This window comes from Bradyrhizobium sp. SZCCHNR1017 (genome assembly GCF_032381375.1).
Lineage (GTDB): Bacteria > Pseudomonadota > Alphaproteobacteria > Rhizobiales > Xanthobacteraceae > Bradyrhizobium.
This window is the reverse complement of the sequence record NZ_JAUHIR010000014.1, coordinates 1-56,506: the sequence shown is the minus strand read 5'-3', so window position 1 is coordinate 56,506 and position 56,506 is coordinate 1. Positions and strand designations below refer to the sequence as shown.

At 65.5% G+C, this 56,506-nt stretch carries 55 protein-coding genes (1 of these 55 cut by a window edge); 23 read left to right on the top strand and 32 right to left on the bottom strand.

Annotated elements, in window-relative coordinates:
• The 3 genes from QW863_RS28015 to QW863_RS28005 all read left to right on the top strand — a co-directional run.
• Positions 1-837, top strand: the end of a protein-coding gene (locus tag QW863_RS28015) for a long-chain fatty acid--CoA ligase (RefSeq protein ID WP_315716296.1). 855 nt of this gene lie to the left of the window's left edge; the window shows 837 of its 1,692 coding nt (coding positions 856-1,692); its start codon lies beyond the left edge, outside the window; it ends in the stop codon at positions 835-837.
• A 144-nt stretch (positions 838-981) separates the two neighbouring features.
• On the top strand, positions 982-1,467 hold the full coding sequence (locus tag QW863_RS28010; protein WP_315716297.1) for a peroxiredoxin: 486 nt from the start codon (positions 982-984) through the stop codon (positions 1,465-1,467).
• A 145-nt stretch (positions 1,468-1,612) separates the two neighbouring features.
• A complete protein-coding gene (locus tag QW863_RS28005; protein WP_315716298.1) occupies positions 1,613-1,894 on the top strand; it encodes a hypothetical protein in 282 nt (93 codons plus the stop codon).
• On the opposite strand, the gene rnhA is transcribed toward QW863_RS28005, so the two are convergent.
• The 3 genes from rnhA to ispH all read right to left on the bottom strand — a co-directional run bounded on the left by rnhA (position 1,891) and on the right by ispH (position 4,442).
• Positions 1,891-2,355 (bottom strand): ribonuclease HI, encoded by a 465-nt coding sequence (gene rnhA / locus QW863_RS28000; RefSeq protein WP_315716299.1) that lies wholly within the window; start codon positions 2,353-2,355, stop codon positions 1,891-1,893. The two genes, QW863_RS28005 and rnhA, sit on opposite strands and share 4 nt — an antisense overlap.
• On the bottom strand, positions 2,352-3,326 hold the full coding sequence (locus QW863_RS27995) for a homoserine kinase (protein ID WP_315716300.1): 975 nt from the start codon (positions 3,324-3,326) through the stop codon (positions 2,352-2,354). The genes rnhA and QW863_RS27995 overlap by 4 nt, the downstream gene beginning before the upstream one ends.
• Positions 3,327-3,473: 147 nt before the next feature.
• Positions 3,474-4,442 (bottom strand): 4-hydroxy-3-methylbut-2-enyl diphosphate reductase, encoded by a 969-nt coding sequence (gene ispH, locus QW863_RS27990; protein WP_315716301.1) that lies wholly within the window; start codon positions 4,440-4,442, stop codon positions 3,474-3,476.
• Positions 4,443-4,709: 267 nt separating this feature from the next.
• Between ispH and QW863_RS27985 the strand changes: the two genes are divergently transcribed.
• Entirely contained in the window at positions 4,710-5,405 is a 696-nt protein-coding gene (locus QW863_RS27985; protein ID WP_315716303.1) for a DUF1013 domain-containing protein, read from the top strand.
• A 286-nt stretch (positions 5,406-5,691) separates the two neighbouring features.
• Here QW863_RS27985 and QW863_RS27980 read toward each other — a convergent pair whose 3' ends face one another.
• From QW863_RS27980 to QW863_RS27960, 5 genes are all read right to left on the bottom strand, one after another.
• Positions 5,692-6,423, bottom strand: coding sequence for an OmpW family protein (locus QW863_RS27980; RefSeq protein WP_315716304.1), 732 nt, complete (start codon positions 6,421-6,423; stop codon positions 5,692-5,694).
• 183 nt (positions 6,424-6,606) lie between these two features.
• Positions 6,607-6,879: a hypothetical protein gene (locus tag QW863_RS27975; RefSeq protein WP_315716305.1), complete on the bottom strand. Its 273-nt coding sequence runs from the start codon at positions 6,877-6,879 to the stop codon at positions 6,607-6,609.
• A gap of 98 nt (positions 6,880-6,977) precedes the next feature.
• Entirely contained in the window at positions 6,978-8,882 is a 1,905-nt protein-coding gene (locus tag QW863_RS27970; RefSeq protein WP_315716306.1) for a propionyl-CoA synthetase, read from the bottom strand.
• A gap of 123 nt (positions 8,883-9,005) precedes the next feature.
• On the bottom strand, positions 9,006-10,388 hold the full coding sequence (locus QW863_RS27965) for a tetratricopeptide repeat protein (RefSeq protein WP_316235510.1): 1,383 nt from the start codon (positions 10,386-10,388) through the stop codon (positions 9,006-9,008).
• A 101-nt stretch (positions 10,389-10,489) separates the two neighbouring features.
• A complete protein-coding gene (locus tag QW863_RS27960; protein ID WP_315716460.1) occupies positions 10,490-11,239 on the bottom strand; it encodes a tetratricopeptide repeat protein in 750 nt (249 codons plus the stop codon).
• 325 nt (positions 11,240-11,564) lie between these two features.
• On the opposite strand from QW863_RS27960, the gene QW863_RS27955 reads away from it, so the two are divergent.
• Positions 11,565-12,335, top strand: coding sequence for a hypothetical protein (locus QW863_RS27955; protein ID WP_315716308.1), 771 nt, complete (start codon positions 11,565-11,567; stop codon positions 12,333-12,335).
• A 147-nt stretch (positions 12,336-12,482) separates the two neighbouring features.
• On the opposite strand, the gene QW863_RS27950 is transcribed toward QW863_RS27955, so the two are convergent.
• The 5 genes from QW863_RS27950 to QW863_RS27930 all read right to left on the bottom strand — a co-directional run bounded on the left by QW863_RS27950 (position 12,483) and on the right by QW863_RS27930 (position 17,577).
• Positions 12,483-13,283 carry an SDR family oxidoreductase gene (locus QW863_RS27950; RefSeq protein ID WP_315716309.1) on the bottom strand — a complete coding sequence of 267 codons (801 nt, stop codon included), beginning with the start codon at positions 13,281-13,283 and terminating at the stop codon, positions 12,483-12,485.
• A 23-nt stretch (positions 13,284-13,306) separates the two neighbouring features.
• A complete protein-coding gene (locus tag QW863_RS27945) occupies positions 13,307-13,681 on the bottom strand; it encodes a DUF1850 domain-containing protein (RefSeq protein WP_315716310.1) in 375 nt (124 codons plus the stop codon).
• Positions 13,678-15,771, bottom strand: coding sequence for a TRAP transporter permease (locus QW863_RS27940; protein ID WP_315716461.1), 2,094 nt, complete (start codon positions 15,769-15,771; stop codon positions 13,678-13,680). Before QW863_RS27940 ends, QW863_RS27945 begins: the two co-directional genes overlap by 4 nt.
• 156 nt (positions 15,772-15,927) lie before the next feature.
• Positions 15,928-16,890: a TAXI family TRAP transporter solute-binding subunit gene (locus QW863_RS27935; RefSeq protein ID WP_315716311.1), complete on the bottom strand. Its 963-nt coding sequence runs from the start codon at positions 16,888-16,890 to the stop codon at positions 15,928-15,930.
• A gap of 210 nt (positions 16,891-17,100) precedes the next feature.
• The gene (locus QW863_RS27930; protein ID WP_315716312.1) at positions 17,101-17,577 is read right to left on the bottom strand and encodes a hypothetical protein; all 477 of its coding nucleotides are present in this window, start codon (positions 17,575-17,577) and stop codon (positions 17,101-17,103) included.
• A gap of 173 nt (positions 17,578-17,750) precedes the next feature.
• Between QW863_RS27930 and QW863_RS27925 the strand changes: the two genes are divergently transcribed.
• Positions 17,751-18,053 (top strand): hypothetical protein, encoded by a 303-nt coding sequence (locus tag QW863_RS27925; protein ID WP_315716313.1) that lies wholly within the window; start codon positions 17,751-17,753, stop codon positions 18,051-18,053.
• A gap of 18 nt (positions 18,054-18,071) precedes the next feature.
• Here the strand turns inward: QW863_RS27925 and QW863_RS27920 are convergent, their stop codons facing one another.
• The gene (locus QW863_RS27920; protein ID WP_315716462.1) at positions 18,072-19,253 is read right to left on the bottom strand and encodes a hypothetical protein; all 1,182 of its coding nucleotides are present in this window, start codon (positions 19,251-19,253) and stop codon (positions 18,072-18,074) included.
• A 25-nt stretch (positions 19,254-19,278) separates the two neighbouring features.
• A complete protein-coding gene (locus QW863_RS27915) occupies positions 19,279-19,908 on the bottom strand; it encodes a CoA pyrophosphatase (protein ID WP_315716314.1) in 630 nt (209 codons plus the stop codon).
• 80 nt (positions 19,909-19,988) lie between these two features.
• Here QW863_RS27915 and QW863_RS27910 point away from each other — a divergent pair, with 80 nt between their 5' ends.
• From QW863_RS27910 to QW863_RS27895, 4 genes are all read left to right on the top strand, one after another.
• Positions 19,989-20,411, top strand: coding sequence for a PaaI family thioesterase (locus QW863_RS27910; RefSeq protein ID WP_315716316.1), 423 nt, complete (start codon positions 19,989-19,991; stop codon positions 20,409-20,411).
• A 191-nt stretch (positions 20,412-20,602) separates the two neighbouring features.
• Positions 20,603-21,613: an aldo/keto reductase gene (locus QW863_RS27905; RefSeq protein WP_315716317.1), complete on the top strand. Its 1,011-nt coding sequence runs from the start codon at positions 20,603-20,605 to the stop codon at positions 21,611-21,613.
• 122 nt (positions 21,614-21,735) lie between these two features.
• Complete coding sequence (locus QW863_RS27900; protein WP_315716318.1) at positions 21,736-22,974, top strand: restriction endonuclease; 1,239 nt, start codon at positions 21,736-21,738, stop codon at positions 22,972-22,974.
• A gap of 155 nt (positions 22,975-23,129) precedes the next feature.
• On the top strand, positions 23,130-24,443 hold the full coding sequence (locus QW863_RS27895; protein WP_315716319.1) for a tetratricopeptide repeat protein: 1,314 nt from the start codon (positions 23,130-23,132) through the stop codon (positions 24,441-24,443).
• A gap of 6 nt (positions 24,444-24,449) precedes the next feature.
• Here the strand turns inward: QW863_RS27895 and QW863_RS27890 are convergent, their stop codons facing one another.
• A complete protein-coding gene (locus QW863_RS27890) occupies positions 24,450-25,415 on the bottom strand; it encodes an NAD(P)-dependent oxidoreductase (protein ID WP_315716320.1) in 966 nt (321 codons plus the stop codon).
• 155 nt (positions 25,416-25,570) lie between these two features.
• On the bottom strand, positions 25,571-26,872 hold the full coding sequence (locus QW863_RS27885; protein WP_315716321.1) for a Xaa-Pro peptidase family protein: 1,302 nt from the start codon (positions 26,870-26,872) through the stop codon (positions 25,571-25,573).
• 122 nt (positions 26,873-26,994) lie between these two features.
• Between QW863_RS27885 and QW863_RS27880 the strand changes: the two genes are divergently transcribed.
• The 3 genes from QW863_RS27880 to QW863_RS27870 are packed head-to-tail and all read left to right on the top strand — an operon-like array spanning position 26,995 to position 29,678.
• On the top strand, positions 26,995-28,056 hold the full coding sequence (locus tag QW863_RS27880) for a LacI family DNA-binding transcriptional regulator (RefSeq protein ID WP_315716322.1): 1,062 nt from the start codon (positions 26,995-26,997) through the stop codon (positions 28,054-28,056).
• 57 nt (positions 28,057-28,113) lie between these two features.
• Complete coding sequence (locus QW863_RS27875) at positions 28,114-28,932, top strand: CoA transferase subunit A (RefSeq protein ID WP_315716323.1); 819 nt, start codon at positions 28,114-28,116, stop codon at positions 28,930-28,932.
• Positions 28,929-29,678 (top strand): CoA-transferase, encoded by a 750-nt coding sequence (locus QW863_RS27870; RefSeq protein WP_315716324.1) that lies wholly within the window; start codon positions 28,929-28,931, stop codon positions 29,676-29,678. The genes QW863_RS27875 and QW863_RS27870 overlap by 4 nt, the downstream gene beginning before the upstream one ends.
• Before the next feature lie 358 nt (positions 29,679-30,036).
• On the opposite strand, the gene QW863_RS27865 is transcribed toward QW863_RS27870, so the two are convergent.
• Together QW863_RS27865 and QW863_RS27860 are read right to left on the bottom strand one after the other, a co-directional pair.
• The gene (locus QW863_RS27865) at positions 30,037-30,495 is read right to left on the bottom strand and encodes a hypothetical protein (RefSeq protein ID WP_315716325.1); all 459 of its coding nucleotides are present in this window, start codon (positions 30,493-30,495) and stop codon (positions 30,037-30,039) included.
• Between the two features lie 112 nt (positions 30,496-30,607).
• Positions 30,608-32,080 (bottom strand): radical SAM/SPASM domain-containing protein, encoded by a 1,473-nt coding sequence (locus QW863_RS27860; RefSeq protein ID WP_315716326.1) that lies wholly within the window; start codon positions 32,078-32,080, stop codon positions 30,608-30,610.
• 79 nt (positions 32,081-32,159) lie between these two features.
• Here QW863_RS27860 and QW863_RS27855 point away from each other — a divergent pair, with 79 nt between their 5' ends.
• From QW863_RS27855 to QW863_RS27840, 4 genes are all read left to right on the top strand, one after another.
• Entirely contained in the window at positions 32,160-32,621 is a 462-nt protein-coding gene (locus tag QW863_RS27855; RefSeq protein WP_315716327.1) for a DUF1843 domain-containing protein, read from the top strand.
• Positions 32,622-32,640: 19 nt separating this feature from the next.
• Positions 32,641-33,111: a hypothetical protein gene (locus QW863_RS27850; protein ID WP_315716328.1), complete on the top strand. Its 471-nt coding sequence runs from the start codon at positions 32,641-32,643 to the stop codon at positions 33,109-33,111.
• A 94-nt stretch (positions 33,112-33,205) separates the two neighbouring features.
• Entirely contained in the window at positions 33,206-33,634 is a 429-nt protein-coding gene (locus QW863_RS27845) for a hypothetical protein (protein WP_315716329.1), read from the top strand.
• Complete coding sequence (locus QW863_RS27840) at positions 33,523-34,545, top strand: caspase family protein (RefSeq protein ID WP_315716330.1); 1,023 nt, start codon at positions 33,523-33,525, stop codon at positions 34,543-34,545. The genes QW863_RS27845 and QW863_RS27840 overlap by 112 nt, the downstream gene beginning before the upstream one ends.
• A gap of 5 nt (positions 34,546-34,550) precedes the next feature.
• Here the strand turns inward: QW863_RS27840 and QW863_RS27835 are convergent, their stop codons facing one another.
• Positions 34,551-36,023 (bottom strand): D-aminoacylase, encoded by a 1,473-nt coding sequence (locus QW863_RS27835; RefSeq protein ID WP_315716331.1) that lies wholly within the window; start codon positions 36,021-36,023, stop codon positions 34,551-34,553.
• Between the two features lie 255 nt (positions 36,024-36,278).
• Between QW863_RS27835 and QW863_RS27830 the strand changes: the two genes are divergently transcribed.
• The gene (locus tag QW863_RS27830) at positions 36,279-37,316 is read left to right on the top strand and encodes a zinc-dependent alcohol dehydrogenase family protein (protein WP_315716332.1); all 1,038 of its coding nucleotides are present in this window, start codon (positions 36,279-36,281) and stop codon (positions 37,314-37,316) included.
• A gap of 26 nt (positions 37,317-37,342) precedes the next feature.
• Here the strand turns inward: QW863_RS27830 and glgA are convergent, their stop codons facing one another.
• The 10 genes from glgA to QW863_RS27780 form a co-directional block, all read right to left on the bottom strand.
• Positions 37,343-38,809 carry a glycogen synthase GlgA gene (gene glgA, locus QW863_RS27825; protein WP_315716333.1) on the bottom strand — a complete coding sequence of 489 codons (1,467 nt, stop codon included), beginning with the start codon at positions 38,807-38,809 and terminating at the stop codon, positions 37,343-37,345.
• Positions 38,806-40,071 carry a glucose-1-phosphate adenylyltransferase gene (glgC, locus tag QW863_RS27820; RefSeq protein ID WP_315716334.1) on the bottom strand — a complete coding sequence of 422 codons (1,266 nt, stop codon included), beginning with the start codon at positions 40,069-40,071 and terminating at the stop codon, positions 38,806-38,808. Before glgC ends, glgA begins: the two co-directional genes overlap by 4 nt.
• Before the next feature lie 144 nt (positions 40,072-40,215).
• The gene (locus QW863_RS27815; RefSeq protein ID WP_315716335.1) at positions 40,216-41,163 is read right to left on the bottom strand and encodes a carbohydrate kinase; all 948 of its coding nucleotides are present in this window, start codon (positions 41,161-41,163) and stop codon (positions 40,216-40,218) included.
• The gene (locus QW863_RS27810; protein WP_315716336.1) at positions 41,163-42,812 is read right to left on the bottom strand and encodes an FGGY-family carbohydrate kinase; all 1,650 of its coding nucleotides are present in this window, start codon (positions 42,810-42,812) and stop codon (positions 41,163-41,165) included. Before QW863_RS27810 ends, QW863_RS27815 begins: the two co-directional genes overlap by 1 nt.
• A gap of 31 nt (positions 42,813-42,843) precedes the next feature.
• Entirely contained in the window at positions 42,844-43,617 is a 774-nt protein-coding gene (locus QW863_RS27805) for an SDR family NAD(P)-dependent oxidoreductase (RefSeq protein WP_315716337.1), read from the bottom strand.
• Positions 43,618-43,664: 47 nt separating this feature from the next.
• Positions 43,665-44,672 (bottom strand): ABC transporter ATP-binding protein, encoded by a 1,008-nt coding sequence (locus QW863_RS27800; RefSeq protein ID WP_315716338.1) that lies wholly within the window; start codon positions 44,670-44,672, stop codon positions 43,665-43,667.
• A 14-nt stretch (positions 44,673-44,686) separates the two neighbouring features.
• Positions 44,687-45,517: a carbohydrate ABC transporter permease gene (locus QW863_RS27795; protein WP_315716339.1), complete on the bottom strand. Its 831-nt coding sequence runs from the start codon at positions 45,515-45,517 to the stop codon at positions 44,687-44,689.
• Positions 45,518-45,519: 2 nt separating this feature from the next.
• Positions 45,520-46,392, bottom strand: a complete 873-nt coding sequence (locus tag QW863_RS27790; protein ID WP_315716340.1) for a sugar ABC transporter permease — start codon at positions 46,390-46,392, stop codon at positions 45,520-45,522.
• A 304-nt stretch (positions 46,393-46,696) separates the two neighbouring features.
• Entirely contained in the window at positions 46,697-48,028 is a 1,332-nt protein-coding gene (locus QW863_RS27785) for a sugar ABC transporter substrate-binding protein (protein ID WP_315716341.1), read from the bottom strand.
• Between the two features lie 163 nt (positions 48,029-48,191).
• Positions 48,192-49,139 (bottom strand): sugar-binding transcriptional regulator, encoded by a 948-nt coding sequence (locus QW863_RS27780; RefSeq protein ID WP_315716342.1) that lies wholly within the window; start codon positions 49,137-49,139, stop codon positions 48,192-48,194.
• A gap of 286 nt (positions 49,140-49,425) precedes the next feature.
• Between QW863_RS27780 and QW863_RS27775 the strand changes: the two genes are divergently transcribed.
• Positions 49,426-49,761, top strand: coding sequence for a hypothetical protein (locus QW863_RS27775; RefSeq protein WP_315716343.1), 336 nt, complete (start codon positions 49,426-49,428; stop codon positions 49,759-49,761).
• A gap of 116 nt (positions 49,762-49,877) precedes the next feature.
• On the top strand, positions 49,878-50,288 hold the full coding sequence (locus tag QW863_RS27770; RefSeq protein WP_315716344.1) for a flagellar basal body rod protein FlgC: 411 nt from the start codon (positions 49,878-49,880) through the stop codon (positions 50,286-50,288).
• 27 nt (positions 50,289-50,315) lie between these two features.
• Here QW863_RS27770 and QW863_RS27765 read toward each other — a convergent pair whose 3' ends face one another.
• Positions 50,316-51,020, bottom strand: a complete 705-nt coding sequence (locus QW863_RS27765; protein WP_315716345.1) for a hypothetical protein — start codon at positions 51,018-51,020, stop codon at positions 50,316-50,318.
• Between the two features lie 134 nt (positions 51,021-51,154).
• Positions 51,155-51,907 carry an aquaporin Z gene (gene aqpZ / locus QW863_RS27760; RefSeq protein ID WP_315716346.1) on the bottom strand — a complete coding sequence of 251 codons (753 nt, stop codon included), beginning with the start codon at positions 51,905-51,907 and terminating at the stop codon, positions 51,155-51,157.
• A gap of 916 nt (positions 51,908-52,823) precedes the next feature.
• Between aqpZ and QW863_RS27755 the strand changes: the two genes are divergently transcribed.
• The 3 genes from QW863_RS27755 to QW863_RS27745 all read left to right on the top strand — a co-directional run.
• Positions 52,824-53,513 carry a hypothetical protein gene (locus QW863_RS27755; RefSeq protein ID WP_315716347.1) on the top strand — a complete coding sequence of 230 codons (690 nt, stop codon included), beginning with the start codon at positions 52,824-52,826 and terminating at the stop codon, positions 53,511-53,513.
• Positions 53,514-54,801: 1,288 nt separating this feature from the next.
• Entirely contained in the window at positions 54,802-55,299 is a 498-nt protein-coding gene (locus tag QW863_RS27750; RefSeq protein WP_315716348.1) for a hypothetical protein, read from the top strand.
• Positions 55,296-56,506: mannose-1-phosphate guanylyltransferase/mannose-6-phosphate isomerase (locus QW863_RS27745; protein ID WP_315769349.1), on the top strand; the 1,211-nt coding region annotated here is incomplete at its 3' end. The genes QW863_RS27750 and QW863_RS27745, both read left to right, overlap by 4 nt.

The window sequence follows — 56,506 nt, the reverse complement described above, 5'->3', positions numbered from 1 at the left end:
AATCCGCGCGACATCCCCGGCTTCATCAAGGAGCTCATGAAGTATCAGGTCACCACCTTCCCGGCCGTCAACACGCTCTACAACGGCCTGCTGCATCATCCTGACTTCCGCAAGATCGATTTCTCCAAGCTGAAGGTCTCCAACGGCGGCGGCATGGCCGTGCAGCGCCCGGTGGCCGAGCAGTGGAAGCAGGTGACGGGCTGCAGCATCGCCGAAGGCTACGGCCTGTCGGAGACCGCGCCGGTGCTGACCTGCAACGTGCCGACCTCGACGGAATTCACCGGCACCATCGGCCTGCCGCTGCCGTCGACCTGGCTCTCGATCCGCGATGACGACGGCAACGAAGTGCCGCTGGGACAACCCGGCGAGATCTGCGCCAAGGGCCCGCAGGTGATGGCAGGCTACTGGAATCGTCCCGACGAGACCGCCAAGGTGATGACGGCGGACGGCTTCTTCCGCACCGGAGACGTCGGCGTCATGGCCGCGGACGGCTCGGTCAAGATCGTGGACCGCAAGAAAGACATGATCCTGGTCTCCGGCTTCAACGTCTATCCGAACGAGGTCGAAGAGGTCATCGCGACCCATCCGGGCGTGCTGGAGACCGCCGTGATCGGGCTGCCGGATGAGAAGACCGGCGAGGTCGTCAAGGCGTTCGTGGTGAAGAAGGATCCCAACCTCACCTCCGAGGACATCATCAAGCACTGCCACGAGCAGCTCACGAACTACAAGGTGCCGAAGCAGATCGAGTTCAGGACCGAGCTGCCGAAGACCAATGTCGGCAAGATCCTGCGCCGCGAGCTGCGCGACGAGAAGAAGAAGCCGGCAGCAGCGGCCTGAGTCCATTGGCGCCGCGAATCCCGGCGCACGATGAGGGACGTGCGATGACGGATACGTGATCACGGCGGGCCGTTGCCGTTTCCGGCCCGCCGAATAGTGTAGCGCGCACCGCGCAAGACACATCCAGGGGAAGGAGTAACTCGAATGACCATCCAGGTTGGCGATAAGCTGCCGCAGGCCCAATTCCGCGTCATGACCGGCGAAGGCCCGCAGGTCAAAACCACCGACGACATCTTCAAGGGCAAGAAGGTCGCGCTGTTCGCGGTGCCCGGCGCCTACACCGGCACCTGCCACAAGATGCATCTGCCCAGCATCTTCCTCAATGCCTATGCGTTGAAGGACAAGGGCGTCGACACCATCGCGATCGTCTCGGTCAACGACGCCTTCGTCATGAACGCCTGGAAGCGCGACACCGACCAGCGCGACGAGGCCGTGTTCCTGGCCGACGGCAATGCCGAGTTCACCAAGGCGATCGGCATGGAGCTCGACGCGTCCGGCGCCGGCCTCGGCATCCGCTCCAAGCGCTATTCGATGCTGGTCGAGGACGGCGTGGTCAAGAAGCTGAACCTCGAAGCCGCGCCGGGCAAGGTCGAGGTCTCCGGCGGCGACACGCTGCTCGGGCAGCTTTAGGCCAGCATGGCTTGATCTGAATATGAAGGCCCGCGCTCACGTGCGGGCCTTTTGCTTATTTGGTCCTGCGTGCTGTTGCCGAACCGAGAAGAGTATCTGAAACGTTCTGTCGCTAGGGAGAGACAGGAGCAGGCTCGGAGGTCGTATGACAACAGTCCTGATCACCTGCGCCTTGGCCGTATTTTGCCTATGGCGCATGCGCCGCGCTCACGAGGATGCGGCAGAGCATTGGGCGAGCGGCTTGGCCCGCGACCCGCTCTACTGGATCGGCAGCGTCATGGCGCTGATCGTACTCGGATTGGCGATGTACATGGCCCGTGAGCACATGGGCTTCACGGGCGCAGGACGCTGGTTCTGGGGCGCAGAACTCATACTGATCGTTGCGACTCTCTTGGTCCGCCGGACGCTCAAATGGCGGTATGGCTAACTCCGCACGTTCTTCTGCATCCTGGCCATCGCCACGCCGTCGCGGGCGAGCTGATCGGCGCGCTCGTTCTCGGCGTGCCCGGCATGGCCCTTGACCCAGTGCCAGTTGACCTTGTGCGGCTTCAGCGCCGCGTCGAGCCGCTGCCACAGCTCGGCGTTCTTGACCGGCTTCTTGTCGGCGGTCTTCCAGCCGTTGCGCTTCCAGCCGTGGATCCATCCGGTGATGCCCTGCCGGACATATTGGCTGTCAGTGTAGAGCTCGACCTGACACGACTTCTTCAGCGCCTCCAGCGCCGAGATCGCGGCCATCAGCTCCATGCGGTTGTTGGTGGTGTGCGGCTCGCCGCCCTTGAGCTCTTTTTCCTTGTCGCCGAAGCGTAGGATCGCGCCCCAGCCGCCCGGCCCCGGATTCCCCGAGCAGGCGCCGTCGGTGTAGATGCTGACGACCGGATGCTCGCTCACGCCACTGCTCCACCGATGCCGTAGTCGCGCACGCTGGCCACCGCCTGGTGGAAGCGCAGCTTGCGGACATATTCGAGCGGGTCCTTGGGCCTGACCAGCGCCCCCGCCGGCACGTTGAGCCAGTCCACCAGCCGCGTCAGCAGGAAGCGGATCGCGGCGCCGCGCGCCAGCAGCGGCAGCGCCTCCAGCTCGGCGTCCGACAGCGGCCGGACGCGGCTATAGGCGTTGAAGAAGGCGCGCGCCTTGGTGACGTTCAGCGAATGATCGGCCTCGAAGCACCAGGCGTTGAGGCAGATCGCGACGTCATACGCCAGAATGTCGTTGCAGGAGAACGGGAAGTCGATCAGCCCCGAGAGCTTGTCGCCGAGGAAGAACACGTTGTCCGGAAACAGGTCGGCGTGGATGACGCCTTCCGGCAGATGCGTCGGCCAGGAGCGCCCGAGATGATCGAGCTCGGCGGAGAGCAGCGCGGAGAGGCCGGCCTGCACCGTGTCGGCGCGGTCGGCGGCCTGCGCGAACAACGACCGCCAGCCGGCGACCGAGAGCGGATTCTTGCGCACCAGCGGGAAGTCGCGTCCGGCCAGATGCATCTGCGCCAGCGCCGCGCCGACGCCGGCGCAGTGGGTGACGTTCGGCTTGCGCGGCCACATGCCTTCCAGGAAGTTGATGATCGCCGCGGGCCGGCCGGACAGGCTCGAATACACCGCCCCGTCGCGGTTGCGGGCGGGCTGCGGACAGCTCACGCCGCGCTCGGCGAGGTGGGCCATCAGCCCCAGAAAATACGGCAGGTCATCCACCGCCACGCGCTTCTCGTACAGCGTGAGGATGAAGGAGCCCTTGGTGGTGTGGAGCAGGAAGTTGGAGTTTTCGACCCCTTCGGCGATGCCCTTGTAAGAGAGCAGCTCGCCGATGTCGTAGGTCTTGAGGAAATCCGCAAGCTCGTCGGCGGCGACGTCGGTATAGACCGCCATGCGCTATCCCAGTTATCGAAGTTCGCCTGCCCCCGCCTCTCCGATGCGAACTTCGTCACCGAACAGGCCCGTAGCGCCCTTCATCGCGCATGCGGGCGCCACGTTCAAGGCCGAGAGGCCGCCGGGGGCGGAAAAGAAGCGGCCGACTTACTCGGCTGCCGCTTCCGGCCGGAGCGAGCGCGGCAGCGGGAAGAATTCGTTCTCTTCCGCCGCAGAGACCGTCTCGACATGGAGCACGTAGCGCTCGGCAAAGGCGCCCATGATCTCCTCGACGATCACCTCCGGCGCCGAGGCGCCGGCTGTGATGCCGAGGCTCTTGATGCCCTCGAAGCGCGCCCAGTCGATGTCCGAGGCGCGCTGCGCCAGCACGGCAATCGGGCAGCCCTCGCGCTCGGCGACCTCGCGCAGGCGCTGCGAGTTCGACGAGTTCGGCGCACCGACCACGATCAGCGCATCGACCACCGGGGCCACCTTCTTGACCGCCAGCTGGCGGTTGGTGGTGGCGTAACAGATGTCTTCCTTGTGCGGGCCCGAGATGTTCGGGAAACGGCCCTTGAGGATCGCGACGATATCCTTGGTGTCGTCGATCGACAGCGTGGTCTGGGTGACGAAAGCGAGGTTGTTGGGGTCTTTCGGGGTGAAGGTCGCCGCGTCCTCGGCGGTCTCGATCAGCGTCACGGCGCCGGCCGGAAGCTGGCCGACGGTGCCGACCACCTCCGGATGGTGCGAATGGCCGATCAGCAGGATCTCGCGGCCGCGCTTGAAGTGGATCGCCGCCTCGCGGTGGACCTTGGTCACCAGCGGGCAGGTCGCGTCCAGGGAGAAGAAGTTGCGCGCCTGGGCCTCGGCCGGAACCGATTTCGGCACGCCATGGGCCGAGAACACCACCGGTGCATTGGTACTGTCGGGAATCTCCGCCAGTTCCTCGACGAAGATGGCGCCCTTGGTCTTCAGGCTGTCGACGACGTATTTGTTGTGCACGATCTCGTGGCGGACATAGACCGGGGCGCCATAGATGGCGAGCGCCCGTTCCACGGTGTCGATGGCGCGCACCACGCCGGCGCAGAAGCCGCGCGGCGAGCAAAGCACGATTTTGAGGTCTGGTTTGGCTGCCATGGGGCTGGTCTGAGCTGATCTATGCGGGCTGGTTTCGGCGACCACGGACCCCCGGGCCGGCAAGCGGGGGCGGTCGATACGCGAAGAACTTGGGTCTGACACTCGTTTGGGTAGGACTTGGGACTGCTTTCGAGCGCTGTCAAGGCCGTTTTCTCCAGGCCATTGCGCCCTGCCCCCGGGACGGCTTATATAGGGCCAATTCCCGTCATCGCCGATGACCGCAGGTTTCGCCTCCAGGGCCGGGGCGGAGCACAAAGGAGATTTGCCATGAGCAACGCCCCGCTGATGCCGAAGGCAACTGCCGTGTGGCTGGTCGACAATACCGCCTTGACCTTCGACCAGGTCGCCGATTTCACCAAGATGCACCCGCTGGAGGTGCGCGCCATTGCCGACGGGGACGCCGCCCAGGGCATCAAGGGCATGGATCCGATCTCGACCGGGCAGCTCACCCGCGAGGAGATCGAGAAAGCCGAGCGCGACCCGAATTACCGGCTCCGGCTGCAGGAGAGCAAGGTGGTGCTGCCGCCGCAGCCCAAGCGCAAGGGCCCCCGCTACACCCCGGTGTCGCGCCGCCACGAGCGCCCGAGCGCCATTCTCTGGCTGGTGCGGAACCATCCCGAGCTCAAGGACGCCCAGATCATGCGCCTGGTCGGCACCACCAAGACCACGATCGCGAGCGTGCGCGACCGCACCCATTGGAACGCGCAGACGCTGACGCCGATGGATCCGGTGACGCTCGGCCTGTGCTCGCAGATCGAGCTCGACTTCGAGGTCCAGCGTGCCGCCAAGGAAAAGCCGCTCGACGCCAATTACAGCGGCGCCACCCTGCTCCCGGCCTCCGAGACCACGCGCAAGGACGAGTACGAGCCGGCGGGCCGCGATGAGGACGATCTCAACGTCGACGCCGTGTTCGCCAAGCTCAAGACCATCGGCGGCAAGAAGCAGGACGACGAGGAAGAGTAGGACGGGCACCTCCTGTCCTCGGGTCAATTCACGCGCGACTGCCCCACCATCGGTGTCGTCCCTGCGAACGCAGGGACCCATAACCACAGGATTGCGTGACGGCTCAAGCTGGCTGTAACTCAGCGCGTCTTTCCTCCCTCCCGCTGCGGCGTATGGGTCCCGGCTCAAGGCCGGGACGACACCTGTTTTACAGGCCCGAGCCCGAGCTTCGCGACCCGCAAACAGTCCAAAAAAAATGGCGCCGGGAATGCCGGCGCCATGACAGTCTTGGGAGGAACTGAAAAAATCAGAACTTGTAGGTGACGCCGACGCCGACCAGCCACGGATCGATGTTGGCGCGGCCGGTGACCGGAATTGCGCCGTTGACGGTCGCCGAGTAGTTCGGCTGCAGCCACAGCTTCTTGACGTCGACGTTCAGGCCCCAGTGCCTGTCGAGCATGTAGTCGAAGCCGAACTGGACCGCGGCACCCCACTGGTTGGAGATGTGCAGGTTGGTGACGGCAAGACCGTTCCACACCTGGTTCGCGGCGCTCTGGTTGAAGAAGACCGTGTAGTTCACGCCCGCGCCGACATAGGGCTTGAACGCGCCGAAATCGGTGAAATGATACTGCAGCGTCAGCGTCGGCGGCAGCAACCAAGCCTTGCCGATGTTGAGACCGTCGAGCGAGCCGGTGCCGCCGATGGAATGCCGGGTGACGCCGAGGATCAGCTCGGCCGCGATGTTCTTGGTGAAGAAGTAGCTGATGTCGAGCTCGGGCACGACCGAGTTGGAGATCGACAGGCCGGAGTTCGGCGACGACAGCGCCGGCACGCCGGTCACGTTCACGGTGGAGCCGCCAGCATCCGGCAGCACGCCGAGCGCGCGCACACGAAGCATCCACGGATTCCACGCTTCGACCACCGGCGCCTTGGTGTAGACCGGCGCCGCCTGCAGGTCGGCTGCTTGCGCCGAGCCCATGGCTCCGCAGATCGCCGCCAGCACCAGCAGCGATGACGAGAGTTTCAAGATTCTGTTCATCGAGGTCCCCATAACCACCCTTGAGCAACATTTGCGCGGGCACAGCCGCGCCTTGCGGTCACAGGTGTGGCAGGGACGCCATGGGCTTGGATTTGATCTCAATCAATCGGCATTGTTGCAGCGCCGATGTCACGCAACTGTTGCATCGAAGTCACGCGCCATGAGAGGCGCTTGCACTGGCGCTCAGGGCCGGTCGGGGTGGTTCATCATGTATTCGCCGAGATCGCGCTGCCGGCGGTCGGCACGTGCCTCGGCGCGCTGCCGCTGCACGTCGCGGTCCTTGCGGCAGGCGACATATTCGGCGGAGCCCGGCGCGACCTTGCCACCGGCCTGACAGACCGCATCATCGTCGTCATTGCCGAGCGCCACCGCGGGACCCTGGTTGCGGGAGGCGCAGGCCGAGAGCGAAAATACGGCCATCAGCACCAGGGCCAGGCGGGCGGAGGTCTGTCGCATCGAACGTTCCATTCTCGTCAATCGGGCCGGTCTGACGCCGTTGCTTGACGAGAATGGACGCCCGGGTCAAGCCCGGGTCACCTTTCAGCGGCGTCGTGTCAGACGCGGCTCTTCAGCGCCTCGCCGATTTCCTCGAGCACCTTGGGATCCTCGATCGTGGCCGGCATGCTCCATTGCTCGCCGTCGGCGATCTTCTTGATCGTGCCGCGCAGGATCTTGCCGGAGCGCGTCTTCGGCAACCGGCCGACGGTGATGGCGAGCTTGAACGCAGCGACCGGTCCGAGCTTGTCGCGTACCAGCGCCACGATCTCCTTTTCGATCTGCGACGGGCTGCGCGAGACACCGGCCTTGAGCACGATGAAGCCGCACGGCACCTCGCCCTTGATCGCATCCTTGATGCCGAGCACGGCGCATTCCGCGACGTCGGGATGCGAGGCCAATATCTCTTCCATGCCGCCGGTCGACAGCCTGTGGCCGGCGACATTGATGATGTCGTCGGTGCGGCCCATCACGAAGACATAGCCGTCCTCATCCTTGTAGCCGGCGTCTGACGTCTTGTAGTAGCCGGGGAATTCGCTGAGATAGGATTCCTTGAAGCGGTCCTCCTGCTGCCACAGGGTCGGCAGGCAGCCGGGCGGCATTGGCAGCTTGATCACGATCGAGCCCATGGTGTTGGCGGGCACCGGCTTGGCGGCCTCGTCGACGATGTCGACCTGGTAGCCCGGCATCGGCACCGTCGGCGAGCCGTGCTTCACGGGCAACAGGCCAAGGCCGACCGGATTGCCGGCGATGCACCAGCCGGTCTCGGTCTGCCACCAATGATCGATCACCGGCACCTTCAATTGCTGCTCGGCCCATTCCACCGTCGGCGGATCGGCGCGCTCGCCGGCCAGGAACAGGGTGCGGAAATGCGATAGATCGTATTTGCGCAAGAAAGTACCTTCCGGATCCTCCTTGCGGATGGCGCGGAATGCCGTGGGCGCGGTAAACAGAGCGACCGCCTTATGATCGCTGATGACGCGCCAGAACGCGCCGGCATCGGGCGTTCCGACCGGCTTGCCCTCATACATCACCGAGGTCGCGCCATGGATCAGCGGGCCGTAGATGATGTAGCTGTGGCCAACCACCCAGCCGATGTCGGAGGCGCACCACCAGACCTCACCCGGCTTGATGCCGTAGAGATTCTCCATCGACCATTTCAGCGCGACGAGGTGCCCGCCATTGTCCCGCACCACGCCCTTCGGCTTGCCGGTCGTGCCGGAGGTATAGAGGATGTAGAGCGGATCGGTCGCCAGCACCGGCACGCACGGCGCCAGCTTGCCATTGGCGAGCGCAGATTTGCGCAGCGCCGCCCAGTCGTAATCGCGGCCGGGCTTCAGCTCGCAGACATGCTCGGGACGCTGCAGGACGATGCAGGCCTTGGGCCTGTTGTCGGCGAGCTCGATCGCCTGATCGAGCAGAGGCTTGTATTGCACGATGCGGCCGGGCTCGATGCCGCAGCTCGCCGACAGCACGAGCTTGGGCGTGGCGTCGTCGATGCGGGTCGCGAGCTCCTTGGCCGCGAAGCCGCCGAACACCACCGAATGCACCGCGCCGATGCGCGCGCAGGCCAGCATCGCGACCATCGCCTCGGGCACCATGGGCATATACAGGATGACGCGGTCGCCCTTGCCGACGCCGAAATCCTGCATGATCGCGGCGAGCGTCTGCACCTCCTTCAGCATCTCGGCATAGGTGAGCTTCGTGACCGAGCTGGCGAGCGGCGAATCGTGGATCAGCGCCAGTTGATCGCCGCGGCCGGCGGCGACGTGGCGGTCGAGCGCGTTGTAGCAGGTATTGACGACGGCCCCCGCAAACCAGCGGCCGTAGGCGCCCATCGCGGGATCGAAGATGGTCTTGGCCGGCTCGATCCAGTCGATCGCGCGGGCGGCCTCGGCCCAGAACCCTTCCGGGTCCTGCAGCGACCGTGCATGGACCTCGTGATAGCGGCTCGCAGCGCTCATGACGTTTCCCCAAGATCTGTGTTTATTCCCGAGTATTGTCACGGGACAAAGCGACAGTTCAAGCCGTCATGAATTGATCCAGATCAGGCAGGCCCGGACGTCCGCGCCATTTTCCGGGCCGGATCAATGCGCTCCATCGCGGAGGGTATCCAGGCGACGCTGCAGGGCTAGACGAAGGTCGTAGCCGGGCTTGCCGAACCGGGCATTGCGCTCCGCGATGAAGTCACGCTGCGTTCCGCGCAGCTCGGCAGCGGCGCGGCCGCGGGAGGACTTCAAGCGCCGGGCATAGCTTTCGGAAATGCCGAGATCGAGCACCGAGAGCTGCGGGTCGGCGCAGATGACCTTCTCGACCTCGCGCGCGGCCGTGGCGCAATCGAACGACGGACCGCTTCGCTCTGACGGCGCGTTCAACGGACGCGGCGGCTCGGCGCCGAACTTCTTGATCTCGGCCAGCATGACGCGCCGGCCGGCGATGGCATTGTCGTTGCCGGGATCCAGCCGCAGCGCGGCCTCGTAGTCGGCCAGCGCCTTGGCGCGCTCGCCCATCTTCTTGTACAGCACCGCCCGGTTGTTGTAGGCGAGCGCGAAATTCGGATCGAGCCGCAGCGCGGCGTCGTAGTCGCTGAGCGCCGCGCCGAGCTCGCCCTTGAACTGATGGGAATCGCCGCGGTTGGTGAAGAAATTTGCCCGCTGCTCCATCCTGATCGCCTGATCATAATCGGCGATCGCCTTGTCGTACTCCTTCATGGCGGCGTAGGTGAGGCCACGATTGTCGTAATATTCCGACACCTTCGGATCGCGCCGGATCGCCTCATCGTCATCGGCCAGCGCCTTGTCCATCTGGCCGAGCTTCTTGTAGGCCGCGGCACGGTTGGTGAATGTGCGCGGCCGTTTCGGGTCGAGCCGGATCGCCTCGTCATAGTCGCGCACGGCCTTCTCGTTGTCGCCGCGCAGGTAGAAGGCGACGCCGCGGTCGGCAAAGGCCTGCGCGTAGTCGGGCTTCAGCCGGATCGCCTGGTCGTAGTCGGCCAGAGCGCGATCAAGACGGCGCTGCTCGGTATAGACAACGCCACGCAGCTCATAGGCTTCGGCGTCATTCGGATCGAGCGAGATCGCCATGCTCAGATCGGCCGCCGCCCTGCCGGCATCGCCACCGGCTTCGCGCATCAGGTCGCCACGCAGCCGATAGGCGCGCGCATTCTTGCCGTCGAGCGCGATGGCACGGTCGAGGTCCTTCAGGGCCTGGGTCAGGCCGCCCGAGGTACGCGCACGGGCATCGGCGCGGGCAACCAAGGCGATGGATTGATCCTTCGGCGAACTCGATGCCTGCTCGATTGCGGTCGAGCAGGCGGTGATGAGCTCGGACGGGGGCGCCTTGCTGCCCAAAGCGCATTCGGGGTCCGCGGCGAATGCAGGCTGGGCCCCGAGGCCAAGGACAAGACCGGCTGCAAGACCCAGCGCGAGGTAGGATGAGCAGGATGAAATCGAACGAATGAAAGCGTGCATCGGCATGGACTCGGCTCGAATTTCGACTGTTGCGGGTGAGACGCTGATCTCCCCCGTTGTCGTCTCCGGCCGGAACCCGGTTCAAGCGGCCACGCCGATGGTTAATAGCCGTCGACGCCGTTCAGCCGCCGCAGGCGGTCCTCCATCGCCTTCTTGAGATCGTAGCCGGGCTTGCCAAAGCCGGCGTTGCGCCGCGCGATGAACGCGTCCTGCTCGCGCTGCAGGGCGCGGGCTGCGGCGGGGCCGGCCGCCTCGCGAACGACGCGGGCCTGCGCGCCGTCGATCTCGCGATCGAGATTGGCGAGCTCCGGATCGGCGCAGATCGCCTTCTCCACGGCGCGCCGCGCCGTGGCGCAATTGAAGCTCGGCCGCCCCGCGACGGCCATCTGCGCGCCCAGGCGCTCGAGCTCCACAGCGAGTGCGTGGTAGTTGCTGCGGGCGCTGGCGTGATCCGGATTGAGCCGCAGCGCCGCGGCGAAATCGGCCAGCGCCTTCGGACGGTCGCCCTTCTTGCGATGCAGTTCGCCGCGCGCGTTGAAGATGCTGGCGAGGGTCGGGTCGAGCTGCAAGGTCACGCCGTAATCGGCGATGGCGCGATCGATCTCACCCCTGGTGATGAAGATCGAGGCGCGCGCGATCAGTGCGTTGATGCGATCGACCCTCGCGGCCTTGGGATTGTCGATCACGGCGCCGCATTCGGTGAGCACCTTGTCGCCATCGTGCGCCTCCGAGGCCGCGATGCAGGCACCGGCATCCACCGCCGGCTCCTTGCCGGGCTCGGCCGCGCCGACCGCATGGGCCTGGGTCGAGACCAGCCATCCGAGCGTGACCAGCGCGGCCAGGCGCAGCACCCCATCCCGGCGATCGGCAGCAGCCCACGAGGAGACGGATGCGGTCAAGGCAGATGGCTCTCTCAGGTCGTGGGCGATCCGGCACGGCGCGCGGGGGGCGCAATCGCTGCCGCGGCACTTCAACTATACAGCGGCAGCAGCGGTGCGACAGTCCCTTTCCGGGAGAAGGCGACCTTTGCGAACGGGAGCTCGCGAGTGGATTGCGGCCTCGACTGAAATGCGCGTGATCGTGCCGCGCATTTCCCTCAAGATGTTGTGGATGCGCACCCCGGCGACGTCCTCGGTCGCCATTTGAACCTGTTGCGGTCCCCGCAGACACAACCGCATGACTATTCTGACCGACAATTCGCGCGCACGCGGCGTCGTTGCGTCCCCTGCGCGCTATTTCTATTTCAACATGGCTCTGGCCTGCATGGCCATTGCGATCATCGGCTTCGCACCGACCTACTGGCTGCCACTGGCCCGCCGCTCATTCTCCGGCGCGCCCGTGATTCATTTCCATGGCTTCCTGTTCTTCGCCTGGACTCTGTATTTCGCGCTGCAGAGCTGGCTTGCCGCATCCGGACGCACGGCGCGGCACCGCTCGCTCGGCATCTTCGGCGTATCGCTCGCCACGGCGATGACGATCTTTGGCTTCCTCGTTGCCATCGAGGCGATGAAGCGCTCCGCGGCGATGGGTCAGGCCAACGAGGGCATCGCCTTTGCCATCGTGCCCCTCAGCGGCATCGCCTTCTTCGCCGTGGTCTTTGCGCTCGCGGTTGTCCATCTGCGCCGGCCGGAAACGCACAAGCGGCTGATGCTGCTCGCCGGCATCTCGCTGCTCGACGCCGCCGTGGCGCGCTGGTTCCTGACATTCCTGGCGCCGCCCGGCCCGCTCGGCCCGCCGCCGGTGTTCGTGACGATCCCACCGGCCTTCGTCGCCTACCTGCTGCTCGTCGTCGCGATCGTCCACGACCGCCGCACGTTCGGACGCGTCCACCGGGTCTACGTCTATGGCGGGCTGGCGCTGATCGCCGTGAAGCTCCTGAACTGGCCGATCAGCATGACCTCGACGTGGCATGCGATTGCAGGCGGCATGCTGGCGATGGCGCAATAGCCGCAGCGCTGATCTCTCCTGTAACACGCGTCATTGCGAGGAGCCGAAGGCGACGAAGCAATCCAGGGCTTCCTGGAGACTTCCGCCTTCGCTCTTCGAGCGACGGCGGACACATCGCGTTGCTCGCAATGACGCGCGCGGCGAGACCTAACTCCGGCAGGTCAGCCCGCCATCCACCACCAGCATGGTGCCGGTGACATAGCGCGACTCGTCGGAGGCGAGGAACAAGGCGGCATTGGCGACGTCGAAGGCGTCGCCCATGTGCCCCATCGGCACCTGCGCATCACGCTTGCGCCACATCTCCTCGACATCGCCCTTGGCGTAGCTCGCGGCCAGCCCCGCTGAGTGCTCGACCATCGGCGTCTTCATGAGCCCGGGCAGGATCGCATTGACGCGGACGTGCTTCGGCGCGAACTCGACCGCGGTCGTGCGCGTCATCTGGTTCATCGCAGCCTTGCTGGCGCCATAGCTGACATAGGAGATGCCGACCTGGCGGATCGAGGCGACAGAAGAGATGTTGATGATGGAGCCGCCGCCCTGCCCGATCATCACCGGAATGACGTGCTTCATGGCGAGATAGGCGCTCTTGAGGTTGACCGCGAACACGCGATCCCACTCGGCCTCCTCGACATCGACGACGCTGCCCATCTCGGCGATGCCGACATTGTTGTCGAGCACGTCGATACGGCCATAGGCGGCAACGCAAGCCTTCACCATCGCCTCGACCTCGACGGCCTTCGAGACGTCGGCGGTGAACGCCTCGGCCTGCCCGCCTTCGCCTGAAATGATCGAGGCGGTCTCCGCGGCGGCGTCCTTGTTGCGGTCGACGCAGAACACCTTGGCGCCCTGCCGCGCAAAGGTCACGGCCGTGGCCTTGCCGTTGCCCCAGCCCGGCCCGATCGAGCCCGCACCGACCACCAGCGCCACCTTGCCCCTGAGACGATCCATCGTGTTCTCCCGTCGCTTATTCGTTATTCGGTACAGGCGCTCATCGTGATGGTCGCTGCGCCGATGTCATGGCCGAAGATGTCCGACAGCGTCCGGCATTGCCCGTCCGCGCAGATGCGCCACTCGCCGGCCGCGCCGGAATTGGCGAGCACGATCCGCGACAGCGGCCCCCGCTGGGTCTGCCACTGGAACCAGCCGTCGACCAGCCGCGCCTCCGGCGGCGGCTCCATGCCCGCGCCGGAGCCCTTGACGCGCGCCTGCACCAGTTCGAGACCGTCAGACGTGACGCGCCAGTCCTCCTGCCACGCGGTCTTCTCGACCGAGTGGGTCCAGGCCAAGGTGAAGCCGGCGAGGGTCAGCGCCTTCACCACACCTGATGAGGCGAGGCAGAGGCTCAAGCGGAGGCCGCCACGGCAGCCGGCGGCCGCTGCCGCCACTGCCACGCCACGATCACCACCGCCAGCGCGAAGCCCAGCACGTCACTGTAGGGAAATTCGCCGAGCAGGCAGACGGACGCGACAAACGCCAGCAGCCGCTCGACCAGGGTCATGCGCACGTACAGGAAGCCGATCGCCACCATGCCGAACAGGCCGATCGAGATCAGCGCCTTGACGGAGGCATACGCCACCGCGCCGATGAAGCCGAGTTGCGCCTCCATCGGGTCACCTGGCTGCAGCATCAGCGCGGGCGAGTAGACGAACAGGAACGGAATGACGTAGCCGGCGAGCGCGATCCGCATCGCCTCCCAGCCGATCTTGTCGGGATTCTCCTTGGCGATCGGGGCGGCCGCCAGCGCGGCCAGCGCGACCGGCGGCGAAAGGTCGGCCATGATGCCGTAGTAGAACGCGAACATGTGGCTCGCGATCAGGGGCACGCCCAGCTTGGCGAGCGCGGGGGCCGCCAGTGCCGCGGTGATGATGTAGGTCGGGATGGTCGGGATGCCGGTGCCGAGCAGGATCGACAGCAGCATGGTCATGATCAGCGCCGCGAACAGGCTGGTCTTGCCGAGGCCGATCACCCAGCTTCCGAAGATCGAGCCGACGCCGGTCTGCGTCATCATGCCGATGATGACGCCGACGATGGCGCAGGCCATGCCGACGGTCAGCGCCGACTTCGCACTTTCGGCCAGGGAATCGCGGCAGGCGTGCAAGGTGCCCATGCCGCCGCGCACGAAGCCTGTGATGACGATGAGCGCAACGACGACGGAGGCGACGGGAATGATCTGCAGGCCGTTGCGCGACAGCGCGCCGACGACGAGCGCGAGCCCGATCCAGAAGACGTAGCGCAGCACCTGGTTGGAGAAGCCCATCGTGATCGAGGTGCCCAGGATCAGCGCCACCGTCAGCGCGAGTCCCATCGAGCCCGCATACAGCGGCGTGAAACCCTCGAACAGCATGTAGACCAGCGCGGCGAGCGGCAGCACGAGATACCAGCGCGCCACCAGCGCCTTCCAGGCGCTCGGGATCTCCGACGGCTTCATGCCGGTCAGGCCGTGCTTGCCGGCCTCCAGATGCACCATCCAGAACGCCGAGGCGAAATAGAGAATGGCTGGAATGACCGCCGCCTTGACGATCACCGAGTAGTCGACGCCCAGGGTTTCGGCCATGATGAAGGCGACCGCGCCCATCACGGGCGGCATGATCTGTCCGCCCATCGACGCGGTGGCTTCGACGCCGGCCGCAAAGGCGCGGCGGTAGCCGAACCGGATCATCAGCGGAATCGTGAACTGGCCGACAGTGACGACATTGGCGACGCCCGAGCCGGAGATCGTGCCCATCATGCCGGAGGCGAACACCGCGACCTTGGCAGGACCGCCGCGGGTGCGACCGAACAGGCCGAGCGAGACGTCGGTGAACAGCTGGATCATGCCGGCATGCTCGAGGAACGAGCCGAACAGGATGAACAGGAAGATGTAGGTCGCCGAGACGTAGATCGGCACGCCGTAGAAGCCCTCGGTGCCGAAGGAGAGGTGTGTAATCACCTGATCGAAATCATAGCCGCGATGGTTGAGCGGCGCCGGCAGATACTGGCCGAAGAACCAGTACAACAGGCAGGCGCCGCACATCAGCGGCAGCGCGAGCCCCATCAGCCGGCGCGTGCCCTCGAAGATCAGTACCGCCAGCAGGGTTCCGACCACGAGATCGGTGCGCGTCGGATCGCCGTCGCGCGCGATCAGGTCGGCATAGAAAATCCACTGATAGAGGCCGCACAGGAAGCCGATGGCGCCGATGGTCCAGCCCGCGATGCGCCCGGCGTCGGTCCTGGCGGTGAAGTTGCCGATCAGGCCGAAGGTCAGCAGCAGTAGGAAGCCGACATGGACGCCGCGCACGACCTGGCTAGGCAGATAGTTGAAGGCGGCGACGTAGAGCTGGAATATCGCAAAGGCGAGCCCGATGCCGTAGGCGAGATAGCCCCAGCGGCCGGGGCCGAAGCCTTCCGGAAAGCCGTGCTCGAAATTGTCGAACTCGACCTTGACCGGCGTTTCCATGTTCACGGCTTCGATCGTCATGATCCCCCCAACGCGCCCATCAGGCGCTGCTGACCATGGCCGCAATCACCTGAACGACAAGACTGCGCGGAATGTTTCCCACGCAGCCGGTTGCGAATGATCCGGCCTACAAGGCAGGCCGGGCGAGCAGCGTCCTTATTTCAGGATGCCCTTTTCCTTGTAGTAGCGGATCGCGCCGGGGTGCAGCGGCACCGGGCTGTCCTGCGCCGCCGTCTCCAGCTTGATCTCCTTGCCGGCGGCGTGCGCATTGGCGAGCTCCGGCAGCGACTCGAAGATCAGCTTGGTCATCTGATAGGCGAGATCGTCGGATACCGCCGAGCTGGTGACGAGATAGTTGATCACGGCCGCGGTCGGCACGTCCTTGTCCTGGCCGGTATAGGTGTTGGCCGGGATGGTCGCCGCGACGAACGGGGGCCCGATCTTGTCGACGACCTCCTTCGGCACCGACACCACGGTGATCGGCGACGAGGTCGACAGATCCTTCAACGATGCGACGCCAAGGCCAGCCGACTGCAAGGTGGCGCCGAGCTGCCGGTTCTTCATCAGGTCGACCGATTCGGCGAACGGCAGATACTCCACCTTGCCGAGATCCTTGTAGCTCATGCCGGCGGCGGCGAGGATCGCGCGCGAGTTGAGCTCGGTGCCGGACTTCGGCGCGCCGACCGACAGACTCTTGCCCTTGAGATCCGCCAGCGTCTTGATGCCGGACTCGGCCGTCGCGACGATCTGGATGTAGTTCGGATAGATCGCGCCGATCGTGCGCAGCTTGTCCAGCTTGGTCTTGAAACCGGCCTCCTCCTCGCCGTTCCAGGCGGCCTTCAGGGAGTCGCCGAGCGCGAAGGCGAGCTCGCCGCGGCCCTGCTGCAGCAGGATCAGGTTCTCGACGGAGGCCTTGGTCGCCTGCACCTGGGTTTTCACATTGGGGATCTTGTCGCCGTAGATCTTCCCGATCGCGACACCGAGCGGATAGTAGACGCCCGACGTGCCGCCGGTGAGCACGTTGATGAAGCTCTGGGCCTGCGCCGCTGGCGCCGCGAGCAGACAGGCGGCTGCCAGAATGAAACCGGTTGCAGTGCCAGAGATTTTCGAGAAGCGCATGGATCCTCCCATTGATTTTGCCGCAAATTGGACGGCTGCGGGCGCGGGGTCAACCCATCCGAAAGACTGGCGCACCAGCCTCTCCCGCTCCCACGGCGCGAGGCCGGGACCGATGCGCGCCCCGCGTTCAATCTTACATTGACAGCACCACCAGCTTGAACCGCAGGTGCAGCCCAGAGGAGCGGGCCGCCTCGCTCGCAAGGCCGCCGGTCACTGGAACGTCATGTCGAGGCACTTGGAGATGTCCGAGCCGAGCCCGGACGAGATCGTCATGCAGCCGCGCACCTTCTGCTGGGTCGTATCCGCCACCCAGATCGAATAGCCGCCATTGCCGAAGAAGGAATTGGTGTTCGCCGGCTCGGTCTCGGTGGCGTCGAACTCATATTTGGAATCGGTGTCGAACACGCGCGGCTTCCTGGTGCAGCCGCCGTCGGTCTGGACGTTGATGACTTCCTTGTTGTCCCGGGTCAGCGACAGTGAGACCTGGCAGCGGAAATATTCCGAGGTCTTCACGTTGAAGAGGTAGGCGTAGGACTTGCAGACGGCCGTATTGAGCTTGCCGGCGGAGAGACCGCGGCTGCAGGCGATGCGCTGGTTGTTGGACAGCTTGAAGTCGTCGGCCCGGGCGGATGCCAACGTCACCAGCGACAACGCCGCAACCCAACCGATCTTCGTGACAAGGCTCATCCGAATCATCCCCAAATTGTTTTCTTGGCCTATGTTTCTAAACCACGCTGCAGGATAATCGCGAGATCGGCGAATGGAAAATCCGCCCAACGATCACTGCACTGCGACGGGGCGACGTTGACGTCGCGTCAGCGTTCGTGATTTGTTCGAGACGACATCGATTGGAGGAGGACATGAAGAGCTTGGTTCTGAAAGCCCTGATCGCCCTCGGTGCGCTGGGTGCACTGACCAGCGCGGTGCGCGCGGCGCCACCGGAGCCGTGGGAGCTGAAGCCCGACATGGGCTACGCCTATGGCAAGGATGGCCGGACGCTCGCCTACAAGATGGGCACCAAGAACGCCGACATGCTGCTCAAGGGCGCCAAGAAGGTACCGAAGGGCACGCTGTTCTTCGTCGGCCAGAACGGTCAGCTCTACATGCGGACGGCCCCCTATCTCGACGGCGACGGCAGCTTCTCGTTCGGCGCGGATGAGTAAGGACGAGCGAGCGCAGCCTCAGAACGCGGCCGCCAGTTCCTTGGCGCCGGGCAGGCTGCTGAGCGAGTCCATCCTGGAATCCGTCACCGCAAGCAGCTTCGCCACGGTGTTGTGGCGAACGGCGACCGGATTGCGCTCGTAGCCGCCGCGCTGGAAGAAGTTGGCCGTCGGAACCTGATCGCGCATCTCGAGCGGCATCGTCACCATGTCGAAGCCCGTGCCGTCGCCGGTGAGATTCATCATCTCGAGCTCGGCGGCCGAAAGCGGCCGCGTGTAGCCCTTGGCGCGTGCGAACAGCACCGAGGTCAAGAGCTTGTGGGTCTGCAGCATCGGCCCGACGTCGATGTCGAGCACCATCGCATGCATGGCCCAGCCTTGCGGCGTGTTGCCGATCTTCTCATGCGCCGACCAGTCGTCCGGCACGGAGCGCGCAATCGCGACCATCTTCTTCAGGACCGCGAGTTTGTGCTCCATCGCGCCGCGTGCCGGGCCGGACGTCCGAGCCACGCGTTCGCCGAGCAGGCGGATGAACAGCGGCCCCTGCTCGGCCAGCAGCTCGACGCTGTTGGTGGTCAAGAGCTGATTGTAGCCGATCGCGGTCGAGATCGCGCGGTTGCCCTTGAAGCCCGATTGCGAGTCGTGCTTGCCGTTGCCGCCGGTCTCGAAGGCATAGACGCGCACCGCCTGCTCGCGCGTCAGTCCCGACGCCGCGGCGAAGCGCGCATAGGCGCGTTTGAAATCGATGTCGTTGGCAGGGCGCTGCGGCGACCATTGGAAATGCTCCTGTGCCGCCTTCACGAGGTCGGCGACCACGGGGATGTATTTGCGCTCGCGCGGCTCGCCCTCAGGTTCCGGCTCGGGGTTCACCGGCCGCTTCGGCCCGGTGTAGACCGGCGGCTGCTCCAGCACGTAGTCGTCGAGCCCGATCGGCTGGCGGTCGCGACGCTTGGCGTTGCGGATGCGGCGCTTATCGGAGATTGCCTTCCAATAGGCGCCCGCCTCCTGGTCGAACACCGCCCGCGCCTGCTGATATTCGGCGAGTTTGCGCTGGTACTCCGCGATCGCGGCGGGCGAGGCCATCTGCGCCAAAGCTTCGCGCGGTGCGACCGGTGAGCCGGGTTCCGCGGCGAGCAACGGCGGCGCGCCCGAAACGGCGCAGGCGAGAATCAGGACAAGCGTGCGAATCGGCTGATGCAGCATGCCGCCCTTGTAGCCGAAACGGCGGCTACTTCCAGGCAAACACCGGCTGTTCCAGCTCATGCACCCGGGTGTCGCGGCCGGACAGCACCTCCCGGAACTGATAGATCAGCGCTGCGGTGGGCGCGTGAATGAGGCCCTCGCGGGCGTGAAAGCGGATCACGCGCCGCGTGCTCTCGGGGATCACGGTGAAGTCGAACGCGTCGTGCGCCGTGATCGCATCCAGGCCGATCCGGTGCACCGAGGAGACCTCGTCCGGATTCGGCCGCAGCGTGCGGCCATTGGCCGCCCATACCACGACCGGGGTAATCAGATAGCCCGACCGTGTCGGGTAGTCGTCGAGCAGGCCCAGCACCGCATCCGGCGCCAGGATCAGCCCGAGCTCCTCTGCGAGCTCGCGCAGGGCGGCCTCGACCGTGGTTTCGCCGGCGTCGCAGCGTCCACCCGGCAGCGCCCATTGCCCGCCATGGCTGCGCAGCCCTGCGGCACGCAGAGTGAGCAGCAGCGCCGTGTTGCCGGTCTCGTGGTGGGGGGCCAGCGCGATCACCACCGCCGCGCGCTTCAGCGAGGCCGCCGCCGCAGTCGCCTCCAGCCGCACGAAGCCCGCGCAGCAGCTTGCGATTTTCCGCCTGGTGGCATCGTCGAACGGCATCGGCATGCAGCTTGACTACACCAGGCCGGCGACAGATGAAACGACCTCCAGGCCGGCTCGGGCCACAACGGGAAGGGTCTTCAGCGATGACGAAATCGGCCGCGGCCAGGATGACGTCCGACGGCTGGGAGATCGTCGACACCTCCGGTTTCCTGCATCTGATCGGCCCGCTGTGGCAGCGGGTCGTCGGCGGTGTCCACGAGTACGCCATCGTCACCGAGGACAAGCACCACAACCGCCGCGGCCTGGTCCAGGGCGGCGTGATCATGACGCTGGCCGACCGCAGTTGCGGCATGACGGCCCGCTACGCCGCAGGCAAGGAGCACATGGCGACGATCCAGTTCGACACGCATTTCGTCGAGTCCGGCAAGATCGGCGAGACCCTGGTGTCGCGGCCGCATGTGGTGCGGATCACCCGCAGCCTGGTGTTCATCACCACCGAGGTCACGGCCGGACCTCGCGTGATCGCGATGGCCTCGGGCGTGTTCAAGATCTTGAAGAGCGAATAGGGGTCACTCGCTCCGCCGTCATCGCGAGGAGCGCAGCGACGAAGCAATCCAGGGTGGCGGAAAGGACTCTGGATTGCTTCCGCCTACGCCCCAAGGGCTTCGGCGGACACGTCGCTGCGCTCGCAATGACGCGTTGATGGGTTTATCGTCCTATCAAACCCATGCGCGCGTGTGGCAAGAATGAGGCATCAATGAACTATCGCCAGCTCGGCCGTTCCGGCCTGAAAGTGTCGCCGATCTGCCTGGGCACGATGATGTTCGGCGGTCCCACCGACGAGCCGGCATCCGCCCGCATCATCGCCAAAGCGCGCGACGCCGGCATCAACTTCATCGACACCGCGGATGCCTACAACAAGGGCGTCTCGGAAGAGGTGGTCGGCCGCGCCATCGCGCGCGAGCGCGACCGCTGGATCGTCGCCACCAAGCTCGCCAACCCGATGGGCGACGATCCCAACCGCGCCGGCCTGTCGCGGCGCTGGGTGCTGCAGGCCGCGGACGAAAGCCTGCGGCGGCTCGGCACCGGGCACATCGACATCTACTACCTGCACAAGGAAGATCACGCGACGCCGCTCGAGGAAACCGTGCGCGCGATCGGCGATCTCATCCGTGCCGGCAAGATCCGCTATTTCGGCGTCTCCAACTACCGCGCCTGGCGGCTCGCCGAGATCTGCAATCTCTGCGACACCATCGGCATCGACCGCCCTGTCGTCAGCCAGCCCTACTACAACGCGATGAACCGGATGCCCGAGGTCGAGCACCTGCCGGCCTGCGGCTATTACGGCCTCGGCGTCGTGCCCTACAGCCCGCTGGCGCGCGGCGTGCTCACCGGAAAATACAGCCCCGATGCGCCGCCGGACATGGACACCCGCGCCGGCCGCAACGATACGCGAATGATGCAGACCGAGTGGCGGCCCGAATCGTTGAAGCTGGCGCAGGAGATCAAGCGTCACGCCGAGGCGAAGGGCTTCACGCCGGGACAGTTCGCCGTGTCCTGGGTGCTCAACTCCGCCTTCATCAGCTCCGTGATCGCGGGTCCGCGCACCGAGGCGCAATGGGACGACTACATCCGCGCGCTCGACTATCCCTTTGCCGCCGACGACGAGGCGCTGATCGACCGGCTGGTCGTGACCGGTCACGCCTCGACGCCCGGCTACAACGATCCGGCCTATCCGATCGAGGGCCGCAGGCCGCGGGTGGGCTAGCACTCTTACAGGAGCCCGTAGAACAACAGCTTCAACCGAAAGGAAAAAGATATACTCAATAGATATTGATGAGGCGACGTGGCATGCTCCGCATCCCAACTCAATCGATGCTATGATTGGTGATGTCGATGACCGAACCGTCGTTGCCCGAACCTATTGTCCAGGCCCCCCTCTATCCGCCCTTTTCCGAAATCGCTCATGCGATTCGGCTGCTCGAAGGTGAGCCTGTCCAACGGGTGCGCGATATGCTCAGCGCAATCGCGGCGCAAATGGGCAGCCCCCAGAACCCCGTTGATTGGTCAACTCCAGACTCCTGGATTGCCGAGCGCCTTACTGGCGACCTCGAAATTCTGGCCCGGAAGATATGGGAAGGTAGCAATAAGGAATTGAATCCCCGCTACCTGAATGGTTGCTACCTGTTCATAAATCGCATGAATTTACTGGATCAGATTCATGGGATCTACAAATTGGGCGAGCGAGGAAGAAAGTTCCTAGCCCAGAACGAAGGGCTTTTCCAGGAATTGGACGCTGCGGAAGGCATCCCAAAATTACTATCGCTTGTCGCCGAGCGTTCACCCTGCAAACGCGGAGACATTTTGCCGGCATGGTCAGATTATCTCAAAGCTGTATCCCAATTTTCAACTCCAAACACCTTCGCAGACACTCTCAGACGCCGACTGATAGCAGCTGTGGAGCGCGGTCTAATCTCCCGAGAAGGCAACTTCTATGCAATCACCGATCTTGGCCTTCGCTGGCTGAAAGGGTTTTCTGCGCCGGTTGACAGCGCTCCAATCGCGGCTCCTTCACCCAAGCGAACCACAGTAGCCGAAGCTGCCCACGCACACAACGAGGAGCAATTGTCTGCATTTCGAACTCGTTTAATGCAGCTCGAGCCGGTTCAATTTGAACATTTCGTCAAGGAGCTCCTTGATGCCATGGACTACGAGGATGTCCGCGTCACGAAATTTAGTGGCGACAAGGGAGTTGACGTTGTTGCACGCGTACAATTTGGCATCACCGAGATTACTGAAGTTGTGCAGGTAAAGCGAACGGAAGGGACGATAGTCCGGCCAAAGATTGATGAGCTCCGAGGAGCGCTACCTTATCATAAAGCCATCCGAGGAACCATTATCAGTCTTGGCAGCTTTGCAAAGGGCGCACAGGAAGGAGCCTTGTTTCCCGGCGCGGCACCGATAACACTGATCGATGGAAAGCGACTGCTAGACCTCTGTATCAAGCATCAGGTAGGAATTCGTCGTCGCCCCGTGGAAATCTATGAAATAGACGATTCCTTCTTTTTGAGAAAATTCAATCGGGAAGATGTTGAGGAGGCTACGCCTATTCTCGACGAGACTGACTAGCTGCTGTGGATTAGGACGCCTTCGATGAAGATGGATATCGATACGCCTGTAGCCAGACGTATGACTACGTCATTTCATCTAGACGCGCATCAAGTGCTCCGGCTGCGCCCTCGCTCATACCTGATATCTGATCGCAGGCATCGGGTGGGCTAAAGATGGAGGTGGATCGCTACGGCCTGCCACTGTCGACCGCCTCCACTGACGCGGCCGCAGCCTATCGCGAGGGCATGGATCTGCTGCTCGCATTCTGGCCCGGGGCCATTGACGCGTTCGAGCGGGCGATCATGCTCGATCCGGAGTTCGCGCTGGCGCACGCGGCGCGTGCTCGCATCCACGCGATCTACATGCAGCGCGAGGCGGCGCTCCAGACCATCGCACGCGCCCGCGATCTCACTGCCAAGCGCGGCACCCCGCGCGAGCAGAGCCATGTCGCGACCCTGGTGCTCGCCATCGAGGGACGCGGCACTGACGCGCTGACATCGACCCTGGCGCATCTGGCGAACTGGCCGCGGGACGCCATGATCATGGCGCTCCCGCTCGGCGCTTTCGGCCTGCTCGCCTTCTCCGGCCGCGCCGATCACGATGCCGCTCGCCGCGACCTCTGCGACCGCTTCGCCGCTGATTATGGCGAGGACTGGTGGTTCATGTCCAACCATGGCTGGGCCCTGACCGAGTCCGGCGAGTTGGCGAAGGGCCGCGCCGTCACCGAGCGCAGCTTCGCGCTGCGCCGGCACAACGCCTATGCCGTGCATGCGCTGCTGCATGCGATGTTCGAGGAAGGCGCGGTGGACGAGGCCGATGCGCTCGTCGAGGGGTGGATCGGCGACTATGACCGCACGGGAATGCTGCATGGCCATATCTGCTGGCACCAGGCGCTCGGCGCGCTGGACCGGGGCGATGCCGACAAGGCGCGGGCGGTCTATACCGACGTGCTGGTGCCGACGATGGACTCGGCGCCGCCGCTCAACACCCTGTCCGACTGCGCCTCGCTGCTGTGGCGGCTGATGGCTGACGAGCAACCGGTGCCGCCCAACGCATGGGCCGACACGGCGGCCTATGCGAGCACGCGCTTCACGGGTTCGACCCTCGCCTTCGCCGAGATGCATCTGGTGATGATCGCGGCAGCAACGCATGACAGCACCGCGCTCAAGGGACGCCTTGCCGCGATCGAGCGGCGGCAGGCCGAGGGCAGGCTGCCGGCCGGGCGCATCGTGCCGCACATGTTGCGGGCGCTGCGTGCGTTCGCCGACGACAATTGGCGCGGATGCGCGCGCGAGCTTGCGCCCGTCATCGGCGATCTCCCCCGCATCGGCGGCAGCCACGCCCAGCGCGAGGTGATCGAGGACACCTACATCCTGGCACTGATCCGCAGCGGCGCGCTGGCTCAGGCGCGAGACCTGCTCGATGCCCGCCTGCACCGCCGCCCCTCCGCGCGCGACACCCGCTGGCGGGCGCTCACCGCGAGCTGAGCCGGATTATCCCTCGGTCTCCAGCCCGGTCGGCATCGGCACGTTCTCCGGCGCCAGCTTGACGCCGGCCGCCAGCGCCACGGTCTCCAGCAGCGCCGCAAAATCCTTCTCCAGATAGGCGGCAGGATCGGCCTGCAGCGAGGCCGCGCCGACATGGGCCTGCAATGCCTCGCGCGTCGCGGCCGTCACCGGCATCGCGACGTCGAGCTGGCGCGCCGCCGACAGGCCGAGATCGAGATCCTTGCGCAGCAGCGGCGGCGTGAAGGTCGTGGTCCAGTCGAGATTGACCAGCGCGTTGCTCTTGTACTTCGTGAAAGTCGAGCCCATGACGCTGGCGTTCATGAAGTTCAGGAAGGCATGGCGCGGCACGCCGGCCTTCTGCGCCAGGATGGTGATCTCGGCGAGGTTCTGGATCACGACGCCGAGGAAGACATTGTGCGCGATCTTGCAGATGCGCGCGAGCTCGCCCTCGCCGACATAGGACACGCCGGAGACAGCGATCTTCGCCAGATAGGGTGCGATGACCTCGAATGCGGCCTTGGGGCCGGAGACGACCGACGACAGCTTGCCGGCCTTGACGCATTTGCCGTTGCCGGACACCGGCGCGCGCACGAACTCACAGCCCAGTCGAACGAGCCTGGCGGCGATTGCCTCCGACTGCTCGATGCCGATCGAGGAGCAGTCCACCAGGATCCGGGGACGCGATCCGGAACTGGCAGCCACCAGGCCGTTGTCGCCGAAATAGACCTGCTCGAGATCCTTGCCCGTCGACACCATCGTGAACACGATGTCGCACGCGGCGAGATCGCGGGGATGATCGACGATCACGCCCCCTTTCGCCGCCAGCGGCTCGGCCTTGGCGCGGGTGCGATTGTAGATCGACACCTTGTGGCCGGCCTTGAGCAGGCGCTCGGCCATGGGATAGCCCATGCGCCCCATGCCGATCCAGCCGAGCGAATGCGTCGTGGTCATTGTCGTCTCCTCGTCCTACTTATCACGGATGCGGTCATTGCGAGGAGCGAAGCGACGAAGCAATCCAGAGTCACGGCTGCCACCCTGGATTGCTTCGCTTCGCTCGCAATGACGAAAACACGAAGACCACTCTCCTGGTCGCACCGTTCGTTCGCTCAATAGCGGTTGGCGATCGGCAATTCCTCGGCCGGGAACAGCGTGATCACCTGACAGCCCTTGTCGGTGACCACGACCTCCTCCTCGATCCGCGCGGCCGAGAAGCCGTCGGTCGCCGGACAGTAGGTCTCGAGCGCGAACACCATGCCGGTCTTGATCTCCATCGGATTGTCCAGCGAGACCAGCCGCGAGATGATCGGGCGCTCATGCAGCGCGAGCCCGAGGCCGTGGCCGAACTGCAGGCCGAAGGCGGCCATCTCCGAGGGAAAGCCGAACTCCTCGGCCTTAGGCCAGACCTTGGCGACGGTGTCGGTCGAGACGCCCGGCTTGATCAGCGCGATCGCATGATCGAGCCATTCGCGGCACTGCTTGTAGGCGTCGTGCTGCGCCGGCGTGGCGCGGCCGACGTTGAAAGTGCGGTAGTAGCAGGTCCGGTAGCCCTGATAGGACTGCAGGATGTCGAAGAACGCCTGGTCGCCCGGACGCAGGATGCGGTCGGTGAAATTGTGCGGATGCGGATTGCAGCGCTCACCGGAGATGGCATTGATCGCCTCGACGTCGTCGGAGCCCATCTCATAGAGCATCTTGTTGGCGAGCGCGACGATGTCGTTCTCACGCACGCCCGGCTTCAGGTGTTCGTAGATCGAATGATAGACACCGTCGACCATGGCCGCGGCCTGATTCAACAGCATGATCTCGTCGATGTTCTTGATCTCGCGCGCGTCCAGCATGACCTGCTGGCCGTCGACCACCTTCATGCCGGCCTTCTGCAGCTCGAAGAACATCGCGGTCTCGGCGAGGTCGACGCCGACCGGCATGTCGGCAACGCCGGCCGACCGCAACAGGCTCATCACCTCCTCGGCATGCGCCTTCATCAGTCCGACCGCCGGCGGCACGGTGCCGCGCATGCCGAGCATGCCGGCGCGGCAGTTCTCCGGCGCCAGCCAGTCGCAGAACAGACGATGGTGGACGGCTGCCGAACCGAAATCCCACACGATCGGCTCGCCGTCGCCGGCCAGCAGCGCGAAACGGCACAGCTTGTCGCGCTCCCATTCGCCGATCTTGGTGCCGGACACGTAGCGAATGTTGTTGACGTCGAACAGCAGCAGCGCACCATAGCCCGACGCCTTCAGCGCCGCGCGCGCCCGCGCCAGTCGGTAGCGCCGCAACCTGTCGAAATCGATGCGGCGCTCGAAATCCACCGAGACATGGCCATGCGACGGAATCGCCCGCCCCCAGCGCCAATGCGGATCGAGATGCTCCGGGCTGACCAGATGCGGCTTCAGCGCGCTGGCTGTCATGTGGGCGTTTCCCATTGTGCTCTTGCAATCGATTGCAGAGCCGGATTTATTGCACGCACGCAAAATGTGTCAAGGTACCGCGCGATCAAAACGTCGCTGCGCTGCGGCATCGGGGAGCGGAGATGAAACGGACGTCGCCATCGACAAGGAGCCCGCGCGCAACGGCGTCCTCACGCCCGACGATCAAGGACGTCGCCGCGCGCTGCGACGTGCATCCCTCCACGGTGTCGCGCGCGCTCAGCCCGGCCATGAAGCATCTGGTGGCGGGCGATGTCGTGGAGCGGATCCAGGCCGCCGCCAACGCGCTCGGCTATCGGCTGAACATGGCCGCCAAGGGCCTGCGCACCGGGCGCAGCGGCCTGATCGGTGTGCTCGCGCCCGATATCGCCGATCCCGGCTTCCCGCCCGTGCTGTCCGGCATCGCCGATCGTCTCAACGCCGAGGGCTATGCGACGATCGTCGTCGACGTCGGCAGCAAGGGCTCGGAGCAGGATCTGGTCGACCGGCTGATTGCCCGCGGCGTCGACGGTCTGGTGCTGGCGACGGTGAGCTTGCGCGACGATGTCGTGAAGCACTGCCTGGACGCGGCGCTGCCGGTGGTGCTGGTCAATCGCGTCGATGCCGCCGGACTCCTGCCCTCGGCAGCCAGCGACGATGCCGCCGGCATGCGTCTCGCCGTCCAGCATCTCGTCGCGCTCGGCCACCGCCGCATCGGTCACGTCGCGGGCCCGCAGCACGTCTCGACCGGCGCGCACCGCCGCGCCGGCTTCGAGGCCAGCATCAGCGTCGCGGGACTGTCCGCCCGCCATGCGCCGGTCGAAGCCGTCGAAGCCTATACGCGGGCGGCGGGTCGCGAGGCTGCGCTGCGCCTGCTCGCGCGGCGGACGCGCCCGACCGCAATCGTCGCCGCCAATGATCTGCTGGCGCTCGGCGTCTATGACGCGATCGCCGCGCGCGGCCTGACCTGCCCCGGTGATATCTCCGTGGTCGGCCACAACGACATGCCGTTCGTCGACATGGTCGCGCCGCCGCTGACCACGGTGCGGATCGCCCAGCGGGACATGGGGGAAGCCGCGGCGCGGCTGCTGCTCGACCGCCTTGCCGGGCGCGAGGCAGCGACCGACCACATCGTCCTGGCGCCGGAGCTCATCATCCGCGGCTCGACGATCGCATACGAGCACTGACAGGTCCGCGGGGCATCGCTACACTGCGCGGCAAAGCAACTACGGGAGGATACGCCGATGACGGAGATGGTCGGTCTGGAGGCGCTCGTCGCATCCATCGCACCGGGGCAATCGATCGCGATCCCGGTCGACCGTGCCGGCGTCTCGATGGCGGCGACGGCGGCCATGATCGAGGCCGGCCTCACCGGACTCCATCTCGTCTGCGTGCCGATATCAGGCCTCCAGGCCGATCTGCTGATCGGCGCCGGCGTGGCCGCGGTGGTGGAAACCAGCGCCGTCTCGCTCGGCGAGGCCGGCGGCGCACCGCGCTTCGTCTCGGCCGTGCGCGACGGCAGCATCCGCCTGCGCGATGCCACCTGCCCTGCGATCCATGCCGGCCTGCTGGCCGGGCAGAAGGGCGTGCCGTTCATGCCGATCGCCGGCATCATCGGCAGCGATCTGCTGCAGGTCCGCCCCGATTGGAAGGTGATCGACAGTCCGGTCGGCGAGCCCGGCAAGGTGGTCGTGGTGCCGGCGATCACGCCCGACGTGGCGCTGTTTCATGCGCCTGAGGCCGACCGCTTCGGCAATGTCCGCATCGGTCGCTACCGCGAGCTGGCGACGATGGCCTATGCGGCGAAGCGCACGCTGGTCACCGTCGAGCGCATCGTCGATCGCGATTTGATGGCGACCGAAGACTCGGCGGCCGGCGTGCTGCCGGCGCTGTATGTCGATGCCATCGCGGTGGCCGCGAACGGGGCCTGGCCGCTGCCGCTGTGGGACGAATACGAGACCGATGGCGCCGAGCTGGCGCGCTACGCCGCGATGGCGCGCACCAACGAGGGCTTTCGCAGCTATCTCTCCGCCTTCCTGGCCCGCAGCAAGCAGGTGGCATGACCATGCACGATGAACGCGCGCGCAAGGAGCTGCTGATCACCACCATCGCCGACCTGCTCGATGGCATCCGCCATGTCGCTGTCGGCGCCTCGTCGCCGATCCCGGCGGCCGGCGCGATGCTGCTGCGCGCACGGAACGCGCAAGCGGGCAAGCCGCCGGTCCGCATCTCGATCCTCGGCTCGAGCCGGCACAATTTCTTCACCAATGGCGGCGTCGAGCTGTTCGACTGCGCCGCGCAGGGCCGCGTCGACGCGTTTTTTCTCGGCGGCGGTCAGATCGACGGCAGCGGCAACATCAACCTGGTCGGCACCGGCGACTATCCGCGGATGGATGTGCGCTGGCCGGGCTCGTTCGGCTCGGCCTATCTCTACCATCTCATTCCGCGGGTGATCCTGTTTCGCGAAGAGCATTCGCCGCGCGTGTTGGTGCCGAAGGTGGATTTCGTCAGCGCCGCCGCGACCACGCCGGAGGTGAAGCGGCGCGGCGGCCCGCAGGCGCTGCTGACCAATCTGGCGCTGTTCGATTTCGACCGCGAGCGCGGCGGCTTCCGGCTGCGCTCGGTGCACCCGGGCTACTCCGCCGACGACGTGCGCGATCGCACCGGATTCGATTATGCGGTGCCGGAGATCGTGCCGCCCACGCCCGCGCCGGACCGGGCGACGGTCGAGCTGATCCGCGGCCGGATCCTCGACGAGCTCGCCGAATGCTATCCGGAATTCGCGCGCGCGATGGCTGCAGCGGCTTAGCTAGCGATCCAGGCTACGCCTGTCCATGCTGGTGCCGACGCCAAAATTGGATCGCCAATTGGATGGATAGGCCACCGCGCGCCGCGGGGCGGGCATTTTGAACTCGGCAAATCCGCCAAGGCTCAAATGGACGAACGAGTAAGAAAACTCAGGCCCATCGCCATTCCGCGGAGCTATGCTGCGACCGGAACGGTTTGCCGCCACTGGTAGCGGCGGGTCTGGCGCACGCGCCGTCCACGATGCCCGGGGGGCCAAAGCCGCCCGTCGACTCGGTCGGCATCATGCGATGCCGCGCCGGTGAAACCGGCGCACGGGCAAGCCGCGCGCCGCCTTCAGCGTTGATCAGTTTCACCGTTGATCAGTGACGTGCCGCCGCAGCACCGGCATAGACACCGGCAATGAAGGCCGCCGCCGCTCCGGCAACGGGCGCCAGCGCCGGAACGAACTTCGCGCCAGCCGCAGTATCGATGATCTGCTGCAGCGCATTGCCGTCCTTGGCCTGGGCGGACTCCTGGTAGATGCGCGTTGCGGCTGCTTCGATCTCGGCGAAGGTCGCCGTGCAGATCACCTTGTCGATGCCCTGATACGATACAGGTCCGGCTTTGCTGTCGTGAAGGTATTGATGCGTGAGTTGCAGGCCACCGCCGATGATCGCTCCTGCGGCTGCAGCGCCGAGCGCCAGCACGGCGGGCGCGATCTTCGGACCGAATTCCTTCGCGCCCGCTGCTCCTGCTTCAGCGAACGCCAGAGCCGGCATGTGCAGCCAGGACACGGGAATGTTCGCCAGCGCGGCTCTGACGTCTTCATTTGCATTCATGGGATACTCTCCTCGGTTGGGTTTGATTGGACCAGACGACTTTCGCCAGCGCCTTCCCGCGGCCGCAGGTACCGACGAACGACTCCGCTCAACCTGCGGAGGCGCCCTTCGGTCAGGCGGGCGCCGCGATACGGCGCAGGATTTGTTCGATCTCGTTGTGGTGCTGCATGACGCGTTGCACGACCCGCACGTGATCATCGGCCCTGTTCGTTGCGTCCGCGCCTGCGCGGCAATGCGGGCATTCCGGCTCTCCCTGATAGAAGAAGTGCTTGCAGGACTCGCAGAGCAGCAGCTGGTCCAGCCTCGCCGCCGCGTCAGGCGCGAGATCCTGGAACTCGTCGCTCGCGTACACTTCCTGGCCGTATCGGCGGCCGTGGGCGTCCTCGATCATGATGTCGAAGCAGCCATGGTCGAACGGCTGTCGTCCCGATGGCCTCGTCCGCTGCACGATCACCTCGCGCCAGCCGCGTTCGGCCAGCCGCAATACCCGGTAGTGGCAGAACGGATTGTTGCCAGGCCGTCCCGACAGCACGTGCGTGGTCCAACTGCACCCGGCGCGGCACATCGGACCGTAGTAGCACTTGGCGCAGAACCCCCAGCGGCGCCCGCGGCTCTCGTCGAGATCGCGCATGAAACGCAGTTCGGCGCTGTCGTTCCAGATGTCGGTAAATGATCGATCGCGGATATTGCCGCCGACATAGGCGGCCGTAGGGAGCGACGGGCAGCCCTTGATGGCGCCGTCAGCCTCGATTCCCAGGCCAGCCCGTCCGGCCTGGCAGCCGCCGTAGTATTCGAATCGTCCGGAGATACTGCGCCAAGCCGCTTCGTATGGGCCAAAATACCCGATGTTGTTACCGGGCATAAGCTGCAGGCCGCGATCGAGGCCCTCTTCGAACAGTGCAAACAGCTCCGGCATCAGCGCAGCGAGATCGAAGGGCTGCAGCAGCAAGGATGGAGCATCGGCCGCATTGCCCATGGGCACGGTGAGCTGAATCTGCCAGGCGGAGGCCCCGGCGTCGATGATCGTATCGAAAATGTCGCGCAGGCCGCCCAGGGTAAGACGATTGACCTGCGAGTTGGCGGTCGCCATCAGCCCATGCTTTCGCGCGTTCCGGATCGCGGCCACCGCTTGGCCGTGGCTGCCCTTGATACCGCGGAGCCGATCATGTGTAGCGGCCGGGCCGTCGATGGAAACGCCGACGGTCTTGAGTCCGGCGCGCGCGGCTGCTTCGATCTTCGCTTCCGTGAGTGCCCGGGCGCCGGTCTGCAGGCCGCAGACAATGCCGTTGCGAGTGATCTCCTCGACGAGGACCAGCCAATCGGGGCGGAGGTAAGCTTCGCCGCCGATCAGAACGATCTCCTTGGTGCCAGCGCGCGCAAGTTCGCCAATCAGAGCGATGCATTCCGCGGTGGTCAGCTCGTCATTGCGAGGTGCGCCGGCCCGGGACCCGCAATGGCTGCACTTCAGGTTGCAGAGGAGCGTGATCTCCCAGACCACATAGCGCGGTTGAGCGGTAGGCAAGCCGCCGGAAGGGATTGATCGGACCGGCATCTCGGTATCGGCGTGGGGTACACGAGAGAACATGAAATTTGCCGCGACATCGTTGACGATTGGTATCGTAAAATACTAACCTTAGATTGTATAGAGGACGAGGGAGGCGAATTTGGCGAAGGAAGGCGTTCCAGGCGGAGTGGTGCCTCTGTACGGCCTTGCGATCGGCAATGCGCTCGCAAGTGGCGGTATCACTCTGGACGAGTTGGTCACATTGCGCTCGCACGCGAAGGCGATCGTCGACGCTCAAGGCGATCTGGTTTCTGCGGTGAACGCGCTCGACGAGGAAATCGTCAAGCGCGGCGGACAGGCGGCCGCCAAGGGCGCGGCGCCTGCCGAGGTGGTGCCATCCGAACGCTTCACCGTGCAGATCACCGGCCTTCCGATCGAGCCACAGGCGAGACAGAGCATCGAGCAGGCCGTCAATAATGCGGTGAAGGCTGCCATTGCCGCTCACGACAGCGGCGGCGACCTGAAGATCACGGCGTTGTCTCAAATCCAATCGTTCGGGGGAACGCACGGCGGCGCCACTGCGGGTCTGATCGCCACGATCGATCTTCAGTCAGCGCCTTGAAGGTCTGGAGGGCGACATCATGACCGAGAAGAGTACAGCTGGCGGAATCGCATCCTTCGCCGGTGGAGCAATCATGGTCTATGGCGTTGCCATTGGCAACGCGTTGGCGGCGGCCGTCAAAGGGCCCGCATCCATCGACGATCTGGTGTCGTTGCGCGACCATGCGCGCCAGATCGTCGGCGTCCAGGGTGATCTTGTTGCGGCGCTGGCCGCTTTGGACGCTGAGATTGCGAAGCGTGGAGGCGACAAGGCGGCGCCCGCGCCGGAGATGGAGCGCTTCGTCGCTCAGATCGATGGCGGTCCGCTCTCCGGCCAGTTGAAGTCTGAGATCGAGCAAGCCATTCAGAAGGCGGTGACGGCTGAAATCGCAAAGCTCGATACGCGCGGCGACATGGTTGCGACGCCGCTGTCGCAGATCAAGGCGTTCGGAGCGGGACCTGGCTCCCACATTTACGGAGCTGTCTATCGACCGAAGCTGGATAATCCCTGAGTGCGGTCGAATGCCCGGCACACGTTCGGATCACGGCGATGTCCAGACCAAGCAAGCCGGGCGAGGCGAGAGCTAATCGAGAGGCGTTCAGGCGATGTCCGATGCAGCATCCGTGAAGCCGAAGTCGGTGCCGATGTGCCCGAGTTCGCGCTGCGCCGACGGCAACACGCTGCTCGGCATCGTCAATGCCGAGGGCCGGATCGATTTCATTCCCGAGCGCTTCGAGGTCGACGCCGCCTTCGTCGCGATCGCCCGGCAGGGACGTCCGCCGGAACAGCGCTTCCGCTTCTCGTCGCCGTGCCTCGCGCGCGACTGCGGAAAGTGGGACGGCAAGCGCTGTGGCGTCGCCAAGATCCTGAACGAGCACGGGCTGGAGCTCTTGCCGAATGAGCGGACCGTGGCGCTGCCGCGGTGTTCGATCCGCGCGAACTGCCGTTGGCACGGCGACTACGGCGATGCGATCTGCGCGGTCTGCGCCTGGGTGGTCACGGAAAGCGGCAATCGGCTCGAACCGCCGGCTTGATGTTTGCGAGCCGAGACATCAGGGGGACGGAAATGGCCAAGGGCATTTCGCTGCATATCGGTCTCAATCGGCTGGATCCGAAGCACTATGCTGGGTGGGACGGCAAGCTGAACGCCTGTGAGAATGATGCGCGCGCGATGGAGGCGATTGCGAAGACGGCGGGCTATCGGACCGGCATTCTGCTCAGCGAGCAGGCCACGCGCGGCGCCGTGACCGACATGCTGACGATGGCCGCCCGCGACTTGAACAGCGGAGACATTCTGCTGCTGACCTATTCGGGCCACGGCAGCCAGGTTCCGGACCTCGATGGTGACGAGATCGACGCACTCGATGAGACCTGGTGCCTCTATGACGGACAGATGATCGATGATGAACTCTATCGCGTGTACGGCGCGATCGCCGATGGCGTTCGTGTTCTGATTCTCTCCGATTCCTGCCATAGCGGCACTGTGGCCAAGGTGAGCTACTACGAGATGGCGCAGGCCGCCGGCTTCGCCGGGAATTTGGATATCGCCGTGGCCGGCAGGGCCGCGACGAAAGGGATCAGCTATGCGCCCAAGTTCTTGCCGCAGGATATCGCCCTTCGTACGTATGAGCAAAACCGCGCATTTTATGAAGCCATCGGCCGGGCCGCGAAGGGCGCGCCGGGTGCGGAGTCGAGCGATGTCGCCAAGGCCAGCATCCGTCTGATCTCGGGCTGCCAGGACAATCAGGTGTCATTCGATGGCGCCATCAACAGCGTCTTCACCGCGGCGCTGCTGCTGGTCTGGGCGAACGGTCAATTCAAGGGCAACTACAACGATTTCCACCTTCAGATTCAGCGCAAGATGCTGCCGACGCAATCGCCGAACCATTACAGGACCGGCAAGGAAGATCGTGAGTACGACAGCCAGCGCCCGTTCACGATCTAGCTAGATCACTGCCGTGATCCGCGCGTGATCACCTGCCCCGCACGCGCCTTCTGGTGCGTGCCCTGCCACCAGGTCAGCGCGCCATTGACGATGACGGCCTCGATGCCGGCGGCCGGCACGCAGGGGGCATCATAGGTCGCGCTGTCCCGGACGCTGGCGGCATCGAAGATCGTGATGTCGGCATGGTTGCCGACCGCGATCGTGCCGCGTCCCTCGACGCCGAAATTCTGCGCGGTCAGCCCGCTCATCTTCCACACCGCGGTCTCCAGCGAGAACAGCTCGAGCTCGCGGCAGTAGTAGCCGAGCACGCGCGGGAACGTGCCCCAGAGCCGCGGATGCGGACGCTCGCCGAACGGCAGGCCGTCGGAGCCGATCATGGTGGGCTCGAAGGCGAGGATGGTCTGCACGTCGGCCTCGTCCATCGCGAAGTAGATCGCCGACGCCGGCTGCAGCCGCTTGGCGGCTTCGAGCCGGTCGACGCCCCAGCCAGTGGCGATGTCGGCGAGATCCCGACCCGCCATTTCCGGATGGGGTCCGGAGGCCGCGACGACGACCTTGACCTGCAGCTTGGCCGGGTCGGTGTGCAGCATGGTCGACGAGGCGTTGTAGGGATAGCAGTCGAGTGCGACGCATTGGCAGCTCATCGCCTTCGTGATCAGCGGCAGCGTCTCCCTGGTGCGGCCGAAATTCGCTGGCCCCACCACCTTGTGATGCGAGATCACGACCTGGACGTCGAGCGCCTTGCCGATGGCAAAGCTCTCCTCCAGCGACTGGATCACCTCGTTCGCCTCGTTGCGCATATGCGTGGCATAGACGCCGCCGCTGCCTGTGAGCGGACGGCACACCTCGATGATCTCCTCGGTCGGCGCCGCCTCCGCCGGCGGATAGAACGTCCCGGTCGAGACGCCGATGGCGCCGGCGTCGAGCGCCTCCTGCACATGCGCGCGCATCTCGGCGATCTCCACGTCCGTCGCGGCCCGGCCGAGGTCGCTCACGACCGACGCACGCAGCGCGGTGTGGCCGACCATGGGCGCCACGTTGACCGCCGCGGGCGCCGTGCGCAGCGCGGCGACGTAGTCGGCGAACGCGGCATACTCGACCACCTGTCCCTCGCTCGGCGATAGCAAGCCGAGCGGCATCGGCCGCGGCGAGCCCGGCTTCAGCGGCGCGATGCTGACGCCGCAATTGCCGGTCACGACGGAGGTCACCCCCTGCGAGACCTTGCAGGTCATGTCGGGATCGACCAGCACGGCGCTGTCGTCATGGGTGTGGGAGTCGATGAAGCCCGGCGCAACGATGAGGCCGGTGGCGTCGATCTCCCGCCTGGCTCGCCGGCCGTCAAGCCCGCCGATGGCGACGATGCGGCCGTCCTTGATGCCGACATCCGCCTCGAAGCGTGGCGCACGCGTGCCGTCGATGACGGTGCCGCCGCGGATGATCAGGTCGAAGGACTCGGACGAAGGCTGGTTGTCGGTCATGAAATCTCACGCGGAATTGTAGGAAGCCGGGAGACTATCCGCGAGCCGCACCGATGCGTCCAGAGCGATGCGCATGTGATCCGAGCCGGGCTGGACTGCATTGGAGGCGCGACGCGCGTCCGCCGTCGCCTTTCGTCCTGGCCACCCGGGACACACGATAGTGATAGGGACTCTGGCCAGGATTGATACGCCTCAACGGCGCGCGACCTCTCTGGCGCCATCCATCCTCCGGGAAGCAACCTGCGGAGGTACGTCATGAAAGCCCTGGTCTATCATGGTCCCGGCCAGAAATCTCTCGACGAGCGCCCGAAGCCGACCATCATCGAGCCTGGCGATGCGGTGGTCAAAATCCTGAAGACGACGATCTGCGGCACCGACCTTCACATTCTCAAGGGTGACGTGCCGACATGTACACCGGGCCGCATTCTCGGCCACGAGGGCGTCGGCGTGGTCGACGCGGTTGGCAGCGCCGTGCGCGCGTTCAAGCCGGGCGACCACGTCATCATCTCCTGCATCTCGGCCTGCGGAACCTGCGACTATTGCCGGCGCGGCATGTATTCGCATTGCCGCCATGGCGGCTGGATCCTCGGCAACAAGATCGACGGCACGCAGGCGGAGTATGTTCGCACGCCTCACGCCGACACCAGCCTCTACCACGTGCCTCCTGGGACTGAGGAGGATGCGCTGGTGATGTTGAGCGACATCCTGCCGACCGGTTTCGAATGCGGCGTGTTCAACGGCAAGGTCGAGCCGGGATCGGCGGTGGCGATCGTCGGCGCCGGCCCGATCGGATTGGCGGCGCTGCTGACGGCACAGTTCTATTCGCCGGCCGAGATCATCATGATCGACCTCGACGACAACCGGCTCGAGGTCGCCACCCGCTTCGGCGCCACCAGCGTCGTCAACAACGCCGACGGCAAGGCCGTCGAGAAGGTCCTGGCGCTGACGAATGGCCGCGGCGTCGACACGGCGATCGAGGCAGTCGGCATGCCCGCCACGTTCGTGACCTGCGGGGACATCATCGCCCCCGGCGGCACCATTGCCAATGTCGGCGTGCATGGGGTCAAGGCCGACCTGCATCTGGAGAAGCTGTGGGACCGCAACATCGCGATCACGACGCGGCTGGTCGATACGGTGACGACGCCGATGCTGCTGAAGACGGTGCAGTCGCGCAAGCTCGAACCGAAGCGGCTGATCACCCATCGCTTCAGGCTTGATCAGATCCTCGATGCCTACGAGACGTTCGGCGCCGCGGCCAAGACCCATGCGTTGAAGGTTCTCATCGAGGCATAGGCCTCCCGACCCGTACGCCGCGGCGCTCAGCCTGCCGGACGCCGCTGCGCGACGATCTGCCGGTAGAGTTCGGCGTAACGGCCGGCGCGGTGGCGCCAGGAGACGTCGGTCAGCATCGCATTGAGCTGCATGCGGGTCCAGTTCGAGGCGTTGCTGCGCGCGGCGTAGAAGGCCGCAGCGGCGCGGCGCAGGGTCTGATCGAGCGCCTCCGCTGTCACGGACGCGCACTTGAACCCGGTTGCGGCGACGCCGGCCTCGGTCTCGTCAATGACGGTGTCGGCAAGACCGCCCACCGCAGTGACGATCGGCAGCGCGCCGTAGCGCAGGGCGCAGAGCTGCGTCAGCCCGCACGGCTCGAACCGTGACGGCACGACCAGCGCATCGCAGCCGGCCTGGATGAGATGCGCCAAGCCCTCGTCGTAGCCGATGACGACGCCGATCTTTGCGGGATCGTTCGCGGCCGCGGCACGGAACGCGTCGCGCAGCTCGGCCTCGCCGTCGCCGAGCAGCGCCAGCTGGATGCCGCTACTGGTCAAGGTCGGCAGGCAGGACAGCAGCAGGTCGAGCCCCTTCTGCGAGGTCAACCGGCTGACGACGCCGAGCAGGAACGTCTCCGGCGCCACCTGCAGGCCCATGCGCGTCTGCAGCGCCGCCTTGTTGGGTGCCCGCGCCTCGATCCGGTCGATGCCGAAATGCGAGGCGATCGCCGGATCGCTGCCGGGATCCCACACCGCCGTGTCGATCCCGTTCAGGATGCCGACGAGGTCGGACGCACGCTGACGCAGCAGGCCGCCGAGGCCCATGCCCTGCTCGTCGCTCTGGATTTCCCGCGCATAGGTCGGCGACACCGTCGTGATCTTGTCGGCGAACTGCAGTCCCGCCTTGAGGAAGCTGATGTCGCCGTAATATTCGAGGCCGTAGATCGAGAAGGATTCCGGCGGCAGGCCGAGCGGCGGCAGGAAGTGGCGCGGAAAGCGGCCCTGGAACGCCAGATTGTGCACGGTCACGACCGTGCCGGGATGCGGCCGGTGGCTGTACAGCAGATAGGCCGGCACCAGCCCAGCCTGCCAGTCGTGGCCGTGGACGACATCGGGCACGAAGGCCGGCACCGCGCCGAGGCCGATATAGGACGCCGCGCGGGCCAGTGCCGCGAAGCGGAACGCATTGTCCGGCCAGTCCTTGCCGTCGGGCCCCAGATAGGGGTTGCCCTCGCGGTCGTAGAGATGCGGTGCGTCGAGCACGAACAGGTCGAGCGCGCCATGGCTGCCGCCGAGCAGCCGGGCGTTGCCGCCGAAGAAGTTCGGCAGCGAGCTGATCTCGCTGGCCTGCTCCAGCGCCTTCATGACCGCGGGATAGCCGGGAATCAGCGTGCGGACCTCGACATCCTCCGCCAGCAGCGCCCACGGCAGGGCGCCGACGACATCGGCGAGGCCGCCCGTCTTGACGATGGGATAGACCTCCGAGGCAACCGACAGAACGCGCAGTGGCGTCATGAATTGAGCCCGTCGATCATCGGCTGGGTAATCAAGGTCACGCCGTTCTCCGTGGTCCTGAACCGCTTGGCGTCGAACTCCGGATCCTCGCCGACCACGAGCCCCTCCGGAATCTGCACGCCGCGATCGACCACCACGTTGGTCAGGCGCGCATGGCGCGCGACGTTGACGTAGGGCAGCAGCACCGCGTTCTGCAGCTTGGCGTAGGAATGCAGATGCGCTCCCGTGAACAGCAGCGAGCGCTGCACCTGGGCGCCGGAGACGATGCAGCCCCCGGACACCAGGGAGCAGGTCGCCTCGCCGCGGCGTCCATCCGTGTCATGGACGAACTTGGCCGGCGGCGTGATCTCAGAATAGGTCCAGAGCGGCCAGGAGCGATCGTAGAGATCGAGCTCGGGCACGACGTCCGTCAGATCCAGATTGGCCGCCCAATAGGCGTCCACCGTTCCAACGTCGCGCCAGTAGCTGCCCTGATCGTGGGCGGCGCGGACACAGGAGCGCGAGAACTGGTGCGCCACGGCGCGGCCGTTCCTGACGATGTAGGGAATGATGTCGCGGCCGAAATCGTGGTTGGAATTCGGTTCCGCTGCGTCGCGCTTCAGCTCCTCGAACAGGAATTTGGCGTCGAACACGTAGATGCCCATGCTCGCGAGCGACTTGTCGGGCTTGCCCGGCATCGGCGGCGGATCGGCCGGCTTCTCGATGAAGTCGCGGATCGTGTCGTCCTCATTGATGTGCATGACGCCGAAGCCTGAGGAGTCCTCGCGCGGCATCTCCAGGCAGCCGACGGTGACGTCGGCGCGCTGGTCGACATGCTGCTGCAGCATCAGCTCGTAGTCCATCTTGTAGATGTGGTCGCCGGCCAGCACGACGATGTATTTCGTGTTGTAGGTCTCGAGAATGTCGATGTTCTGGTACACGGCGTCGGCCGTGCCGACGTACCACATCGTCTCGGAGACGCGCTGGCTCGCCGGCAGGATGTCGAAGCTCTCGTTGCGCTCGGGGCGGAAGAAGTTCCAGCCCATCTGCAGATGGCGGATCAGGCTGTGCGCCTTGTACTGTGTCGCCACGGCGATGCGCCGGATGCCGGAATTGACGGCGTTCGACAGCGCGAAATCGATGATGCGCGACTTGCCGCCGAAATAGACGGCGGGCTTGGCGCGCCGGTCGGTCAGCTCCAGCAGCCGGCTGCCGCGTCCGCCAGCCAACACGAAGGCCAGCGCGTGACGGGACAGCGGCTCGGTCCGTGCGGCGGGTGCCATGGTTCTCCTCCCTGCAACTCTTTGTCGCGTCAAGATTTCCGCGGCCCGGGCAGAGGAGTCTCGCGATCGCGCTTCCTCGTCCGGTACTCACATATGACGGGGGAACAGCCAACCAGTTCCCAATGACGAGTGCAATGGGGAGCTTCAGCCCAGGCGATCCCAGGTTGCAGCCACGTCGTCCCAGCGCGGCGGGTCGGCGCCCTCGCGGGTGCAGGTGACGGCCGCACAGGCTGCGGCAAAGGCGAGCGCCTTGCGCATTTCGGTCTGGCTCAATCCTCTCAGGGCCTCCCGGTCGATGCGGCCGAGCTTGCGCAGCGCGAACAACAGCCCCGCCTGGAAGGAGTCGCCGGCGCCGATCGTATCGACCACCTCGATCGCGGGGACCGCGACCTCGACCGCGCCGGCCTGCGCATGCCAGCCGAGCGCCCCCTTGGGACCCCGCGTGACGACGATCAGGCTGGCGCCGCGCGCCAGCAGCGCGTCCGCCCGCGCAGCGTAGTCGTCGTGGCCATGCAGATAGTCGAAATCGACATCCGACATCTTGATCAGGTCGGCGCTCGCGGCGAACCCATCCATCTCAGCGCGGTAGCCAGCCTTATCAGTCACCAGATTCGGACGGCAGTTCGGGTCGAAGGAGATCGTCACCGCGCCCTGCGTGGCGGCGATCAGCGCACGGGTCTCCGCGGCACCGAGATCGTGGATCAACGTGGTCGATCCGACATGGATGGCGTCGATGTCTGCAAAGGCAATACTGCCCGGCCGGAACGTCCACTTCCGCGCGGCGGTCTCGGCGTCGTAGAAGGCATACTGCGCCTCGCTGCCGACATGGCGCACGAAAGCGAGCGTGGTCTGGTCCGGGCTGCGCGCGGCGTAGCCGAGGTCGACGTGCGAGCCTTGGGCATGCGCCGCGATCATGGTGCCGAACAGGTCGGTCGAGATGCCACCGACGAAGCCCGTGGGCGCGCCGAGCCGCGCCACGCCGACGGCGACGTTCAGGCAGGAGCCGCCGACCACTGGCCGCAAGGCATCGCGCCCGTCGGCCAATCTGGCCGGGACGAAATCGATCAACGCGTCGCCGCAGCTCAGGATCATCAGCGTGCCTCCTCATCGGCACCATGCATCACGGAACGGCTCTCGCGATCAAGCGCTCGCAGCAAGCCGTGGATGCGCCGCTTGCGGCGATGGAAGGCCGCGATGTTCGGATCGGTCGGGTCGCTGAGACGCCCGAGCGAGGACATCGAGGCCATCGTATCGCCGATCGAGCGGAAAGCGCCGCTGGCGACCGCGCCGAGCATGGCCGCACCGAGCAGCACCGGCTCCTGGGTGCCCGGCAGCGCCACCGTCAATCCCGTCGTATCGGCCATGATCTGGCGTACCAGCGGGCTGCGTGAGGCGCCACCCGCCATGACCAGCGTCCGGCTGGTAACGCCGTTGGCGGCGAAGGCATCGATGACGTCGGCAAGGCCATAGGCGAGCCCGCACAACCCGGCCATGAACAGCCGCTCCATCGCGGAGACATCGGCATCGAGATCAAGGCCGGCAATGACGGCGCGCGAGTCCGGATCGGCATAGGGCGAGCGGTTGCCGAGAAATTCCGGGAGAATGTGAAGATCTCGCGCCAGCAGCGCCGCGCTGCCGGCATTCGGCACCCGCGCCATGATCCGTTTTTCGAGCAGGGTGATCAGGTCGAGCCCTTCCGCGCGCGCCGCAGCGGTCGCCTCGGCCGCGGCCGGGTGCGAGCGCAGCAGATGATCGATCGCCGCCCCCGCGGCAGACTGGCCACCCTCGTTGAGCCAGAACCCAGGCACCATGCCCTGATAATACGGTCCCCACACGCCGGACACGAAGGACGGCACCCGCGTCGTCGCCATGATGCAGGCCGAAGTCCCCATGATGTAGGCGAGCCGGTCGCAGACATCGACCTCCCCGCCGTCAGCCGCGCGGCCACCGATGGCGCCGATGCCGCCGGCATGGGCATCGATCAGCGCGGCTCCGACCGGCGTACCCGCGACGAGCCCGAGTTGTTCGGCCGCGTCCTGCGACAGCCCACGGCCGAGCGGCGTACCGGGCGCGACGATCTCGGTGCCGATCCGCGCGTAATCCTCGCGGACGAAATCCTCCAGCCCGATACGGCGAAAAAAGGCCGCGCTCCAGCACGTCTCGTGCGCCAGATAATTCCATTTACAGGTGACCGTGCACATCGAGCGTGCCAGAGAGCCTGACGCACGCCAGGTGAGGAAGTCGGCGAGATCGAAGAAATGGCCGGCCGCATCGAAACTCTTGCGCAGATGCCGCTTCAGCCACAGCAGCTTCGGCATCTCCATTTCCGGCGAGATCGAGCCGCCGACATAGCGCAGCACCTCGTCTTCGGTGGCATTGATGTCGCGCGCCTCCGTCAGCGCGCGATGATCCATCCACACGATGACATTGCGGCTGGCGTCGCCGGAGCCGCTGACGGTGACCGGCGCGCCCTGGCGGTCCAGCACCACCAGCGAGCAGGTGGCATCGAAGCCGATCCCCTTGATCAGCTCCGGCGCGATCGCGGCCTCCGCTAGCGCGGCTTTGACCGACGCGCAGCACGCACGCCAGATGTCGTCGGACGACTGCTCGACGACATCACCGGCCTCGTGCCAAGTCTGGATCGGATGCCGCGCCGCGGCAAGCAGCCGGCCGTTGCCGTCAAAAATCCCGGCGCGCGTGCTGGTTGTGCCGACATCGACACCGATGAACGCCTGCCGCATGTTTCGCTCCCGTCAATTCTTTGACGCGAGCTTACCAGCAAGTGTAGCCGCCATCGACAACGACGACGCTGCCGGTCATCAAACTTGCGGCTTCCGAGGCCAGGAACAGCACCACCGAGGCGATCTCCTCGACCTGCCCCATCCGTGCCATCGGGGTTCCACCGATCCAGGCGTCGTACATCCGCGGATTGCTCTTCACGAAGGCGTTCAGCGGAGTCTCGATATAGGTCGGCGCGACCGCGTTGACGCGGATGCCCCGCGCGCCCCATTCGGCCGCCAGCGACTTGGTCAGATGGTGCACCGCAGCCTTGGACGCGTTGTAGAAGCACTGCTCCTGCGGCTTGTTGACGATGAAGCCGGACATCGAGCCGATGTTGACGATGGCGCCACTGTTGGCCGCCAGCATGTGCTTGCCGAAGGCGCGGCAGCACCAGAAGGTGCCGTTGAGATTGACGTCCAGCACGTTCAGCCAGTGCTCGTCGGTGACGGTCTCGGCCGGCGTCTCGCTGCGCGCGATGCCGGCATTGTTGACGAGGATGTCGATGCCGCCGTAGCGCGCGACCAGATCGTCGGCCACCTCGTTGACCTGAGCCGAGTTGGTGACGTCCATCAGCGCGGTCTCGGTGTCATAGCCCTTGGCCTTCATCGCCGCCTGCCCGTCCGCCGCCGCCTTGGCGTCGCGATCGGCGATCACGACATGCGCGCCCGCCTCCGCCAGCGCCTCGACGCAGGCCAGGCCAATGCCCTGCCCGCCGCCGGTGACCAACGCGGTCTTGCCGTTCAGTTTGAATTTTTCGAGATACATCGTCGTGGTCCGTTGTTGTCGTTGACGCCCGGAGGGGACGTCACCTCTCATGCGAAGATCGAATTGCCGCTCTCGTCGAAGCGGTAGATGCGGCTGGGCTCGGGCCGCAGCGTCACAGTGTCGCCGGCACCGAGTCGTTTCTCGCCGACGACGCGCACGGTGAGCGTCCCGAGCGCGCCGGCATCGACGTAGAGAAAGGTGTCGCTGCCGAGATGCTCGGCGATCACCACCTTGCCGGGCCAGCCCTCGCCGCCGTCGTCGACGACCGCGACATGCTCGGGCCGCACGCCGATCGTGGTCGCATGGTGTTTGTCCGCTTCCGCGCCGGTGATGAGGTTCATCTTCGGCGAGCCGATGAAGCTGGCGACGAACAGATTGGCGGGGCGCTGATAGAGCTCGATCGGCGAGCCATATTGCTCGATGCGGCCGGCGTTCAGCACCACGATCTTGTCGGCCATGGTCATGGCCTCGACCTGGTCGTGCGTCACGTAGATCGCGGTGGTGCCGAGCTGCTTCTGCAGCCGCGTCACCTCGAGCCGCATCTGCACGCGCAGCGCGGCATCGAGATTGGACAGCGGTTCGTCGAACAGGAACGCTTTGGGCTCGCGCACGATGGCGCGGCCGATCGCGACACGCTGGCGCTGGCCGCCGGACAGCTCGCGCGGCTTTCGATCGAGATAGGGCGTGAGGTTCAAGGTGGCCGCGGCCGCCTCGACCTTCTGGTTGATCTCGGCCTTGGGCAGCCCGGCCATCTTCAGGCCGAAGGCGATGTTGCCGCGCACGCTCATATGCGGATACAGCGCGTAGGACTGGAACACCATCGACAGGCCGCGCTTGGCCGGCGGCACATCGACGACATTGTTGCCGTCGATCAGGATCCGTCCGCCGGAGACGTCCTCGAGCCCCGCGATCAGCCGCAGCAGCGTGGTCTTGCCGCAACCGGAGGGGCCGACGAACACCACGAAGGCGCCGTCGGGAATGTCGAGATCGGCGCCCTTGATGATGTGGACCGGCCCGAACGATTTCTGCACACCTTCCAGCGTGATCCGTCCCATGGTCAGCCCTTTCGTTACTTCACTGCGCCGAAGGTCAGCCCGCGCACGAGCTGCTTCTGGCTGAACCAGCCGATGATCAGGATCGGCGCGATCGCGAGCGTGGAGGCCGCCGACAGCCGCGCCCAGAACAGGCCTTCCGGGCTCGAATAGGACGCGATGAAGGTCGTCAGCGGCGCCGCATTCAGGGTCGACAGGTTCAAGGTCCAGAACGCCTCGTTCCAGGCCAGGATCAGGTTCAGGAGAAGGGTCGAGGCCAGCCCCGGGATCGCCATCGGCGTCAGCACGTAGATCAGCTCGCGCCCGATCGTGGCGCCGTCCATCCGCGCTGCTTCCAGGATGTCCTTCGGGATCTCCTTGAAGTAGGTGAACAGCATCCAGATCACGATCGGCAAATTGCCGAGGCACAGGATGAAGACCAGCCCGGTGCGGGTGTCGAGCAGACCGAAGTTCTTGTAGATGAGATAGATCGGCACGAGCACGCCGACCGGCGGCATCATCTTGGTCGAGAGCATCCAGAGCAGGATGTCCTTGGTGCGCTTGGTCGGCGCAAACGCCATCGACCACGCCGCAGGGATCGCGATCAGCATCGCGATCAGGGTCGAACCGCCGGCGACGATCAGCGAGTTCAGCGCGTGGTGCAGATAGTCGCTGCGCTCCTGCACGGTGACGTAGTTCTCGGTGGTCCAGTGGAAGAACAGGAACGACGGCGGCGTCGCGAACGCCTCCAGCTCGGTCTTGAAGCTCGCCAGCACCATCCACAGGATCGGGAAGAAGATCACGAAGCCGGCGAGCCAGGCGGCTAGCGTCGCGATCGCGACATGACGTCCGGTGACCTTGCGCGCCATGGTCAGGCCTCCAGATTGCGGCCGACGATGCGGACCAGGAAGAAGGCGACGATGTTGGCGATGACCACCGCGACGAGGCCGCCGGCCGAGGCGGTGCCGACGTCGAACTGGATCAGCGCCTGAGAATAGACCAGGAAGGCGATATTGGTGGTCTGCAACCCCGGCCCGCCGCCGGTGGTGACGAAGATCTCGGCGAACACCGTGAGCAGGAAGATGGTCTCGATCAGGATCACCACCGTGATCGGGCGCGCCAGATGCGGCACGGTCAGATAGATGAAGCGCGACAGCGCGCCGGCGCCATCCATCTCGGCGGCCTCCTTCTGCTCCTCGTCGAGCGACTGCAGCGCGGTCAGCAGGATCAGGGTCGCGAACGGCAGCCACTGCCACGCGACGATGAAGATGACCGCGAGCAGCGGCGCGTCGGTGAACCAGTCGATCGGCGTCAGCCCCAGCGAGGTCGCGATCCAGGCGAACAGGCCGGACACCGGGTGCATCAGCAGGTTCTTCCAGACCAGCGCACTGACCGTCGGCATCACGAAGAACGGCGCGATCACCATCAGACGGATGATGTTGCGGCCGATCACGGGCTGGTCGAGCAGGATCGCGAGGGGAATGCCGAGACCGATGGTCAGCAGCAGCACCGAGCCGACCAGCACCAGCGTATTCCGCAGCGAGGCGAGGAAGGCGGGATCGGTGAGGAAGTAGGTGAAGTTCTCGAAGCCGACGAAGCTCTCCGAGCCGGGATCGAGCAGGCTGTAATGCAAGGTCGAGAAATAGACCGTCAGCGCCAGCGGCACGATCATCCAGATGAACAGCAGGATGACCGCCGGCGACAGCAGCGCGCGGGCGAGGAGTTGCGTCTGTCTGGTGGCCATTGCCGCTGTCCATTTGCTCGATGAACACTGCCGTCATTGCGAGCGACGCGAAGCAATCCACAATCACGGGGGGACTCTGGATTGCTTCGTCGCCTTCGGCTCCTCGCAATGACCACGCCGCCGTGAGAATAAAAGCCTCGGGCTCGGTGCACCTCGCCCCGCCTGCGGGGAGAGGGAGCGCACCGTCGTCCGGGCGAGAGCTCGAACAACGTTGGAGAGAAAAAGCGGCCATCCCTGTGGGGAGGGATGGCCGCCAGTGATCAGCTCGGGAGGAGTTTCGTGTCGAGCTGATAACTTTACGCGCCTATTTGATGTAGCCGGCGCGCTTCATCTCGCGTTCGGTGGAGGACTGTGCCGCCGCGAGCGCCGCATCGACGGTCATTGAGCCGGCCAGTGCCGCCGAGAACTGCTGCCCCACCGCGGTGCCGATGCCCTGGAATTCAGGAATCGCAGCGTATTGCACGCCGACGTAAGGCACCGGCTTGACCGTCGGCTTGTTCGGATCGGCGGCATCGATCGAGGCCAGGGTCAGCTTGGCGAACGGCGCGACCTTCAGGTACTCCTCGTTCTTGTAAAGCGAGGTGCGCGTGCCCGGCGGCACGTTGGCCCAGCCATCCTTCGACGCGACGAGCTTCAGATAGTCCTTGCTGGTCGCCCAGGCGATGAACTTCTCCGCCGCCTCGACCTTCTGCGAGCCGGCGGGCACCGCGAGGCTCCACGCCCACAGCCAGTTGGCGTTCTTGCCGAGGCCGGTGTTCGGCGCCAGCGCGAAGCCGACCTTGTCGGCGACCTTCGACTCCTTCGGGTTGGTCACGAACGAGGCCGCCACGGTCGCGTCGATCCACATCGCGCATTTGCCGGAGTTGAACAGCGCGAGGTTCTCGTTGAAGCCGTTCGAACTGGCGCCGGGAGGGCCTGCCTCCTTCATCAGCTCGACATACGTCGTCAGCGTCTTCTTCCATTCCGGCGTGTTGAACTGCGGCTGCCATTTCTCGTCGAACCAGCGCGCGCCGAACGAATTCGACATCGCGGTCAGGAACGCCATGTTCTCGCCCCAGCCGGCCTTTCCGCGCAGGCAGATGCCGTACACGCCGCCCTGCTTGTCGGTGAGCTTCTTGGCGGCGTCGACGACGAAGTCCCAGGTCGGGCTCTCCGGCATCTTCAGCCCGGCCTTGTCGAACAGGTCGGTGCGGTACATCACGAACGAGCTCTCGCCGTAGAACGGCGCTGCATAGAGCTTGCCGTCGACCGATACCGCGTCCTTGATCTTGGGCAGGATGTCGCCCGCGTCATAGTCGGCGCCGAGCTTGTCGAGCGGCACCAGCCAGTTCTTCTTGGCCCAGATCGGCACCTCATAGGTGCCGATGGTGAGGATGTCGAACTGGCCGCCCTTGGTGGCGATGTCCGTCGTCACGCGCTGGCGCAGCACGTTCTCTTCCAGCGTCACCCATTTCACGGAGATGTCGGGGTTGGCCTTGGTGAACTCGCTGGTAAGGCCCTGCATCCGGATCATGTCACCGTTGTTGACGGTGGCGATCGTCAGACTCGTCTCCGCCAGTGCGGGCGCATGTGTCAGCAGCGTGGCGGCGCCCAGCAGGGCGGCAAGCGTGCTCGTCCGAGTGAAGATGGTCTTCACGGTCTCCTCCCATTCCCGCGGTTATTGAATATATGCTCACGGGCTGAGCTGATGTTCACAACACTGATCGGGCTTTGTCAAGCATGCGCCGGCGCCCACAGGTTGTGCGACGCGACAGGGATCCGACCTTTGATAGAACAATGCGCAGCAGCGCCGCGGGCATTCACGCCAGGATGGCGCGCGCCGTGGCCTCGTCGGTGATCAGGCCGTTGATGAGCCGCCCGGTCAGCGCGGCGCGGATGGCCGGGATCTTCGCCGGTCCCAGCGCCGCCGCGATCGTCATCGCGCGGGCCGGCACCTCGGGCGGAATGCTGGTGAGCCTGCGGTTGGTGCCGCCGGCGATCACCCTTCCGTTGGCGTCATAGGCCCACCCGGTGATCTCGCCGATGGCCCCGAGCCGCATCATCTCGGTGAGCTCGTCGCGGGTGACGAAGCCGTCGACATGCATCTGCGCCTTCTGGTCCATCTGGCCGATGCCGACCAGCTTGAGGTCGGCCTTGTCGGCGACCGCCTTGACCTTGGCGATGGCATCGAGCCGGACCATGCGGTCGCGCTCGTCCTCGGTGCCCATCAGGAACGGCAGCGGCATCGGATAGTGCCGCGCGCCGGTGCGGTCGGCGAGCCGGCCGACGGTGTCGAAGAAGCTGGCGGAGCCGTCGGCCAGGATGTTGCCGACCAGCGAGACGATCTGGTGCTCGGGCCGGTCGACCGGCGAGACGCGCTCGACGGCGGCGCGCACCGCCCGGCCCGTGCCGAGCGCGATGATGACCGGCGTCTCGGCGCGCAGCGTCGTCTCCAGCAGGTTGGCGCAACGTTCGGCGATCCCCGCCGCGCCGGCCGGCGCGGCCGGATCGGTCGGGACCACCTCGCAGTGCACAAGCGCGAAGCGCTCCTTGAGCTGCGCGGCCAGCGCCATGCACGAGGCGATCGGATGCTCGAGCCGGAACGTGATCAGCCGCTCGGCGAGGCACAGCGACACCAGCCGCTGCGCCGAGGCGCGCGACACCTGCAGCATCCGGGCGATCTCGTCCTGGGTATGGCCCGCGATGAAGTACAGCCAGCCGGCGCGAGCGGCATCGTCGAGCCGTGATTTGTCGCTGTCGCCCGCCATGACGCCGAGCCGGCCTCCCTTTCAGAACACGTCTTCCCGGCCGAGCGCGGCCCGACGCTGATCGGCCTGCACTATGCCACGGCGCTCACGGCGCCGGGAACCGAGGCGCGCCACCATCCCCAGGAGGAACGCGGCAGGGTCATCCAGACGAGATCATATGCTCTGATCGTGGGCAATAGCCCAATCTCGGCAGGTTGCGCCCAGCGTCGCGGAACCTCGCTCGGCGCACGACGGCTGCGCATCCCCGAGGGATGCGGCGGCTCGGCCGGCCGCTTAGCTCGGAAGCATGGCCCTCCCCTCTCTCGTCCGCCCCCACCGCGCCGCTCCGGTGTTCGTCTGCCGCAATTGCCTGAAGCGCAGCGATGACCCCAAAGCATTGAACAAGGCCTTGAAGAAGGCCCTCAAGCACGCGCTGGAATCCCACGACAGCCCCGGCAGCCGCGCAGGCGAGAAGCCCGCCCGCGTCATCGCGACGAGCTGCTTCGGCCTCTGCCCGAAGCGGGCGGTCGTGGTCACCGGCGGCGTCCACGCGGCACGCGGCGAATATGTGCTCGTCTCGGCAGCCGGGGATGTGCCCAGCGCCTTGGCGCTGCTGCGCGACGATCCAGACCGGCCGCGTTGAGTTCGTGATGGTGAACAAAACCTTGAGCCGGACGCTCGAGTCTCATCGGCGGTCTTGACACTTGCTTGGTGCGCCGCGGGCTTAGCTGGCGCATCACGTCATCAGCAAGCGCCGCCATGAGTCCCACCGCCACCATCGCAGTCTCCGGCATGCAAGCCGCCTCGCGCCGGCTCGAGGTGTCCGCCTCGAACGTCGCCAATGCCAGGAGCACGGGCGCGCTGCCCAATGCCGACGGCACGCTGCCGGCCGGCGCGCCGAAGGCCTACGACCCGCTCGAGCTGGTGCAGAGCGACGTCGCCGGCGGCGGCACGCAGACGACCATCACGCGTTCGAGCTCGGGTACGTCCGCGAGCTACGATCCCACCGCGCCGTTCGCCAACAAGGATGGCCTCGTCGCCGCGCCCAATGTCGATCTCGCGCAGGAGATGATCAGCCAGCTCGTCGCCAAATACAGCTTCGCCGCGAACGCGAAAGTGCTGAAGGCGAGCGACGAGATGAGCCGCACCGTGATCGACATGAAGGTGTGAGCGCGACCCGTCTCCGGACAGGATCGCTCAGGTGATGGCTTCACCGGGTTCGGCCAGCACCTGCGGCTCCACCAGCAGCCCCTGCCGCTCATAGCGCCCGCGCGTCCGGCTGAAGCGCACCACCACCGCATGGCGTTTGCTCTTCGCCTTGGCCCGCCGCGACAGCAGCGCGTTGCCGGCGGGCAGAAACACGAGATCGCCGAGACCGACGCATGAGAGACACGCCGGACCGCCATCCTCCATCATGAGGACATCGCCGGTCCCGCCGCAGCGATGACAGCTCCAGCCGTCCCGCGCCGGCGCGATCGCCACCAGCTCCGGCGCCCGGCTCGCCTTCGCCGCAACACGCGCGCACTTCTTCTCGGAGAGCTGAGAGGAGACCCAATGCGTCCGAAACAGCGCCTCAAGTCCCGGATCATTGCTGCGGCTGAACCGCAGCGGCCGCCGGCTTGGCGTCTGTGCGACATAGGCGGTCTCGCTCGGGCTCAGCCCCTTGGCGAGCGCCCAGGCACGAACATGCGTCATCGCCTCCCTGATGCGCGGGAGTCCGGAGCGTGTGACCTCCTCCAGCGACCCAACCTGCCCGCGCCGCCACTGCTCCAGCAGCGACGCATCGAGCCAGCCGAGGTCGCAGAACAGGTCGGCGACGCTGACGTAATGCTGGTCGGCCAGCAGCGCCTCGGCCGCCCTGGCGACCCGATCGGACAGCGGCTCGTTGTTCCTCCGGCTCATCACGACACCTGCAAGATCGTGCACGCTGACAAGGCGCGCATTATCCAGCAGAGCCGACCGCGATCAAGAGCGGCGCGATCGCGGCATCGGCCACGCCGTGACGCGGCCCGATCCAACCGCGTGAGGAGATCTTCCTAGGCGCTTTTCGCGACCGCGCCCTGCCCCGTCCGCTCGCCGGTCACCTCGCCGGCCGGCTCCGGGCTCAGCCAGCGATAGATGAAGCCGCCGGCCGCGCCGCCGAGCAGCGGCGCCACCCAGAACAGCCAGAGCTGCGCCAGCGCCCAGCCGCCGACGAACAGCGCCGGCCCGGTGCTGCGCGCCGGGTTCACCGAGGTGTTGGTGACGTGGATGCTGATCAGGTGAATGAGCGTCAGCGCCAGCCCGATCGCCAGCGGCGCAAATCCCACCGGCGCCTTGCCATGGGTCGCGCCCATGATCACGAACAGGAACATCATCGTCAGCACGACCTCGCTGAGCAGGCAGGCCCCGAGCCCATATCTGCCGGGCGAATGCTCCGCATAGCCATTGGCGGCAAAGCCGCTCGCCGTGCTGAAGTCCGGCGCCCCGCTGGCGATCGCATACAGCACGGCCGCGCCAACGATGGCGCCGACCACCTGCGCGATGATGTAGGGCACGATCAGCCCGGTCGGGAACCGCCCGCCACACGCCAGTCCCACGGTGACAGCCGGATTGAGATGGCAGCCCGAGATGTGCCCGATCGCATAGGCCATGGTCACCACGGTGAGCCCGAACGCGAGCGCCACGCCGAGCATGCCGATCCCGACATCCGGCACGCCGGCTGCGATCACCGCACTGCCGCAACCGCCGAAGGTCAGCCAGAACGTCCCGATCGCCTCCGCCACGAGCTTGTTGTTGTTGCCGTTCATCATCGCCTCCCTGGGTGCGTGTGATTGGCTGGAGCCCGCCTCTCCCGTCAATGGAGAAGATGATCACTTCGACAACCTGGAGTCAAAGGCGATTCGTGGCTGTCGTGGGATGCCTGACTTTGAGTCAGAGAGAGTCCGACCGTTCGTAGTTCGTAGGGCGGATGAGCGAAGCACAATCCGCCAGCTTACGCTGCTTGCCAACAGCCGTCGGCGCTCATTCCTGGAGGGAGCTCGTTCCTTCCGTGACCAGCTTGATCGGCGTGGGGTTGCTCATCGAGCGTGCGGCCGACGGTCCAAAGCCGACATCGATGATCCCGCATGGCGGATTACGCTCCGCTCATCCGCCCCACGTGCTATCGATTTTGCCGACACGCCGGCGAGAGCATCGGCACGTTCGCCCACGGCCAATTGTGCCAGCGGCCATCGTCGCCGACGCAAGCGGCGGATGCCGGGGACGGCCTCGTTGTCGCGTCCGGCGATGCTTCAAGCGCGGCAAATCGGTGATCGACATAGGTCGTGGACAGAACTCCGGCGACGGTCACCACCAGAACCACCGCAAATCCCTTGGCTGAGTCACTCCAGCGCATGTCATCACCTCGCGTGTTCGGCGTGCCAGGAACACATGGGGATACATTGACGCGCTATCGAGCAGCGGGCTGTGAGAAAGGTCACATCAACATCAAGCCGGCATGTCGGCTCCTGATCGGCCGGCTTGTTTGCGGGGGGCTGCCGAGGTCGCGTCATTCAAGATGAGGCGATCAGAAAGGAGCGGCATCACCCGACGCCATTCGGCCTTCGCGTGCTTGGACAACCAGGAAGGCGGCTGTCGGTCTGCAGGTTGGTTGCTAGCGTTGGCTTTCGGCCTTCATGCCACTACCCTATCGACAAAGGGAGCGGGAGCACTAAGAGTCAGTCTATGAAGTCGAATCTTCCGGGTTTGCCCACCATATCCGCATTGATGCTCACAACGATCCTGACTGTCTGGCTCGGCTTGTGGGGGCCGATCGACCTGTCCAAGCTCGAAAAGTGGCAAACGCTGATGGCGAGCATTTTGGCTTTGGTTGCAGCGGGCATAGCGTATCGCGGCGCTACGGAAAAAGTGCGTCATGACAAGGCAATCGCCGCGGCTGAGGAGGCGCGACGTAAATTGGCGCTCTATCTAAAAATGGAGATGGCATGCCGACTTGCGGCGGGGAGGGCGCACGAAATGCAAACCGGACTCATGTTTCCGCCCGTAGATGAGGACAAGATCATTAGCCGTAGTACTCTGTTTCAGATCGACGAGCCTCCGGAGTTGGAGGAGGTATGGGCATTCCTTGATCTCTTTCCGAGAAAGGCACTCGCGCAGATTAGAAATGTGAGGGTCAGCTTTCGGGAATTGGCCGAATTGAGCAAGAGGACCAATAAGGAGGAATTCGTTTGGAAGCTTGACGTCGAACAAGCTCCATGGGTGATCCGCGATGCCAACGCCGCGCTATGTGCAATATGGCAGTCTGGCACCCTTGTTGCTGATGTTCTTGAACCGCTTATCACTGAGATGGCGCCTGAGATGGACGAGAATGAGCGCATGAACCGGATATACGGCGAGCCATCTGTTGACGAGTGAGACCAAGCTTCGTGGGCGGCAAGGGGCGATCATTTGTCGTGCCGGGAAGCAGGCATAACCCTTGAGTTTGATGACGGCCGACATGGGCGATCGATGTGCGACGTTACGGCGACGCCGCAGGCCATATATTCCGAATACCAGAAATTTTGTTGACACCTATCCCAAATCAGTGATTTTATTCCGCCATCCTGCTTCGCCGAGAGGGGCGTATCGCGATCGTCACGGCACGTGAGGCGGGGATGCGGTGGCCGCTACTTCGTCTGGCGCTTTTTGCGCGACGACTGATGAGGTGCGGACGGCGAAGTCGCGTGGTCCTGGCGCCCCGATGCTGGCGTCAAGGTCGCGGCGTTCATGACGAGCGCAGCGGGCGACGGGGGCAACACAGCCGGTCCCCGGGGAGATCGCGTATAAGCCGTAAAGCCATCGCGCGGGGAAGGCCGGATGTTCGGCCGTACCTGTGGTTCTGCCGCGTGCTTTCTTGCTGCACGCGGACCGCGGGTGCGACCAGCACCCGGCCTTCCCCGCGCCCTCTCATCTGACGAGGACGCCAACGGCAGCAGAGCTCGGGCCGACGCGGCCGCGAGAATGCGGCGGCATGGCTGTGAGCAAGGCTGCGATGAGCGGCAGGCTGTTTGACAGGTTTGATCGGGATCAGAGAGCTTGGCTCAAGGCGCGAGCAGAGGGGGCTCAAACGCCCAGCTTCGCCAAGAGGCTTCGCCGGGCACGCTTCGCCCGTTGGACTACAGCGCGGCTGCGCCACGCGTAGCCCAACGGGCGAAGCGTGGTGCCCAGGGGCGGAATCGAAAATTTCTCTATCAGCATGATTAATATGATGTTTTTCGCGCTCCAAAGGCATCGTGTACCTGCCAGTGTACCCGACGATCATCTCTCCTCCGCCACAGTTTACCCCCCGCTCTGGCCTGAGCTACGTGGAGAATCTCCGCTGGCTGATCGATGAAGGCCCCCGCCAGTACGCGCCGAGAGAATGTTCTCGCGCTGGCCATGATGCGTCCGGCGAATTCGAGCTCATTGGCCCGAAAAGACGCGAGCGAGCCGCGATCCAAAGAGGGGAGTCAAAATGCACCCACGCCATGGCAACTTTGGCTCTTAAGATTCCGAAGTCGAGTGCGCGACGCGCAACTCCCCTCCTAGCGGGGCCGGACTTTAGGCGATGCCGCGGCGGAGACCGCCCCCCTTGCGGTACTGACGCCCCAGTGGCTAAACAGCCGCGGGGTGGCGTCAATGGCCTCGCAAACAACCGGAACACCAGTTTATGTCCCATGGACTAATGATCGCAGCGATAGGCGGTGCTTATGCCGGCTCGCCGGTCGCGGCAGCGTTCGTGCAAGCCGGCCACCCGGCGATCGGATTTGACATCGACGTCGTCCAAATGGCCAAGCTAGAAGACGGTAGGGACAGCAGCTATGAGATCCCGTCGGCCACTCTGAATCGGCCGGACTTGCACTTCACCACCGATCCGAGCGAGACGGCCGCGGCTGCTTGCGTCTTCGTCACCGTTCCGATTGACAGTGCCCACCAAGCCGATCCGGGCTCGGTACTCCCGGCCACGCGTGCCCTCGGGAAGGTGCTTGAAAAGGAGTTCGGCCGTCCGCCCATCATGAAGATGTTTCCGATGCAGCCGGAGACGTCGAGACGAACTATGCCGATGTCAGCGACCTCGAACGCGACATCGGCTTCCGGCCGGCGACGTCGATCGCCGACAGCATCGGACGTTTTGCAAAATGGTACCGCGACTACCATCGGATTTGACGGGTTGATTTCATGACCGGACGCATCATTCCTCTCATCATGTGCGGCGGCGCCGGGACCCGGCTCTGGCCGGCCTCGCGCGAGGTCAGGCCGAAGCAGTTCCTGCCGCTGTTCGGCGCCCGTTCCACGTTCCAGGACACGCTGCTGCGCGTCTCCGATGCCGATCTTTTCGAGCGGCCGATCATCATCACCAACCTGGCCTATCGCTTCATGGTGCTGGAGCAACTGGCCGAGATCGGCATCGAGGCCGACGTCGTGCTGGAGCCGATGCGGCGCGATTCAGGCCCGGCGATCGCCGCCGGAGCCGCTTTCGCCCAGTCGCGCCATCAGGACGCCGTCGTGCTGGCGCTGGCGGCCGATCACGTCGTTCGCGACACCGCGGCTTTCCTCGCGGCGTGCCGCCAGGGGCTCGCTGCCGCCGAGGCCGGCCGCATCGTCACCTTCGGCGTCAATCCGGAGCGCGCGGCCACCGAATATGGCTATATCAGCCCGGGTGCACCGGTATGCGGGGAGGTGCGGGCGGTCGCAAAATTCGTCGAGAAGCCGGATCAGCCGACCGCCGAGCGCTACATTCGCGAGGGCTATCTCTGGAACAGCGGCAACTTCATGTTCCGCGCGTCGGTCCTGCTCGACGAATACCGCAAATTCGATGCCGCCAGCGTGCAGACGGTGACCGATGCGGTCGCCAAAGCCGCCCGCGACCTCGGCTTCATCATCCTCGACTCCGACGCCTTCGCCGCGGCCAAGCCGATCTCGATCGACTATGCCGTGATGGAGAAGACCGAGCGGGCGGCCGTCGCCCCGGTGTCGTGCGGCTGGTCCGACGTCGGCTCCTGGCATGCGGTCTGGGAACTGTCCGACAAGGACGGGCAGGGCAATGCCGCGCGCGGCACCGCCGTGTTCGAGGACTCCCGCAACTGCAACGTGGTCACCGACAAGGCGCTGGTCGCGCTCGAAGGCGTCGACGATCTCGTCGTGGTGGCGGCGCAGGATGCCGTGCTGGTGTCGCGACGGCGCGATGCCAACGGCTTGAAGCGGCTGGTGGCCAAGCTCAAGACCGTCGCGCCCGAAGTGACCGAGGCGCACATCAAGGTGCACCGGCCCTGGGGCAGCTATCAGTCGGTCGACAATGGCGAGCGTCACCAAGTCAAGCGCATCATCGTCAAGCCCGGCCAGCGGCTGTCGCTGCAGAAGCACTATCACCGCTCCGAGCACTGGATCGT

Bases quoted from the DNA above. Each gene is read 5' to 3' on its own strand.
- aqpZ (WP_315716346.1), bottom strand. From the start codon at position 51,907: ATGAACGGCAACAACAACAAGCTCGTGGCGGAGGCGATCGGGACGTTC.
- QW863_RS27815 (WP_315716335.1), bottom strand. From the start codon at position 41,163: ATGATCCTGAGCTGCGGCGACGCGTTGATCGATTTCGTCCCGGCCAGA.
- glgC (WP_315716334.1), bottom strand. From the start codon at position 40,071: ATGGCACCCGCCGCACGGACCGAGCCGCTGTCCCGTCACGCGCTGGCC.
- QW863_RS27935 (WP_315716311.1), bottom strand. From the start codon at position 16,890: ATGCGCTTCTCGAAAATCTCTGGCACTGCAACCGGTTTCATTCTGGCA.
- QW863_RS27980 (WP_315716304.1), bottom strand. From the start codon at position 6,423: ATGAACAGAATCTTGAAACTCTCGTCATCGCTGCTGGTGCTGGCGGCG.
- QW863_RS27860 (WP_315716326.1), bottom strand. From the start codon at position 32,080: ATGTTCTCTCGTGTACCCCACGCCGATACCGAGATGCCGGTCCGATCA.
- QW863_RS27810 (WP_315716336.1), bottom strand. From the start codon at position 42,812: ATGCGGCAGGCGTTCATCGGTGTCGATGTCGGCACAACCAGCACGCGC.
- QW863_RS27795 (WP_315716339.1), bottom strand. From the start codon at position 45,517: ATGGCGCGCAAGGTCACCGGACGTCATGTCGCGATCGCGACGCTAGCC.
- QW863_RS27750 (WP_315716348.1), top strand. From the start codon at position 54,802: ATGATCGCAGCGATAGGCGGTGCTTATGCCGGCTCGCCGGTCGCGGCA.
- QW863_RS27930 (WP_315716312.1), bottom strand. From the start codon at position 17,577: ATGAGCCTTGTCACGAAGATCGGTTGGGTTGCGGCGTTGTCGCTGGTG.
- QW863_RS27880 (WP_315716322.1), top strand. From the start codon at position 26,995: ATGAAACGGACGTCGCCATCGACAAGGAGCCCGCGCGCAACGGCGTCC.
- QW863_RS27965 (WP_316235510.1), bottom strand. From the start codon at position 10,388: ATGCACGCTTTCATTCGTTCGATTTCATCCTGCTCATCCTACCTCGCG.
- QW863_RS27875 (WP_315716323.1), top strand. From the start codon at position 28,114: ATGACGGAGATGGTCGGTCTGGAGGCGCTCGTCGCATCCATCGCACCG.
- ispH (WP_315716301.1), bottom strand. From the start codon at position 4,442: ATGGCAGCCAAACCAGACCTCAAAATCGTGCTTTGCTCGCCGCGCGGC.
- QW863_RS27920 (WP_315716462.1), bottom strand. From the start codon at position 19,253: ATGCTGCATCAGCCGATTCGCACGCTTGTCCTGATTCTCGCCTGCGCC.
- QW863_RS27910 (WP_315716316.1), top strand. From the start codon at position 19,989: ATGACGAAATCGGCCGCGGCCAGGATGACGTCCGACGGCTGGGAGATC.
- QW863_RS27805 (WP_315716337.1), bottom strand. From the start codon at position 43,617: ATGTATCTCGAAAAATTCAAACTGAACGGCAAGACCGCGTTGGTCACC.
- QW863_RS27975 (WP_315716305.1), bottom strand. From the start codon at position 6,879: ATGCGACAGACCTCCGCCCGCCTGGCCCTGGTGCTGATGGCCGTATTT.
- QW863_RS27995 (WP_315716300.1), bottom strand. From the start codon at position 3,326: ATGGCGGTCTATACCGACGTCGCCGCCGACGAGCTTGCGGATTTCCTC.
- QW863_RS27870 (WP_315716324.1), top strand. From the start codon at position 28,929: ATGACCATGCACGATGAACGCGCGCGCAAGGAGCTGCTGATCACCACC.
- QW863_RS27985 (WP_315716303.1), top strand. From the start codon at position 4,710: ATGAGCAACGCCCCGCTGATGCCGAAGGCAACTGCCGTGTGGCTGGTC.
- QW863_RS28005 (WP_315716298.1), top strand. From the start codon at position 1,613: ATGACAACAGTCCTGATCACCTGCGCCTTGGCCGTATTTTGCCTATGG.
- QW863_RS27865 (WP_315716325.1), bottom strand. From the start codon at position 30,495: ATGAATGCAAATGAAGACGTCAGAGCCGCGCTGGCGAACATTCCCGTG.
- QW863_RS27800 (WP_315716338.1), bottom strand. From the start codon at position 44,672: ATGGGACGGATCACGCTGGAAGGTGTGCAGAAATCGTTCGGGCCGGTC.
- QW863_RS27780 (WP_315716342.1), bottom strand. From the start codon at position 49,139: ATGGCGGGCGACAGCGACAAATCACGGCTCGACGATGCCGCTCGCGCC.
- QW863_RS27970 (WP_315716306.1), bottom strand. From the start codon at position 8,882: ATGAGCGCTGCGAGCCGCTATCACGAGGTCCATGCACGGTCGCTGCAG.
- QW863_RS27850 (WP_315716328.1), top strand. From the start codon at position 32,641: ATGACCGAGAAGAGTACAGCTGGCGGAATCGCATCCTTCGCCGGTGGA.
- QW863_RS27830 (WP_315716332.1), top strand. From the start codon at position 36,279: ATGAAAGCCCTGGTCTATCATGGTCCCGGCCAGAAATCTCTCGACGAG.
- QW863_RS27925 (WP_315716313.1), top strand. From the start codon at position 17,751: ATGAAGAGCTTGGTTCTGAAAGCCCTGATCGCCCTCGGTGCGCTGGGT.
- QW863_RS27900 (WP_315716318.1), top strand. From the start codon at position 21,736: ATGTCGATGACCGAACCGTCGTTGCCCGAACCTATTGTCCAGGCCCCC.
- QW863_RS27950 (WP_315716309.1), bottom strand. From the start codon at position 13,283: ATGGATCGTCTCAGGGGCAAGGTGGCGCTGGTGGTCGGTGCGGGCTCG.
- QW863_RS27890 (WP_315716320.1), bottom strand. From the start codon at position 25,415: ATGACCACGACGCATTCGCTCGGCTGGATCGGCATGGGGCGCATGGGC.
- QW863_RS27835 (WP_315716331.1), bottom strand. From the start codon at position 36,023: ATGACCGACAACCAGCCTTCGTCCGAGTCCTTCGACCTGATCATCCGC.
- QW863_RS28010 (WP_315716297.1), top strand. From the start codon at position 982: ATGACCATCCAGGTTGGCGATAAGCTGCCGCAGGCCCAATTCCGCGTC.
- glgA (WP_315716333.1), bottom strand. From the start codon at position 38,809: ATGACGCCACTGCGCGTTCTGTCGGTTGCCTCGGAGGTCTATCCCATC.
- QW863_RS27790 (WP_315716340.1), bottom strand. From the start codon at position 46,392: ATGGCCACCAGACAGACGCAACTCCTCGCCCGCGCGCTGCTGTCGCCG.
- QW863_RS27895 (WP_315716319.1), top strand. From the start codon at position 23,130: ATGGAGGTGGATCGCTACGGCCTGCCACTGTCGACCGCCTCCACTGAC.
- QW863_RS27755 (WP_315716347.1), top strand. From the start codon at position 52,824: ATGAAGTCGAATCTTCCGGGTTTGCCCACCATATCCGCATTGATGCTC.
- QW863_RS27915 (WP_315716314.1), bottom strand. From the start codon at position 19,908: ATGCCGATGCCGTTCGACGATGCCACCAGGCGGAAAATCGCAAGCTGC.
- QW863_RS27770 (WP_315716344.1), top strand. From the start codon at position 49,878: ATGAGTCCCACCGCCACCATCGCAGTCTCCGGCATGCAAGCCGCCTCG.
- QW863_RS27905 (WP_315716317.1), top strand. From the start codon at position 20,603: ATGAACTATCGCCAGCTCGGCCGTTCCGGCCTGAAAGTGTCGCCGATC.
- QW863_RS27845 (WP_315716329.1), top strand. From the start codon at position 33,206: ATGTCCGATGCAGCATCCGTGAAGCCGAAGTCGGTGCCGATGTGCCCG.
- QW863_RS27885 (WP_315716321.1), bottom strand. From the start codon at position 26,872: ATGACAGCCAGCGCGCTGAAGCCGCATCTGGTCAGCCCGGAGCATCTC.
- QW863_RS27765 (WP_315716345.1), bottom strand. From the start codon at position 51,020: ATGAGCCGGAGGAACAACGAGCCGCTGTCCGATCGGGTCGCCAGGGCG.
- QW863_RS27955 (WP_315716308.1), top strand. From the start codon at position 11,565: ATGACTATTCTGACCGACAATTCGCGCGCACGCGGCGTCGTTGCGTCC.
- QW863_RS27940 (WP_315716461.1), bottom strand. From the start codon at position 15,771: ATGGAAACGCCGGTCAAGGTCGAGTTCGACAATTTCGAGCACGGCTTT.
- QW863_RS27775 (WP_315716343.1), top strand. From the start codon at position 49,426: ATGGCCCTCCCCTCTCTCGTCCGCCCCCACCGCGCCGCTCCGGTGTTC.